Here is a 46,150-nt window from a genome sequence, read left to right as displayed (position 1 = left end):
GAATTTGCCTGGCGGCGAGAGCGCGGTGGTCCCACCTGACCCCATGCCGAACTCAGAAGTGAAACGCCGCAGCGCCGATGGTAGTGTGGGGCCTCCCCATGCGAGAGTAGGGAACTGCCAGGCATCAAATTAAGGTAATACCTGAAAAGGTAACACCGGTTATCAGCGAGACCCCGCTGGTAATGCAGTATTCGGTGGTGCGGTAGTTCAGTCGGTTAGAATACCGGCCTGTCACGCCGGGGGTCGCGGGTTCGAGTCCCGTCCGCACCGCCACTCTATTAGCAATAGCCCTGACAGTAATGTCAGGGCTTTTTTGCTTTTTGCTTTTTCGTTTCCAGAAAATCGCCCCCTTATTCCGCTATCAGGCAATGCTCAAACCCTGCTTCGCGTGACAAAAGCTGAGCCAGCCACCGCTGAGCTCAGCAAATATCCCGGCAACTGAACATGCCAGCGCTTTAACATAACTGACGGCGCGGGCAATTTATTACACGTTATGAATGTTAATCCATTCGCTCAGGAAATCGATGAATGCCCGGACACGATTATTAACGGCACGATCGCTGTAATATACCGCATTAAATGGCATGGCAACCGGTAAGCGCTTCTCCGCTAACACCTCAACCAGGCTGCCTGTCTCAAGTTCTTTATTGATCATATAGTCAGACAGGCAGGCAATGCCGTTGCCGGCAAGGCAAAGCTGCTTCAGGGTCTCACCGCTATTAGCCGAGATCGTTGGCTGGATCGTATAGAGCTCGCCATCTGGCTGAGCGACAGGCCAGCGATTAAGAGCGGGTGTTTCGATAAATCCCAGACAGCTGTGTAACGCAAGTTCATCCACCTTTACCGGGATGTCATTACGCGCAAGATAGGCAGGGGAGGCGACCAGTTTACGATAGCTGCTAAACAAGGGCCGCGCGCGCAGGCTGGAATCGGTTAGATTACCGGCGCGAATGGCGACATCCACCTTGCGTTCAATCAGGTTGATGAAGGTTTCAGAGGAGAGCAGAGATAAGGTTACCTCTGGATAGCGTTGACGGAAAGGCTCGACCATTGGCGTCAACAAGTGTAAAACCACCGGCGTCGCCGCATCCACACGCAGCAGTCCACGCGGTACCTGACGGCTTTCCATGAGCTCATTTTCCGCCGCTGCCATCTCCTGCAAAAGTTTTTGCACTTTACGGAAATAGCCTTCACCTTCCTGCGTCAGATTGATTTGCCGTGTTGTGCGCGTCAGTAGCTCCACTCCCAGCTTCGCCTCCAGCTTTTTTACTGCACGACTCACCGCAGAAGGAGCCAGTTCGAGCTGCTTTGCTGCCCGACTAAAGCTACCGCTTTCCACTACGGCAACAAAAATTTTTAGCTCTTCTGAAGACGCTTTCACATCTGCTCCTGTCGTAAATATATTGATTCCCACTGTGGGACGGATCGCGGATATGCTGAGTTTGTTGCTATCGTAACATTTGCTTGCTTGTCCGAAAGGTAAATTCAGCAGCTTTGATTGAAACTCTCTGCTGAAGCCCCTATAACTGAAAGCAGTAACTCAGTGACAGACATTTTTCAGAAATGGGCGGTATTGTGCGGAAAAAAACCTATGCCATGAGGTATGTAGCTGGCCAGCCAGCGGAAAGAATCTTTCCGCCCAGTGCTATGCTGCCTGTAGGGCAAGCGCTTCCGCCAGGCGCGCCAATCACCCCAGGAGTAACGCTACGCGTTCTGGTATGGAATATATTCAAGCAGCAGCGAGCTGACTGGCTGTCGGTGTTACAAACGTTTGGCAAGGATGCGCAGCTGGTATTATTGCAGGAAGCGCAAACCACGCCAGAACTGGTACGTTTCGCCACTTCAAATTATCTGGCAGCCGATCAGGTGCCTGCCTTTGTTCTGCCCCAGCATCCCTCAGGAGTCATGACGCTGGCGGCGGCGCATCCGGTTTATTGCTGTCCACTGCGCGAGCGCGAGCCGCTGCTGCGGTTAGCGAAATCGGCATTAATAACGGCTTATCCTCTGCCGGATGGCAGAATGCTAATGGTCGTAAATATCCATGCGGTTAATTTCAGTCTTGGCATTGATGTTTACAGCAAACAGCTGGGACCTATCGGCGAACAGTTAGCGCATCATAACGGGCCGGTTATCATGGCCGGTGACTTTAATGCATGGAGTCGACAGCGCATGAATGCCCTGTATCGCTTTGCGCGGGATATGGGGTTACGGGAAGTACGCTTCACTGACGATCATCGGCGTAAGGCCTTTGGGCGTCCACTGGACTTTGTTTTCTATCGCGAGCTACAGGTGACGGAAGCCTCAGTACTGGTAACGCGCGCATCCGATCACAATCCACTGCTGGTTGAATTTGCCTCTTCAGGCTCTGAGACACCATAAAAAAAGCCGATCGAAAGATCGGCTTTTTTAACAGCTATCCTGTGCAGGAAGTTTAACTGTCTGGCGTCGCGTTGTTTTTAACGAACAGGGTAATTTTATCACCCGGCTGAATCGAACTACTGTCACTCAGCACGCTGTTCCAGCGCTTGACGTCTTTGATATTTACACCATGTCGACGTGCAATACTGGCAAGAGAATCACCCTTACGAACCTTATAGGTGATGCTGTTGCCGTTATCGGCCAGTTCACTTCCTGTCACGCCACTGCCAAAGGTGAGCGTCTGTCCCGGTTTAATCTTGTTACCGCGCAAGTTATTGGTGCGCTGTAACTCTTTTACTGAAACGCCCATCCGGCTGGCTATGCCTGACAGCGTGTCACCATTACGTACCTTATAACTGCGGCTGCTCGCTGCGGCCAAACGCGTTGGCTGAACCGCTGCAATATCGCCAGAAGCCAGCGAATTACGTAACTTGGCGACATTCGCTTTCGGGACCATAATATAGTGCGGTCCGTTAGGCGCAGTAGCGCCGCGTTTATAGCCGGTGTTGTAGTTTTTCAGCTTGGTCACTGATAAGCCGGCCATTTCTGCCGCCTGCGTCAGTTCTATCTGCTGACCTACTTCAACACGCGCCAGCGCCCGACTTTCATTCGGTGCCGGTAAGCGTACGCCATAACGTTTGTTGTTTTTCAGGATATCCTGCAACGCCAGCATTTTAGGCACGTATAGCGTGGTCTCACGCGGTAGAGAAAGATGCCAGAAATCGGTTGGTTTGCCGCGCGCTTTATTTTGTTTAATCGCTTTCAGCACACGCCCTTCGCCGCTGTTATAAGCAGCGATGGTCAACAACCAGTCTCCGTCGAACATCCCGTTCAGACGTTCCATCATATCTAAAACCGCTCGGGTCGATGCGACAATATCGCGTCGGCCGTCATACCACTGATTTTGTTTTAAACCGTAATTCCGCCCCGTACTCGGCACAATCTGCCAGATGCCTGCGGCATTTGCAGCAGATGTGGCGTGGGGGTTAAAAGCGCTCTCCACTATGGGTAGTAGTACCAGTTCCATCGGCATCTTACGTTGCTTAATCTGCTCGACTATCCAGTACATATACGGCTCTGCCCGTAAAGTCACATCGTGGAGATAGCTCTTGTTTCTTAAATACTTTTGTTTCTGCTCTCGGATCCGGGGGTTTTCCGGAACCTCCATCTTCAGCCCGTCGCGAATGTAATTCCACAAATCCTGGTCCTGAGTAAGGGCCGTTCCATCATCCTGCCAACGCGGGGATAACATGCGATCTGTAAATTTTTCATTCTCATCTTGACCAGCTGAAGACAGACTCTGGGCATGCTGTTCAGGAATGTTGGCATCATGTCGCGATGCCTGGCATCCCATCAGCAAGACCGAGGCGAGAAGGATAATCGCTCTAGTCTTCATGTATGTGTCAATGGTTGCTTAAAAGACGAGCAATGATACGTGCTGGCGACCAACAACACAACCAGAAAAATCAAAAATCATCCTTCTTTTGACGTAGCAGGGCAAAAACGTCCCATGCGTGCTGAGGTGGGACTTTGAAGCCGAGGGCGCTTTGTAAATCAGTGTCTTGCGTACGTAAAAATAAATTTATTTGCCGTTCGAGCCCCAGTTTTGTGGGCAAAGTACTGCTATTTTTGGCGCGTAATTCCTTAATTTTCTGATAATAGCGATTTATCTCCATATCTTGCGGCAGCGTAGCGTTAGCAAATTTTAAGTTAGAGAGTGTGTACTCATGAGCACAGCAAACCAGCGTCTCATCAGGTAATTCAGCAAGCTTTTGAAATGATTCATACATCTGTTCTGGCGTACCTTCAAAAAGGCGTCCACAACCGCCGGAAAACATCGTATCGCCACAGAAAAGATAAGGTTCGCTGTAATATGAGATATGTCCTAAAGTGTGGCCAGGCGTAAAAATTACTCTAAATTCGCAGCCTAAAACAGGCAGGGTATCGCCTTCATAAACGACTTGCGTAGCCCCTTTATCTTGTGTCTCCTGCGGCCCATACACCACAAGATTTGGCCATTTTGTTAACAGTTCTTTTACGCCGCCAACATGGTCTTGGTGGTGATGTGTAAGCAGAATAGCCACCGGTGTCCATTGCTGCTGCTCAATAGCAGCCAGCACCGGCGCCGCTTCGCCTGGATCGACAATCAGGCATTGACCCTGGTTATCAGTTAATGTCCAGATGTAGTTATCCTGAAATGCAGGGATACTGTTAAGATTCATACACACCTCTCGCACGTCGTGAAGGAACACTGATGGTAGAACATGAAGCCAGCTAAAACACGTCAAATTCTGACCGCACCGCATTCATGGCGTGATATGCCGTGGGGAGAGTCGTTCCGCGATGCGTTAACCCAACATTTACAGCCCTGCCTTGGCAAACTGTATGGCTTTCATCTGTTAAAAATCGGCAACCTGAGCGTAGAGATTGATACGCAGGCCTGCGCTATTTCGCATCAGGTTAGCGTAGGGGATCAGGGACAGGAAGTGCAGGTGATTGCCGACCCGATGCATTTACCGTTTGAGGCAAAATCGATTGATGCCTGTTTGCTGGCGCATACGTTAAGCTGGAGTCAGGATCCGCACCGCATTCTGCGTGAAGTCGACCGCGTATTGATTGATGATGGCTGGATAATAATCACCGGTTTTAATCCGCTAAGCCTGCTGGGAGTAGGCAAGCTGATCCCAGGTCTGCACCGTCGTCCACCCTGGAGCGGGCGCATGTTCAGCCAGATGCGGCTGCTCGACTGGCTAAGCCTGCTGAACTATGAGGTCGTCTACCGCAGCAGTTTTCAGGTGGTGCCCTGGAATCGCCAGGGCGGACTGATGATGAGCCGACACGTGCCAGCGCTGGGCTGTCTGAATATCATGGTGGCCCGCAAACGCACGCTGCCGCTCATCATGACGCCAGCGAGAAAGCTGGCCAGCAAAGTAAAGTTACGCGCGACGGTTAACGCCACGCGCCAGCTGCATTCGCTGGACGATCAGGATTCCGGCTGATAACCGATATCTTCAAACGATGGATTGGCCGCTGCGGAGCGCGCCAGTTCATCGCAGCGCTCATTCTCCGGATGGCCAGCGTGACCTTTAACCCACTCCCAGTTAATTTGATGATGGCTGAGCGCCGCATCAAGCCGCTGCCATAAATCGACATTCTTAACCGGCTTTTTATCTGCCGTCTTCCAGCCACGCTTTTTCCAGTTATGGATCCAGCTGGTGATGCCCTGACGCAAATACTGACTATCGGTGCTGAGCGTGATTTCACAGGGCTGGGTCAGCGCTTCCAGCGCAACGATTGCCGCCATCATTTCCATGCGATTATTGGTGGTGCGATAAAAACCGGCGCTAAAGGTTTTTTCATGCTGGCGATAGCGTAAAATAGCGCCATAGCCGCCAGGGCCGGGATTACCGAGGCAAGAGCCATCGGTGAAAATTTCTACCTGTTTGCGCATCTCTGGTAGACTTCCTCCTGATAAAACGCCAAGTCTGACATAAACGAGCCTTATGAGCACAGCAATTACACGCCAGATCGTTCTCGATACAGAAACCACCGGTATGAATATGGTGGGGGTTCATTACGAGGGCCATCGCATCATTGAAATCGGTGCGGTAGAGATCATCAACCGCCGTCTGACCGGCAACAATTTTCATATGTACCTGAAGCCGGATCGGCTGGTGGATCCGGAAGCATTCGGCGTTCACGGTATTGCCGATGAATTTTTGATGGATAAACCGACCTTCGGCGAAATAGCGGACGAGTTTCTGGATTACATCCGCGGCGCGGAATTGGTGATTCATAACGCGTCGTTCGATATCGGCTTTATGGATTATGAATTCAGCAAGCTGAACCGGGGCATCGGTAAAACGGAAACCTTCTGTCAAATTACCGATAGCCTGCTGATGGCGCGTAAGCTATTCCCGGGCAAACGTAACAGCCTCGATGCGCTCTGCTCGCGTTATGAGATCGATAACAGCAAGCGAACCCTGCACGGGGCATTGCTCGATGCCGAAATTCTGGCGGAAGTGTTCCTGACCATGACCGGCGGGCAGACATCGCTGGCATTCTCCCTGGATGGCGAACAGCAGCAGGATGACGGTGGCGGTGAGTATATTCAGCGTGTGGCACGAACGTCCGGGCTGCGCGTGGTGGCTGCCAGCGATGAAGAGGTCATGGCGCATGAACAGCGCCTGGATTTAGTAATGAAAAAAGGCGGGAGCTGTCTCTGGCGCGCATAAATGCTTTATTTTGCGCTAAAAAAAGCCAGTTAGATGAAAAAGCAGGCAAACGAACGCCGCGGTAAGAAAAATCGTTGACGGCTACGCGCACTCCCCTTAATATGCGCCTCGTTCCCGACGGGGAACACAGCGCGGTGCGGTAGTTCAGTCGGTTAGAATACCGGCCTGTCACGCCGGGGGTCGCGGGTTCGAGTCCCGTCCGCACCGCCAACTATTCAGAAAGGCCGATTCAGCAATGAATCGGCCTTTTGCTTTTTTACTCTTTCTGCATGACAACCTGTGCCACATAAGGCGTTGCCGCCGCTTCTTCCCGATCTTCCCGCGCCAGCCAACGATAGCAGCCGCCGCCAAGCGCGACGCCGATAAACCAGCTAAAGCTGGCGATCTCATGCAGCGCAGGGACAAAACTGAGCAGCACACCGATTGCCACCGACGGCAGCAGGGCGGCGATCGCTTTGGGATTACAACCGCCGCGATACCAGTAGCGTCCTGCAGGCGTGGCATTAAACAGATCGTCTACCACCACCTTTCCGCGTTTAATCAGATAAAAATCCACCAGCAAAATTCCAAACAGCGGCCCAATAAACGCCCCCAGCACGTCAAGCGTATAGTGAATCAGCTCTGGCGACTGGAACAGGTTCCAGGGCGTCAGCAGCACCGATCCCACCGCAGCAATCATGCCCCCGGCACGGAAAGTGATTTTCTGTGGCGCGCAGTTTGAAAAATCGAAGGCGGGCGAGACAAAGTTTGCCACGATATTGATGCCGATAGTGGCAGTAATCATCGTCAGCAGGCCGATAGCCACCGCAAGGTCATTTCCCACCAGGCTGACGGTTTCAATCGGATCGGTAATCATCTTGCCAAACAGCGAGCGGGTGCCGGAAATAATAATCACCGTTACCACGGAAAACAGCAGAAAGTTAAAAGGTAAGCCCCAGCGGTTGCCGCGACGAATATGTTCCATACTTTTTCCGTAGCGTGCAAAGTCGCCAAAGTTCAGCAGCGGGCCGGAAAAATAGGAGACCACAAGTGCGGTAGCAGTGATCATTTGCCAGCTCTGTTCACTGATGCTCAGCGTTTTGCTGGTCAGCGTAAAAGAGATCCCGTCAAAGCCGGTTTTGTATACAATCCAGCCGGCCAGCGCCATCATCACCACATACACGGCGGGCCCGGCAATATCAATAAAGCGCTTAATGGCGTTCATGCCGTGCCAGAATACCGCCGCCTGCAGCAGCCACATAATACCGAAGCAGATCCAGCCGAGCAGCGACAGCCCCAGCCAGGAAGATTGCGTCAGCGGCGAGAGCGCAGGCCAGAATTTTAATAACACCAGCATCAGCGCATTGGAAGCCAGCCAGGTTTGAATGCCATACCAGGCGAAGGCGATCAATCCCCGGATCACCGCAGGAATATTGGCGCCAAACACGCCGAATGCCTGCCGACAGATCACCGCATAGGGAACGCCCGCTATCTGGCTCGGTTTTGCCACCAGATTGGCGCACAGTTGTACGATACAAATTCCCGCCAGCAAACAGATCAGGACCTGCCAGCTCGCCAGCCCCAGCGTAAAGAAGCTGGCCGCCACCACATAGCCGCCCATGCTGTGCACATCTGACATCCAGAAAGAGAAAATGTTGTACCAGCTCCAGTTCTGCTGTGGGACAGGAGCAAGATCCTCATTGGTCAGGCGCGGACTGTACTCCGCATCGCTGCGAGCCGTTGGAGAAACGCTGGAATAATTTGGCATGAAACCTGCTCCTCTTTGAAAGGGTAACGGAGAAACCTTGTGTATCAGCATCTGCAGGATTCAGGCCAAAAGTTAAATCTTGTATACAAGGCCGCCGCGCCGGACAGGAGGTTTTGTATACAACCCTCGCCAACGGAGTAGGTAATGAAGCATGAAACCGGCCAGAAAACGGCCTCAGACCTGACGGATAACCATGAACCGGTCTATCAGGCGTTACTGACCGCGATTGTGGAACATCAGTTACCGCCCGGCAGCCGCTTACCGGAAGAGGCGCTGGCTGAGGTGTTTGGCATCAGCCGCACCGGCATTCGTAAAGTGCTACAGCGCCTCGCGGCAGTGCAAATGATCAGGTTAACGCCCGGGCGTGGTGCGCAGGTCGCTGCGCCCGATGCGCAAGAGGCGCGGGATATTTTCCATACCCGTTCGCTGATTGAATGCGCCAATCTGCCTGCGGTGAGCGCGCGCTGTCAGCCGCCGCATCTGGCGGCGCTTGAGCAACTGCTGGATAAAGAGCGTCAGGCATATCGGCAGCATAACGGATCGGCGGCGATTCGCCTTTCCGCCGCTTTTCATATTCAGCTACAGGCGATTTCCGGCAATCAGGTACTCACGGAGCTGGTAACGCGATTGACGCAGCGCTCGTCGCTGGTGATTGCCGTCTGGGGCGCGCCCTGGCAACAGGGATGCCGCTGCGATCACCACCACAGGCTGGTGGACTATTTGCGTACCAGACAGCTAACGCAGCTGACGGACGCAATGCGGCAACATTTCGATCATATCCTTACATCACTGCGCTTTGAGCGCGGCGGTGACGTCCTGCCCAATTTTTCTCTGCTGTTTGCCCATAAAGGAGCGCCACAAAAATGAGTTCCCTCTGTATACAGGTCATCAACCCCAACACTACCCAGTCAATGACCGACACCATTGCCCGCGCCGCCCGTACTGCGGCCGCACCGACAACGGAAATTATTGCCGTTTCGCCGACGCAGGGCGTGCCGTCGATTGAAGGGCATGCCGATGAGGCGATCGCCGCGCTCGGCGTGCTGGAGCAGGTGAAGCGGGGACGCGAGCAGGGCGTCGATGGGCACGTTATCGCCTGCTTTGGCGATCCAGGCCTGCTGGCGGCGCGTGAACTGACCAACGGGCCGGTTATTGGCATTGCTGAAGCGGCGATGCATATGGCGACGCTGGTGGCGACACGTTTCTCCGTGGTCACTACGCTGCCGCGGACGCTGGTCATCGCCCGCCATCTGGTGCGGCAGTATGGCTTTACGCATCACTGCGCCGCGCTGCATGCGATCGATCTGCCGGTCCTGGCGCTGGAAGAGAGTAGCGGTCTGGCGCAGGAAAAGGTGCGCAGCTGCTGTCTGCAGGCGCAGCGTGAGGATGGCTGCGGTGCGATAGTGCTGGGCTGCGGCGGGATGGCGACGCTGGCGCGCGATCTGACGCAGGAATTAGGCCTGCCTGTTATTGATGGCGTGGGCGCGGCGGTAAAGATGGTGGAGTCGCTGGTGTCGTTGGGGTTAGGCACCAGCAAATATGGCGATTTAGCGTTTCCACGTGAAAAAAAGATAACGGGTGCTTTCCAGCACCTAAACTAACGGAAATCATCTGCTCAAGAAAGGAGCCAGTGAATGAGTCAGTCCCCTGAGAAGAAAGAATACAGCTTCAATAAAAGCTATCCGCGCGATCTGCGTGGCTATGCCGGTCATCCACCGCATGCCGCCTGGCCCGGCGAAGCACGGATTGCGGTCCAGTTTGTGCTCAACTATGAAGAGGGCGCAGAAAATAACGTTCTGCATGGCGATGCCGGCTCTGAGCAGTTTTTATCCGATATTATCGGTGCGGCCAGCTATCCTGACCGCCATATGTCGATGGACTCGCTGTATGAATATGGTTCGCGCGCGGGGTTCTGGCGGATTCATCAGGAATTTCAAAAGCGCGGGCTGCCGCTAACGGTATTTGGCGTGGCGATGGCGCTGGCGCGTCATCCGGAGATAGTACAGGCAATCGCCGATGCGCAATATGATGTTGTCAGCCACGGCTGGCGCTGGATCCACTATCAGTCGATGGATGCGAAAACCGAGCGTCAGCATATCCAGCAGGCGGTGGATGTGCTGATGGATCTGTTTGGTAAAGCGCCCACCGGCTGGTATACCGGGCGCGACAGTCCAAATACGCGCCGGCTGGTGGTGGAGCAGGGCGGATTCAGCTACGACAGCGACAATTACGGCGATGATTTGCCGTTCTGGACGCGCGTCACCTGTCAGGACGGCACGGTCAAACCGCATCTGATTATTCCCTACTCGCTGGAAACCAACGATATGCGTTTTGCCACGCCGCAGGGGTTTAACACCGCCGGGCATTTTTACACCTACCTGAAAGACAGCTTTGACGTGCTGTATGAAGAGGGTGAAACCGCGCCGAAAATGATGTCGGTAGGGATGCACTGCCGCCTGCTGGGAAGGCCGGGTCGCTTCCGTGCGCTGACCCGTTTCCTGGATTATATTCAGCAGCATGAACGGGTTTGGATTTGCACTCGCCAGCAAATTGCCGATCACTGGATCAAACATCATCCGGCGCCGGAAGCCTGACGCGGCTGCCTGATCTGCCGCGAGCGCATCAGGCGCCCGCGGCTTTTTATTGTCCTTCCAGCAGGCTGACCTGTGCGGCAACGATCCGCCAGCCCTGCGGCAGCCGTACCCAGCTTTGCTGCTGTCGGCCAGGACGATCGCTGCCGGGACGGGTAAATTCGGTGCTGCAGACGGCAAAGTCAGTGCCAAAGGTGGTAATGACCGTATTGCGCAACTGGCGATATAAACCGGCGCTGGGGCGCGCGGCCCGAAATGCGCGAATCGCTTCAATGCCGTACAGATTCTCTCCGGCTCCCAGACGCACCGTGCGATCGTCATGCCAGAACAGCGCATCCAGCTCCGCAATGTCATTGCTAATCAGCGCCTGCTCATAGCGCTGAAAGGCTTCTGTCACTTCCGCTACCACAGCTGGCAGATTAATTTCGTTATTGTTCATACCATTAACTCCCCGACATAGCCGCCGTACCATCGGGTATTTCCTGCTGCGCTGCCGTAGCCACGGTAATTCCCATCTGCTCCAGCGCGCGGGCAGCCCGCAGGCAGTTTGCCTCCTGAAAAGGCGCGGCGATCAGCTGTAAACCAATCGGCAGACCGCTGGCGGTGCGTAACGGTACGGTGGTCACCGGCAGGCCAAGGAAAGAGATCGGCTGCGTCAATATTCCCATACTGGCGCGCACCGGCAGCGTTTGACCATTAATCTGCATGGTTTCCTGACCGATAAGCGTGGCGCTGCAGGGGGTAGCAGGCGCAATCAGCACATCAAAATCATCAAACAGCGTCAGCACCTTTTGCTGGAAATAACGGCGGAAGCGCTGGGCCTGCAGATACCAGGCGGAGGGCAGCATGGCGCCTGCCAGTAATCGTTCGCGCGACAGCGGTTCAAAGCGTTCAGGCTGGCTGCGTAACGCTGGTAAATAGCGATTGCCGCCCTCTGCGGCGGTAATAATAAACGCTGAAGCGCGAGCAAGATCCATCTCCTCCAGCTCCAGCAGTTCGTGGGCCTCCAGCGCGTGCGCTGCCGTGGCGACTGCCTGCTGCGCATCGTCATTGCTGAATCGTTGAAAATAGCCGCCGAGTACCGCACAGCGTAGCCCTTCCAGCCCTTGCTCCAGTTGCCTCAGCGCGGGCTGAGGCGCAACCTTTGCCTGAAAGGCGTCTTCCGCATCCAGTCCCTGCAGGGCATCATAGACACGGGTTAAATCTTTGCAGCTGCGCGCGAAAGGGCCGATATGATCGAGGCTGGCGACAAAGGGATGAGTGCCGTGGCGCGACAGGCGGCCAAAGGTGGGCTTCAGGCCGAAAATGCCGCACAGCGAAGCGGGCACGCGAATTGAACCGTTGGTATCGCTGCCAAGAGAAAAATGCACCAGTCCGGCCGCCACGGCCGCCGCCGATCCGCCGGACGAACCGCCAGCGATACGTTGCAGATCGTGAGGATTGCGCGTCGCGCCGTAGTGGCTGTTTTCGGTAGTAAAGCCGTAGGCGTAAGCATCCATATTCAGCATGCCGCTCAGCAGCGCACCCGCCTGGCTAAGCCGGTCTACTGCCCAGGCATCGCGTTCGGCAGGCGGCCGATCGCTGAACAGGCTGGCTCCGGCCAGCGTGCGCTGACCCGCCACGTCAAACAGGTTTTTTGCCGCCCAGGGCACGCCTGCCAGCGGCGGCAGCGGCTGGCCTTCGCGTCGTAAACGATCAAGGCGATCTGCCTGCTGGCGCATGCGATCGGCAACGATCGTGGTCCAGGCGTTAAGGCGCGGATTTTGCTGCTCAATGGCGGCTAATGTTGCTTCAGCAATTTCTCCGGCACTCAGCTCGCCCTTTCGCAGCGCCTGCTGCAGTTGAGTAATGGAAAGTTCACTCAATCTCATGCCTGATACACTCCCGCCACGTCCAGCCGATCATCCAGCGGGAAATCCATCAGCGGTTCGGCCATCTGTGCGATGCGGGTAAACTGCAGCAGCAGCTCGGCGCGCCGCGCCTCATCCAGCTCAATATCCAGTATCGCCGTCATCTGATTCAGATAAGTCGTCCAGTCGTTTGCCATCATTTTCCTCCTGTCAAAAACCTGCCGCGCTGCCGTTGCTGCGCGGATCGAATGCGCCTTCCAGCATGCCGTTGGTATGACGCACAATCGCGCCAGCGTGACCGACCGCTTCGCTAAAATCGGGCAGCGTATCTGTTTGATGACCCAACGCCGCCAGCCGGGCCAGCGTATCGGCGCTGAAGCGGCCCTCCAGTTTCAGGGTGTCTGAGGCGTCACCCCAGGTGCGGCCCAGCAGCCAGCGCGGCGCGCTTACCGCCTCCTGAAGCGGCATGCCCTGAATCACATGACGGGTAAATATCGCTGCCTGGGTTTGCGGCTGGCCGTCGCCGCCCATCGAACCGTAAACCATTACGCGTCCATCTTTCAGACGGGCAGCGGCGGGGTTAAGCGTATGAAACGGCTGTTTGCCGGGCAGTAGCGACAGCAAATGGTGCGGATCCAGGCTGAATGCCGCGCCACGGTTCTGCCAGACGATGCCGGTATCCGGCAGCACTACGCCGCTGCCAAACTCATGATAAATACTCTGTATAAAGGAGACCGCCAGGCCGCTGCTGTCCATAACGCCCATCCAGACGGTATCGCCAGGCCCGCGTCCGCTTCCCCAGGGCGCTGCGCGCTGCGGATCGATTTGTTGCGCGCGGGCCGCCAGCAGACCACTTTCCAGCAGCAGCTGCATCTCTTCACGCATATGCAGCGGGTCAGTGATATAACGGTCGCGCAGGGCAAAAGCCTGTTTTGTTGCCTCGACAATACAATGAATTGTCTGCACCTCATCGGCTTCCGCCATGTTCAGGCAGTCGGTAATGCCGAGGATCGCCAGCGAAACCAGCCCCTGAGTTGGCGGTGCCATGTTGTAAATATCACCGTGCTGATGGGCCAGGTGCAGCGGCCTGCGGCGTTTTGCCCGATGGCGCTGTAAATCTTCCAGCACGATCGGCATTTCCAGCTGTTTCATGCCCTGCGCCAGTCGATGCGCCAGCGGGCCGCGATAAAAGCTATCCAGCCCGTTTTCACATAGTTCTGAGAGCGTCCCGGCCAGCGCCAGTTGGGTAAAGCGGCTACCGTGACGCGGCGGTGCACCGTCGGGCAGAAAAGTGGCGGCGAAGCCGGGCTGACAGGCCAGCTCCTGCTGTTTGGCGTGGGTGGCCGCAGCCTGGGAGGCGGTTACCGGAATGCCGTCGGTGGCATAGCGAATCGCATCGCGCAACAGGCGCGGCAGCGGCAGCGAAGCGCCGTCATATTCCTGCGCAAGCGTAAGCGCTTCCGACCAGCCGCTCACGGTGCCTGCCACGGTCAGCGCCGCTTTGGGGCCACGATGAGGAATATATGGCAGCCCTTGATAAAAGTCGGGATGGGCCAGAGAACCGGCAGCGCCGCTGGCGTCAATGGCGATGGGATCGCCCTGCGGCGGCATAATCAACCAGAAGCCGTCACCGCCCAGACCGTTCATATGTGGATAGACCACCGCAATCGTCGCGGCGGCGGCGACCATCGCTTCGATCGCGTTACCGCCTTCGCGCAGCACCGCCAGGGCGCTTTCGCTGGCAAGATGATGCGGCGTGACCACCATTCCCTGAGGCGCCATATTACTTTGGATCATTGCGTATCCTTATTTGCTTCAGACAAAAACATCAAGCAAGAGCTGTTCCAGGTTTGGCAGGGCAGAGAGTGGATCGATTTATGCTATGTTCAGCTGAAACAAAAGTTACAGGGAAATTTATGAAGCAGCTTGATGAACGGCTCCGGCAACATTACGTTCAGCTTTCGCCGCAGGAGCAGCGCATTGCCGATTTTGTTTTTGACCATTTTGACGATTTAATCAGCTATAACAGCGCCGAGCTGGCACGCCTGAGCGGAGTCTCGAAAGCCACCGTCAGCCGTCTGTTCCGGCGGCTCGGCTATGAGAAATACAAGGATATGCGCGATGAGCTGCGGACTCTGCGCCAGAGCGGCATGCCGCTTACCGATAATCGCGATGCAGTGCAGGGCAACACGCTGCTGTCGCGTCACTATAAGCAGGAGATCGCTAATCTGACGCAGTGGGTCAACAGTATCGATCTGCAGTGCTTTAGCGAGATTATTGCGGCGCTGGGACAGGCGCAACGTATCTTTATTATCGGAATGCGCAACGGCTGGCCGGTGGCGCTGCATCTGCGTCAGCAGCTGTTACAGGCGCGTGCGCAGGTACATATTCTGCCGCAGCCCGGCCAAACGCTTGGTGAAGAGCTGGTGGATATCAGCGCGGACGATCTGGTGATTGGCGTTGCCTTCCGGCGGCGTCCGCGCATTATGAAATCTTTACTGCTACAGCTCCAGCAGCAGGCGGTGCCGGTGGTATTGCTTTGCGAGCCGCAGGCGCAGTCGATTATTCCACTGGCACGCTGGCCCCTTTGTACCCCGCTTGACAGCGTTTCCGCCTTCGACAGCTATTCCGCCGCCATGAGTCTGGTTAATCTGTTGGCCAATGCGTTACTGCATGAAGGGCTGGCGCAGGGACGTCAGCGTATTCACGCTATTGCCGATCTTTACCAGCAGCTGGATGAGCTGGAACAGCGTTAATGGGGCACCAGTTTGGTGCTTTGCGCCTTTACAGCACACTCCATTTATCTCTCTGCTCTTTTGAGGACGGTCTGTTAAACGGGCCGTTTTACGCTTTTTATCTCCTTAATTCCTCTGTTCTGCACCTGGCACATTAGTTGCAAAAAGCTTTTTGACGAATCTTTTGTTGCAACGCTTCACTCCGGGGCAAAGCAAATATGAAAAAAGTATCCATGATCATGATGGGCGCGGCATTGATGTTCACGCAGTTGGGCAGCGCGCTGGCGTGGTAGATGCTGGAGAAAGTGGGTCTGGGCGATCGCATCGACAACTACCCATCGAATCTCTCTGGCGGCGGAGGGGATGACACCGATCCTGGTAACGCATGAAATGAATTTCGCCCGCGAAGTGGGCGACCGCGTGGTGTTTATGCACCAGGGGCGCATCTGGGAGCAGGGCGAGAGTAAAGCGCTGTTTGCCAGCCCACAGACAGCGGAGCTGAAACAGTTTATCTCTTCGGTTCGCGGACTTAACTGATAAGGAACAACGCATGGATATCTCACAATTCGAACAAATCAATCCGCCGCCGCGCCTGCTGATGGGACCTGGCCCCATCAACGCCGATCCGCGCGTGCTGCGTGCGATGTCGACTCAGCTGATTGGGCAGTACGATCCGGCGATGACGCATTACATGAATGAAGTGATGACGCTTTATCGCGGCGTTTTCCGCACTGAAAACCGCTGGACGATGCTGATTGACGGCACCTCGCGCGCCGGTATCGAGGCGATCCTGCTGTCGGCGATCCGTCCCGGCGATAAGGTGCTGGTGCCGGTGTTTGGCCGCTTTGGTCATCTGCTTTGTGAGATTGCGCGTCGCTGCCGCGCCGAAGTGCATGTCATTGAAGTGCCGTGGGGCGAAGTTTTTACGCCTGACCAGATTGAAGATGCCATCAGGCGTGTGCGCCCGCGTCTGCTGCTGACGGTGCAGGGCGATACGTCAACCACAATGCTGCAGCCGCTGGCGGAGCTGGGCGCGATTTGTCGGCGCTACGACGTGCTGTTTTACACCGACGCCACCGCCTCGCTGGGCGGCAATGCGCTGGAAAGCGATGCCTGGGGACTGGATGCGGTATCCGCCGGGATGCAGAAATGTCTGGGCGGCCCTTCCGGCACTGCGCCGATCACGCTCAGCGCGCGCATGGAAGAGGTGATCCGCAGGCGTAAACGCGTGGAGGAAGGCATCCGCACCGCTGAGCATCAGGATGGCGACGATCAGATGATCTGGTCCAACTATTTCGACCTCGGCATGATTATGGATTACTGGGGACCGGAGCGGCTGAATCATCATACCGAAGCAACCACTGCGCTGTTTGGCGCGCGCGAATGTGCCCGTTTAATTCTGCAGGAAGGGCTGGATAACACCATTGCGCGCCACCGGCTGCATGGCGAAGCGATGCTGACCGGTATCCAGGCGATGGGACTGGAGGTGTTCGGCGATGTGCGTCACAAGATGAACAATGTGCTGGGGGTAATGATCCCGGCGGGTATCAACGGCGAGCAGGTGCGGAAACTGATGCTGGAAGATTTCGCCATTGAAATCGGCACTTCGTTTGGCCCGCTGATCGGTAAAGTCTGGCGCATCGGCACCATGGGCTATAACGCACGTAAAGATTGCGTTATGCAGACGCTGAGCGCGCTGGAAGCGGTACTAAATCACCTTGGATTTAAAACCGTACAGGGCGCGGCGCTGCAGGCGGCATGGGACTGCTATAACCGCGAGGGCCGCCTGTGAATCCATCGATGAACCTTAGTGAGGCGGAGCGGGCTGCCGCCCGCGTAATGGCTCGCTGCGATGCGCTGGCGCAGATCAGCGAAAGCCCGGATGGTCTGACGCGGGTCTATCTGTCGCCTGAACATTTGCAGGTTAACGCGCTCGTCGGCGAGTGGATGCGGGCAGCGGGCATGCGTGTCTGGCAGGATGCGGTGGGCAACATTTGTGGCCGTTATGAAGGGACAGAGCCTGGCGCACAGGCGCTGCTGCTTGGCTCTCATCTGGATACGGTGCGCAATGCCGGGCGCTATGACGGCATGCTGGGAGTGTTGAGCGCCATTGAAATCGTCAGCTGGCTGCATCAGCAGCAGCGCCGCCTGTCGCTGGCGATTGAGGTAGTCGGCTTTGGCGATGAAGAGGGCACCCGCTTCGGCATCACGCTGCTGGGCAGCAGGGGGCTTACTGGCAGCTGGCCGGAAAGCTGGTCCGCCGTAGCCGACGGCAACTCAATTACCGTTGCGCAGGCTCTGAAAGATGTCGGACTGGATATCGCCAATATTGGCAAAGCCGCACGTGCGCCAGAAGAGATCGCCGCCTATCTCGAACTGCATATTGAGCAGGGGCCCTGTCTGGAGCAGGCCGATCTGGCGCTGGGCGTGGTAACAGCAATTAACGGTGCGCGTCGGCTGAGCTGCCGCTTTCAGGGCGAAGCGGGTCATGCGGGAACCGTGCCGATGGCACAGCGTAAAGATGCGCTGGCCGCCGCCGCCGAATGGATTGTTGATATTGAACAGATGACCCGCCGCTACGGACAGCAACGCGTCGCCACCGTTGGCACGCTACAGTGCACCTCCGGCGCGGTGAACGTGATCCCTGGCGAGGTGGAGCTGTCGCTGGATATTCGCGGTCCTGACGACGCGCAACTGACGGCGCTGCTGGTGGATCTGCTGGCGCAGGGCGAGGTGATAGCGCGGCGGCGCGGCGTAACATTTCACTCCACGGAATACTATGCAATCAACGCCACGCGCTGTGACTCTCAGCTGCAGCGGGCGTTAAGCGATGCGGTAGCTGAGGTGCAGGGACGTTCGCTTTCTCTCCCCAGCGGAGCCGGTCACGACGCTATCGCTATTGCTGAGCGCTGGCCGGTCGGCATGCTGTTTGTACGCTGCGCCGGTGGTATTAGCCATCATCCGGCAGAAGCGGTCACTCAACCGGACGTGGCTCAGGCTGTACAGGCTGCGCTGCTGACGGTAGAGCGTTTCGCCGCCAGTTTTACGCCGCTGGCGATGCCGAGCCGGGAGGTTGTCTGATGAAGCTTGCCGGTTTTAATCAACTTCCTCCTGAGCAGGCGCAGGCTGTGCTGGCCCATTGCGTGGCGATTAAACGCTGGCAGCAGGCGATGGTTGCGGCGCGTCCTTATGCCTCGCTGGGGGCGCTCTGTCAGCAGGCGCGTCTGCTGGCGCAAGAGTGGGGAGAAGCGGATTTTGTGCAGGCGCTGGCGGCGCATCCGCGCATTGGCGAGTGTGCCTGTGGAGAGCATAAAGAGGCGGCGTTATCGCGGCAGGAGCAGGCTGCGGTTGGCGAAGACGCTGAGCTCAGGCAGGCGCTGCGCATTGCCAATCAGGATTATGAGCAGCGCTTTGGCCATCTGTTTTTGATTCGTGCTAAAGGCCGCAGCGGCCAGAAGATGCTGGCTGAACTGCGGCGGCGTCTGGCGAATACGCCAGCGCAGGAGCTGGAGGAAGCGTTAGGCCAGCTGCGTGAAATTACGCTGTTGCGTTTACAGGAGAGCATTATATGAGTGCCATATCCACCCATATTCTTGATACCGCGCTGGGTACTCCGGCAGCGGCAGTTAGCGTGACGCTGGAACAGTGCAGTACGGAAGGATGGCTGACGTTAACAGCGGCAAAAACCGATGCCGATGGCCGCATCAAAAGCTTGTCGGCTGAACCGCTTACGCCTGGTCACTATCGCCTGACGGCAGAGATTGGCGACTATTTTGCCGGTAGCGGGCGTGATGCGCTGTATGTCAGTGCGCAGATCGATTTTGTTATCGCTCAGGCGGGCAGTCACTATCATTTGCCTTTTCTGATTTCCCCCTGGTCCTGGTCAACCTATCGCGGTAGCTGAGCGGTCGCGTTGATTTCCTTCCTCTCCGGTGATGTGCCGGTCCGCAACTGCAAAAGGTGTCACGATGAATGAGAATCGCGTCAGGCCTGAAGATGTGCGTTATCCGCTGGGTAAGACTTTCGCCTGGGGAATGCAGCATGTGTTAACGATGTACGGCGGGATTATTGCGCCGCCGTTGATTATCGGCAGCGCTGCCGGGCTTTCAGCAACGGATATCGGCCTGCTGATTACTGCCGCGCTGCTTGTTAGCGGCGTGGCAACACTGTTGCAGTCGCTGGGATTACCTGGTTTCGGCGCGCGTCTGCCGCTGGTGCAGGGCGTCTCTTTTGCCAGCGTTTCCACGCTGGTGGGGATCGCTTCCGGCTCTGGTGGGTTACCGGTGGTTGCCGGTGCGATTATCGGTTCGGCGCTGTTCGGGCTGTTGATCGCGCCCTTTTTCGCGCATGTGATCCGCTTTTTTCCCCCGCTGGTGACCGGCACGGTAATCACGGTAATTGGTCTGTCGCTGATGCCGGTAGCGGCACGCTGGGCGATGGGTGGCAATACAAAAGCGCCGGACTGGGGTTCGCCGCAGAATATAGGGCTGGCGGCGCTGACGCTGGCATTGGTTTTGCTGTTAAGCAAGGTGGCGCGTGGCGGGCTAAAGCGTCTGGCGGTGCTGGTGGCGATGGCGCTGGGTACGCTACTGGCAGCGGCGGTGGGCAAGGCGGATTTTTCCAGAGTAATGAGCGGAGATCTGTTCGCGCTGCCGGGCGTGTTGAGTTTTGGTCTGCCGCAGTTTGATTTGGCGGCCATCTTATCGATGGTGTTGATTGTGCTGGTATTGCTGACGGAAACCACCGCCGGGCTGGTGGCGATAGGGGAGATTGTCGGGACGCCGGTTGATGAGAAGCGTATCGTGCGCGGTTTGCGGGCCGATATGTTAACCAGCGCGCTGTCGCCGCTGTTTAATTCGTTTCCGCAGAGCGCCTTTGCCCAGAATATCGGGCTGGTGGCAATGACCGGTATCAAGAGCCGGTTTGTGGTAGCGGCGGGCGGCGTGATTTTGATTTTGCTCGGTTTGCTGTCGGTGCTGGGCAGAGTGATTGCGGCCATTCCGATGCCGGTGTTGGGCGGGGCAGGCGTGGTGTTGTTTGGTACGGTTGCCGCCAGCGGGATCCGCACGCTGGCGAAGGTGGATTATAAGGACAATATGAATTTAGTGATTGTCGCCACCGCCATCGCTTTCGGCACGATTCCGGTGGTGATGCCGGGCTTTTACGATCGTTTTCCGGGCTGGGTGCAGACGCTTCTGCACTCCGGTATTAGCGCTGCCTGCCTGGTTTCCGTGCTATTGAATGCATTGTTTAATCCGCTGCCGAAAAGGCTGGCGGTGGCGGATCGGGGTTGAGTCGTCTGCTCGCCGCTCTCCATGCTGCTGAGCCGCCTGTTTGATACGTGTTCCCTCAGCTAAAAAGCCGGGCAAAAGGGGAAAGGGTCAGCAGATTAATCTGCAACTGGCTGTGCATTAGCATCACCACCAGAATCAGCGCGGTGCAAACCATCTGTGTAATTACCGCCTTATGCAGACGAGAAACAGACGCCTGCCAGCCCTCATCTCCAGGCTGCAATGTCGCCAGCGCATCATTAGCCGGATCGCGCAAACGCTTCTCCGCCAGGGAGTCCAGCACAAAAATCGCTACGCTAAGTAAAAACCACAGTTGAAAAACACGGTGCCAATCCAGCAGCCAAAACATCACCGTTCCGCTCAGCATTAATACCCAACCGGCAATATTGTAATATCTGTCGGTAGCATCCAACCCGCGAAGCAAAATGGCCTGATTTTGGGGCTGACCGCGCTTCAAATGCGCAGACATCCACGGGGCGAAAAGCAATGGTCCGGTTGCCGCTACGGCAGCCAGGGCATGAACCAGTTTGATAACGTCATAACTCAACTCTTTTTCCTCCAGTAATAACAGCAATAAGCCATAATTTACTGGAGTCTAAGGGCACCCAGGAATGTTCAAAAAAACCATTTTACTGATTAAGACAGACAGAATTTATTTATCAGACTTGTATAAAAAGTGGGACTGTAATTGTTTGCGCACCTTGCCTGGGCAGGTATTGGCTACGCGCCGAAACCAGTGGCCAAATGAATCGCTGGATGAAAATCCCAGCATTAACGACAGGCGATCGTTTGAGGCACCATTTGCCAGCCCCTGCCACGCTACGGCCAACAACAGACGATTACACCATTCCGTATAACGCAGGCCTGTCTCTTTACGAAATAAGCGGGCCAGAGTACGCTCCGTCGCGCCGACGCGTTTTCCCCACTCGGCCAGACCCAGACGCTGAGTGGGATCGGCTATCAAGCTATCGGTCACCTTCTTCAGCCGCGCATCTTGCGGCAAAGGCAGCGTCAGATTACTGTCGGGTTTTTCTTCGATCTCTTCAAACAACATCTGCAACATGCTATTACGACGCTTTTCAGAAAGCGGCATGCTGCTGTCAGCCAGCCGCTCACACAGAGCTGAAATCAAAAAAGAAGCGTCAAACAGCTTTAGATGGGATGTAAAGGAATGGCACAGTGCCGGAGCAATATACAGTACCGTCAGATCAACGCGATTATAAGCCTGCCCCCAGTGCATGGTATCGGGCGGTATCCATACCGCCATGCCCGGTTTCATCAACCAATGCTGATCGGGTGTGTGACCATGCAGAACGCCACGTTTTACCAGTACAAACTGACCGAGCGGATGACGGTGGGGAACATTCTCCTCCACCGCAATATGTTCCAGAACACGCTCTATTACCAGAGCATCATAGTCTAAGGTTGCTGATTTCATCTGTTGCCTGTCATGCTTATCTGGCCGGATAAGCGCGGGGTAAAAAACGGGTAAAAAGCAACCCTACCAGCATAGTTACCCCAAGAATAATAAAGCAAATCTGGAAAGCGTAAACGCCGCTAAGCTGCAGTTGCACCGTCGCCAGCACGTTGACGCCCAGCGCCGCTCCCAGATTCCGCAAAAATTGTACGGTTGCGGTCCAGGTTCCCAACTGTTCCGCCGGCGCCGCGTTCTGTGCCAGCACCAGCGTCGTGGTAGCGGTTAAGCCCATTCCCAGCCCGATAAGCAACAGCGCCAGCGCCATCGGCAACGTGTTTAATCTTCCTATGGCTGGAATCATCAGCAGGGCACCGAAGGTTAACAACAGCATGCCGTAAAAGGCCATTCGTCGATAGCCGATGATTGCCAGTTTGCCGCCGCAAAAGGCAGCGCCTGCTACCCATCCCAGCGCGGCCAGCATAATCAGCAGGCCCGTTGATATCCCTGCGCCAGCATGATGATTCATTGCTAGCGGCAGCAGCGTTACCGGGGCATAAAGTCCGGCGCTGGAAAGCAGCACCAGCATCATGACGGCAAACAGGTCACGATGATTAAAAAAGGGTAAAGGCACCGGGCTGCTGGCTGGCCGCTGACGCACGCGCGCGATCAACATCAGTAATGCCAGCGCCAGCGCTGCGCCCAGCATTCCTGTTATTCCCGGCAATGCCATCGAACCAGAAACCAACAGCAGTAGGCTGCAGGTGAATATAATCAAGGCCAGCTGCGCCCAGCCATCCAGTGGCGCTTTAGCGGCACCCTTGCTTACGCCGGGGGTCATAAACAGCAGTAGCAGGGCTACCAGACCCACGGGGATATTGAGCCAAAAAATAGCGCGCCAGCCGAGCGTGGCGGAAAGCAGGCTGCCGAGCAGCGGTCCCGCTACCGCGGCCAACCCCCACACGCCGCTCAGCATCCCCTGCATTTTTCCGCGTCTGCTGGCATCAAATAGCGCCGCCAACAGGGCGTAAGAAAGTACAATAATGCCGCCCGCGCCGATGCCCTGTAGCGCTCGTGCCAGGATCAATAGCGGCATGGTTGGGCTCAGCGCAGCCAGCACGGAGGCGGCCAGAAACAACAGCAGGCACGCTTTAAGCGTGACGGAAACGCCCAGCTTGTCGCCGCATGCGCCTGCCAAAGGCGCAAACAGGGCTACCGGCAATAAAAAGGCGGACATCACCCATGGATAGAGCGTTGGATGACCCAACTGCCCGCTGATGGTCGGCAAAACGGTACTGACTATCGTGCTGTCCACTGCGGCCAGAAACAGGGCGGTGACAACTGCCGCGAAGGCAGGGCCGCTCTTGTTTGATAGCGCCGCTGCCGGCGCTAAAGTGGTTTCTTTCATCGTTGCCTCTATCAATATGCGGTATGAACCCGTGACGCATGAGAGAATTGCTGCACAATCGCTGCCGTTTCCCCCTTCATACAGTCATCCTGTTTCACAAGAACTTATTCCAGCCCCGTTTCACAGAGGGATAACCATGAAAATGTTAAATTACTTTTATGTAGTAGAGGATGTTCAAAGATGACCAGATATCGAACAGAACCGACAAAAAGAGGAGAGAGGTGAAAAAATTAAAAAGAGCTTATTTGTAAGGCAGGGATGTAACTTTTCTAGAAAGGCGCTGATAAAATCAGTGACAATACAACAGGATTTGCTGTGTATTGAGCTGGTCTCTTTGCAGGACTGACCAGCCCACCCAATACTTAACGCCAGTCAAACGCGTCGGCATCGCGCCAGGCGGGGAAGCGTTCGCGATATGACCGTAGCTCCTCCAGCGATAGCTCAGCATGTAACACTGCTGGCTGATGCGCTTCGCCACGGCCCAGAATAATGCCCTGCGGCGAAATAATCTGGCTATCGCCACTGTAGCGCAGCGATTTGCCATCTTCACCCACGCGGTTGCAGCCAGCAACGTAAGCCTGGTTTTCAATCGCGCGCGCCATCAGCAGCGCCTGCCAGTGATGAGCACGCGCCTCCGGCCAGTTTGCGACATACAGCGCCAGGTCGTAATCGTCGCGGTTACGGGAAAACACCGGGAAGCGCAGGTCATAGCAAACCTGCGGCAAAATACGCCAGCCGCGCCATTCCACGATCTCTCGCTGACTGCCTGCAACATAATAGTGATGCTCGTCGCCCATGCGAAACAGGTGGCGCTTGTCGTAATGGTGTACGCGGCCATCCGGCTCCACCAGCAGAAAACGATTTACCGCACCTTTTTCCGTTTGCAGCGCCGCACTGCCGCCCACCATGGCGTTAAGACGCTGCGCATGCTGACGCAGCCAGGCGACCACCCGATGCTGGGATAACGACTCACGCGCCGCTTCCATCGCAAAGCCGGTGGTAAACATCTCCGGCAGCACGATTAAATCGCACCCGGAAAGCGACGCCAGTAGCGTATCAAAATGGGCCAGATTGGCTTCGCCATCCATCCAGACCAGCGGTTGTTGTAACAGTGAAAGCGTTAAATTTGACACAGGCGCTCCGCAGCAGCCAGCAGGGTAGTTTCCTGCTTGGCAAAACAAAGACGAATCAAGCGATGAGGAAAGGCGTCGGCACAGAATACCGATAGCGGGATCGCCGCCACGCCGACTTCCTCTGTCAGCCAGCGACAGAAACTGACATCATCCAGATCGGATATTGCACTGTAATCCGCCAGCAGAAAGTAGGTGCCCTCGCAGGGCAGGATTTCAAAACGGCTACGGCTGAGCGCCTGAACAAAACTATCGCGGCGCGCCCGATAAAACGCAGGCAGATCGCGATAATGCTCTGGTTCGGCGCGCAGCATATCGGCCAGCGACAGCTGAGCAGGCGTGTTCACGGCAAAGGTCAGATATTGATGCACTTTGCGGATCTCAGCGCTTAGCGCCGCTGGCGCAACGCAGTAGCCCACTTTCCAGCCGGTCATATGGTATGTCTTACCAAAAGAGGAGACGGCAATCGCCCGCTCGCGCAGTTGCGCATGCGCTAACACGCTGTGATGACCCTCGTCGGTGAAGCAGATATGTTCATATACCTCATCGCTCAGCACATAGATCTCTTCATCAGCAATGGCCTGCCACAGCGCGGCAAAGTCGCTCTGCTGCCAAACGGTGGCAGAAGGATTGTGCGGGGTATTCAGGATCACCAGCCGGGTTCGCGGCGACAGCAACTCACGAAACGCCTGCCAGTCAACGCGAAAGGCGGGTGGTTGCAGTGTCAGGCGCTTTATCACGCCGCCGGACAGCGTGACGGCGGGCGCATAGCTGTCATAGCTGGGATCAAAGCAGATCACCTCGTCACCAGGCCGCACCAGTGCAGTAATCGCTGCATATAACGCCTCGGTCGCGCCAGCGGTAATGGTAATGTCGGCGGTAGCGTCAGGGCGATGGCGGTAAAGTTCCGCCGTTTTATCGGCAATTGCTTCACGTAACGCCGCTACGCCGGTCATCGGCGCATACTGATTTGCGCCCTGGCTAACATGATGCGCCAGCCGCTGCTGCAAATAACGCGGGCCGTCAAAATCGGGAAAACCCTGCGAGAGATTAATCGCGTTGTGCTGCTGCGCCAGCGCGCTCATCTGGGTAAAAATGGTGGTGCCGAGCGACGGCAGCTTGCTTTGTGGGATCAACGGGTTAGAACGCATAAATAGCTCACCTTTCGTGCGGGTAGCGGCCCGATGTTACGGCTGTGTTGAGCCACTATAATCATGATGTTAGTATTTGGCAATCAAGATGGGTAGACGTCTAAAAGCAAAAATTTCCCGTAACGGCGAGGCCGATAAAAGGAGCGCAATGACCGTAACTCCACAACTGGCGCAGCTGGTGGCTGCCTGCCACTGGATTGGGCAACAGGGCTGGGCACCGGCGACCGGCGGCAATATGTCGATCCGTGCGGAGAGAGGATTATGCCTGCTCAGCGAATCTGGCAAGGACAAAGGCAGCCTGACCGCCGCCGATTTTATTGAAGTAGAGATCGCCAGCGGCCTGGCACCGTCAGGGCGCAAGCCCTCTGCGGAAACCGGCCTGCATACGCTTATCTATCGCCTGTTTCCGGAGGCGGGCGCGGTATTGCATACCCACAGCGTTAACAGCACCGTGCTGTCACGTATTGAAACAGGATCGGCGCTGCTGCTGCAGGGCTATGAAATGCAAAAGTCGCTGTCCGGCCAGCGCAGCCATCTGGATAGCGTAGCGATAGCGCTGTTTGATAACGATCAGAATATCAGCGCGCTGGCGGCACGTATTGAAGCCTGGGCGCAAACCAGGCCGCTGCGTTACGGTTTTCTGCTGCGCGGTCATGGCCTGACCTGCTGGGGCAGGGATGTGCAGGAGGCGCGTCGCCATCTGGAAGGGCTGGAGTTCCTGTTTAACTGTGAAATGCAACGTCGTTTGCTGGAGAGATAATGATCCGCGCAATTGTTACCGATATTGAAGGCACCACCAGCGACATTCGCTTCGTGCATAATGTTCTGTTTCCCTGGGCGCGTCAGCATCTGGCGGCGTATCTGCGTACTCATATGGCAGAACCGGCGGTGGCCGCTGCGTTGAACGATCTGCGTCAGGAGATCAACCAGCCGCAGGCGGATACCGAACAGCTGATTACCGTGCTGTATCGTTTTATGGATGAAGACCGTAAATCCACCGCATTGAAAGCGTTGCAGGGCATGATCTGGCGCAGCGGCTACCTTAACGGTGATTTTACCGGTCATCTCTATCCTGACGTATTGCCTGCGTTAAAGAACTGGCATGAACAGGGGATTTCCCTGTACGTTTATTCGTCTGGCTCGGTTGCTGCGCAAAAGCTGTTGTTCGGCTACAGCGATCACGGCGATATTACAGCGCTGTTCAGCGGTTATTTTGATACCCATGTCGGGGCCAAGCGTGAGGTCAGAGCTTATCAAAATATTGCCCGCCAGATTAATCTGCCTGCCAGCGAGCTGCTGTTCCTGTCTGATATTCGCCAGGAGCTGGATGCTGCGCAGCAGGCCGGTTGGTACACCCTGCAGTTGATTCGCGGCGAAGCGGATAATGAGAGTCTTCATCGCCAGGTAAACCGTTTTGATCAGATTAAGCTGGAGCTGTTTTCCTTATGAGTGAATTGACCATCTATACCGAAACAGAAACCACGGTGCCGGTGTGGCACAGCACCGATCCTGAGGCGATTCGCGAGCAGCTCAACGCGCGCGGCGTACGCTTTGAACGCTGGGAAGCCAACCGCGAATTAGGCGAAAACCCTGATGCGGAAACCGTGATTAATGCTTATCAGCATGCCATCGATCGACTGGTTGCGGAGAAGGGCTATCAAAGCTGGGATGTGATCAGCATGCGCGCCGATAATCCGCAAAAAGAGGCGCTGCGCAGTAAGTTTCTGGCGGAGCATACCCATGGTGAAGACGAAGTGCGCTTTTTTGTCGAAGGGGCCGGGCTGTTTTGCCTGCATCTGGAAGGGCATGTCTACCAAATCCTGTGTGAGAAAAATGATCTGATCTCCGTACCGGCCGGTACACCGCACTGGTTTGATATGGGATCGACCCCGCATTTTACCGCGATCCGTATTTTCGATAACCCGGAAGGCTGGATCGCCAACTTCACCGGCGATCCGATTGCGGTTAGTTACCCGCGTCTGCCCTGATTCTGGTTCATCGCGGCTGGAAATAACCGGCCGCCACCTCTTCAGGCGTTACCACGCCGCTATCCAACACCCAACCGCTGATTAATTCTGCTGGCGTCACGTCAAATGCCGGATTCCATACCTGCGCGTTTTCCGGCGCCCACTGTAGCTGGCCAAAGCTGCCGGATACGCCAGTGACCTCGGAGGCGGCGCGCTGCTCAATCGGGATGGCACTGCCGTTGGGGCAGTGCGGATCGAGTGTGGTATGCGGCGCGGCTACGTAAAAAGGGATGTGATGATAGCGCGCCAGCACCGCCAGACTATAGGTGCCGATTTTGTTAGCGACATCGCCGTTAGCGGCAATACGATCGGCACCGACCCAGATGGCGTCCACCTGTTTTTGCGCCATCAGCGCGGCCGCCATGGAATCGCAGATCAAACGATTGGGAATGCCCAGCTCGGTTAGTTCCCAGGCCGTCAGGCGGCCACCCTGTAATAGCGGGCGAGTTTCATCCACCCAGACCTGTTCGACTTTTCCCTGCTGAAAAGCCAGGGCGATAACGCCGATGGCGGTGCCAACGCCAGCGGTAGCCAGACCGCCGGTATTGCAGTGGGTTAAAATTCGGCTGCCGGGCGCTACCCGTTGGCTGCCCGCCTGAGCGATGCTGTCGCATAGCGCTTTATCTTCTTCCACCAGCCGCAGCGCTTCAGCGCTTAACGCATCAACGAAATTTTCCTGCAGCAGCGCCTGCTTCATCCTGTCCAGATTGTTCATCAGATTAACGGCAGTAGGACGCGCGGCGCGTAAGATCTCCAGCGCCTGCGTCAGCTGGTTTTTGGACATGCCATTTTCCGCCAGCAGCGCCAGCAGTAGACTGGCGGAGAGGCCAATTAATGGCGCACCGCGTACCCGCAGCGCATGAATATGGCTAACCAGCGCTTCCACGCTGCTCGCGTCCAGCCAGTTTTTTTGCTGCGGCAGAGCCTGCTGATCGAGGATCCACAGCTGGTTATCGCGCACCTGCAGGCTGGTGGTATGAAGAGTTTGCATAACAGTGAAATCCATGTTGCGTTAATGCAGCATATTGTGCCAACATGCGAAACGGAAGTATAGACGTCTGAACGGCTTTTACTACAGATTTGCAGAGGAAACGGATAATGTCGCAATACCGGACGTTCACTGCCGCCGATGCGGTGGAATATGCGCAGCGATTTGGTGGGCTAAGTGATGCATCTTCGCTGGTAACGGCTGAAGAGATTGGTGACGGTAACCTTAATCTGGTATTTAAAATCTTCGATCGCGACGGCATCAGTCGCGTTGTGGTAAAGCAGGCGCTGCCCTGGGTGCGCTGCGTTGGCGAGTCCTGGCCGCTGACACTGGAGCGTGCGCGACTGGAAGCTGAAACGCTCACGGAACATTATCGGCACTGCCCGCAGCATACGGTAAAAGTATTGCATTACGATGCTGAGCTGGCGGTGATGGTGATGGAAGATCTCTCCAGCTATCGTATCTGGCGCGGTGAGCTGGTACAGGGACGCTACTGTCCGCAGGCGACGCGTCAGCTGGGTGAATATCTGGCGCAAACGCTGTTTCATACCTCCGATTTTTACCTGCATCCTCATGAGAAAAAGGCGCGGGTTATCCGTTTTACTAATCCTGAAATGTGTGAAATCACTGAGGATCTCTTTTTTACCGATCCCTATGAAGATCATCCGCGCAACGATTACCCGGCACAGCTGGAAACTGAGGTGGCGGAGTTGCGTAGCGATGAACGGCTGCGTAACGAGGTCGCCGGACTAAAGCACCGCTTTTTCTCCCATGCGGAAGCGCACCTGCATGGTGATATCCACAGCGGTTCCGTGTTTGTTGCCGACGGTAGCCTGAAAGCAATTGATGCCGAGTTTGGGTATTTTGGGCCAGTGGGTTTTGACGTGGGTACGGCGTTGGGTAACCTGCTGCTGAACTATTGTGCGCTGCCGGGGCTGCTGGCGACGCGTGAAGCGGCCGACGGGCGCGAGCAGCGTTTACAGGATATACGCACCCTGTGGCTGACATTTGCCGAATGCTTTCAGGCACTGGCAGCGGAAAAAAGCCGCGATCGCATGCTGGCGTGGCCGGACTATACCGCGACCTGGTTGAAGAAAGTATTTGCGGACAGTATCGGTTACTGCGGCAGCGAACTGATTCGTCGTACAGTCGGCATGGCACACGTGGCGGACCTGGAAACCATTCAGGATGAAGCGATGCGCATTGAGTGTATTCGTCACGCGATTAGCCTGGGGAAAACGTTAATTGTTGCCGCGCCGCATATCGATAATATCGATACGCTGATTGCCCGTATTCGACAGAACGGCTAGGGTTTGCCCTGACTGGATGTACAACCTTCCGTGGTGAAGGTTGCACATCGTTACAGACAAGAACAACAGAGCTGAGAGGCGCAGATTAAGGTTAGATCTCTCCCTGAGCCCGATTACGTCCGTTGCGTTTGGCATGGTAAAGCGCATTATCTGCCTTTTTCTTCAGCAGCTCGGCTTCGTTGTCCTCACCATTTGAGATAATCGTACCGCAGCCGGCGCTGATAGTGACCACTCTCTCCGGCAGTTCCGTCGAGGTATGGACAATCGCGGCATCTCTGATCACCTTAACCGCCCGGTCAGCAAACTGCCTGGCATCCGGTGCGCTGGTAAAAGGCAGAATGATAGCGAACTCCTCGCCGCCGTAGCGCGCCACCAGATCGGTATGACGGTGAGTCGCACCTTTCAGCAGGCCGCCTACCTTTTTCAGACACATGTCACCTGCTACGTGACCGCAGGTATCGTTATAGCGTTTGAAAAAGTCGATATCTATCATGATTAATGACAGCGGCTCGCCAGTTTTTTTCGAGCGCTGCAGCCCTTCTTCAAGCACCACATCAAACTGTCTGCGGTTAGCCAGGCCGGTCAGGCCGTCAATCAGCGCCATCGACTGCAGGGTATGGTTAATGGTGGTAAGTTCATCTCTGACCTGCGTCAGCTCAAGCTGGTTTCTGACGTTGGTCCTGATTTGCTTCAGAATAAATACTCCCATTCCCATTATCATGGTCAGCAGGATCAGGTTAAGCACCACATCTGTGAGGTTGGTTTCAAGCCACGCTTTCTGCACTCTGTCACGATCATAGCCAGCGGTGACGACCAGCGGATACTGCTCCAGCCGGGCATAACCATAAATACGCTCAATACCGTCCAGCGCGGAGCGCCATGTTGCACTGCCGCTGGCGGATGTTTTAAGCGCGATTCTGAACAGCGGGCTGGCAGAAAGGCTTCGGTTAATCACTGAATCCGGCAGGGGGCGCATATACAATACGGTGGTATCGGCGAGGATAAGCCCCAGAACATCGCGTGCTCCCAGGGTGTAATAACCGTAAAATTGCCTGAAGTAGTCCACTTTAACCGTGGCCAGTGCGACGCCGGCAAAATGACCGGCACTGTCGTTCAGGCGCATCGATACCGGGATAACCTGTTCACCAGTGGAACGGCTGCGAATAACGTGACCGATATGAACAGAGGTATCAGAGTGGCTACGGTGCCAGACAAAATATTCCCGATCTGCATTGCTGCCCTTTGAAGGGATATAATTGCCTGATGTGGCGATCCAGTTTCCCTGTGCATCGTAAATAAAAAGCCCATGCAGTTGCTGCAGTTTACCGTGCTGCTCTTTCAACTGACGTGAAAAAGCCTCCGTTTTTGCATAGTCTGGCCCCTGCTGCGTGAGCTGCCTGACCGCATCAGAGAGGGTAATATCCACCTGAAGAAAGGCGTCTTCTGCCTGTTTTGCCAGCGAGACGGCGAGATTACGGGCATCCTCTTCGCGCTCTGTAATTCGCTGTTGCCAGGAGCTCCATAGTGTCCAGGCATTAATGCCCATAACGGCCATGGCTGTCAGCAGCAAAAAGGCCGCCATACTCCTGCCAAGAGGCGTATGTCTGAGGCGGGAGGAAGTATTTGACGAATATTTATTCAAGGCCAGGTTGTCCTGTTTCGTGCCGATACATAAGCGTAATTTATAAATTCACCTGTTACAACCGACAACGTTTTTAGTTCCACCGCTGACCAGGCGTGACAGCCAGTTTTATGGATGGGCTTTCCGTGGCCACACTCCTCAGAGCGCACAATACAATCTTCTGTAGATAATGAATATATTCATCCGTTGCTTTATCTGAGTTTGTGATATGCCCGGTAAGAAGGCATCATTGCTGCCGATCTTTTGTCATCAGGGAGCCTTGCTTTGCAACGCTATCTCACACTCAATTTTTCACAGGTGCGCGTGGTTATTCACCTGTGCGGTTTTCTGGTGTTTTTGTACAGCTTTTCCATGCTGCCGCCGATGCTGGTCGCTTTATTCAGCAAAGAGCGCAGCTGGTTTGCTTTTTTTACTACCTTCTTCACCTTTTTTATCCTGGGCGGCGGTGCCTGGCTTGCCACCAAACGTGCCGGTATACAGCTTAAAACCCGTGACGGCTTTCTGATTATTGTTCTGTTCTGGCTGTTGTTTTCGGTTATCAGCGCCATGCCGCTCTGGCTGGATGATTCGGTGGGGCTGAGTTTTATTGATGCGCTGTTTGAAGGGGTATCCGGTATCACCACCACGGGCGCCACCGTGATTGGCGACGTTAGCAACCTGCCGGCTGCCTATCTCTATTATCGGGCGCAGCTCAATTTTATCGGCGGGTTGGGAGTTATTGTTCTGGCGGTCGCGGTACTGCCGCTTTTGGGAATTGGTGGGGCGAAACTTTATCAGTCAGAGATGCCCGGCCCTTTTAAAGAAGAGCGCCTGACGCCGCGTCTGGCCGATACTTCACGCAGCCTGTGGCTTACCTATCTGCTGCTGGGACTGGCCTGTTGCGCCGCTTATATGCTGGCGGGGATGCCCGCTTTTGATGCGCTCTGTCATGGCCTTTCTACCGTGTCGCTGGGCGGCTTTTCCACACGCAGCGAGAGCATTGGTTACTGGAACAGTTCTGCGATCGAACTGGTTGCCGGGCTTTTCTCGCTACTGTCAGCAATTAACTTTACCGTGTGGTTTGTTGCCTTTACCCGACGCACATTACAACCGTTTCGCCGTAATGCAGAGCTACGCTTTTTCCTGCTGGTGACGCTGATTATAGTGTTGATAACCGCATGGCAGCTCTGGCATGTCGGCATGTATAACGCAACGGACAGTCTGGTGCATGCGTTCTTCCTGACCAGCTCTATGATTACCGATAATGGCCTGGCGACCGGCGACTATGCCAGTTGGCCTGCACATACTATTGTGCTGTTACTGACGGCAAGCTTTTTTGGCGGCTGTGTGGGCTCGACCTGCGGCGGTATCAAAGCGCTGCGCTTCCTGGTGTTATTTAAGCAAAGCCGCCATGAGCTACATCAACTGGCGCATCCTCGTGCGCTATTAAGCATTCGGGTTGGCGAGAGCGTGGTGACGGAACGCGTGTTGCGCTCGGTATGGAGTTTCTTTTTTCTTTACGTACTGTTCACGGTGTTTTTTGTCTGGATGCTCAATATCATGGGCTATGACCTGATGACCGCTTTCGCTACCGTTGCGGCCTGTATCAATAATATGGGGCTTGGCTTTGGAGAAACGGCATCCACATTTGGTACGCTTAGCGAAGGGGCTAAATATTTGATGTGTGCCGCCATGATAATGGGACGTCTTGAAATTTATCCGGTGCTGATACTTTTCTCGCGCTTTTTCTGGCGAAAATAGAGTCTTGCTCAGTTTGAAAACGATGCTTATTGCTGCGGCTGGCGTATTGATAATGTCGATACGTTGGCCGTGCTGGTTCAGCATACATTCAAGCTAATCTGCTCCAGGGTTCACTGCCGCACAGGCAGCTTAGAAAAGTATTACCTGTGGATTGAGGATGAACACGATGTTCACTGCCGTACAGGCAGCTTATCAAACGACTTTTACTGGTTTCTCGGTGGTATTTCTTGGGATCATATAACGATTGATTAAAAAATAGTCCGCCTCACCACATACTGCATGTACGGTAAGAGACCGTACATGCAGGCGTATCAAATCCTGAAACTGTATTGCATAGCAATGCGTCAGTCATATGGACATAGAGGAAACATGGCAAACACATTAAAGAAACAACGCATCGATCTGCGTTTATCTCCAGAAGATAAAACGCTTATCGAAAACGCGGCCTCTCTCAGCAATCTAACCATCTCGCAATTTATGCTGGCAAGTGCATCTGAACGGGCAGCTGAAGTCATTGAACAGCATCAACGTATAGTGCTCAATGAAGCATCATGGAAGCAGGTTATGGATGCCATCAGCAATCCACCTGAACCTAATGTAAAGTTAAAGCGAGCGGCCCAACGTCTACAGAACATGGAGTAAGTTTTGGACACTTTAAAAGTCGAGCTTTTCACGGATGAAGCTCAGTACAAAATAAATAACTTTGATTGTGACAAAACAACTTTAAATAAATTTCTGCTCGAGCATCTCAGACGTCAACATAACGAGAAAATATTAAGAGCGTATGTGCTGATAAATCACGAGGCGGAGCCAAAAGTCCTGGGCTATTACACGTTATCCGGCGGTAGTTTTGAAAGATCTAGCTTGCCCTCTAAAACGCAACAGAAAAAAATCCCATATAAAAATGTGCCATGCGTTACCCTTGGCAGGCTGGCGATAGATAAAACTCTGCATGGGCAAGGCTGGGAAAGCATGTTGGTTTCTCATGCGATGAGCGTTGTTTATCACGCGTCATTGGCGGTAGGTATACATGGCATGTTTGTCGACGCCCTGGATAATGAGGCCAAACAATTTTATACCAGTCTCGGTTTTATTGAATTGGCAGGTGAAAACGGCAGTTCATTATTTTATCCAATACAATCCATTGAAAAATTATTTCAATAATAATCCAGATGTTATGAACAATGTGCCAGGGGTTTCAGCGAGGTGTTAATATAAAGTTAAAGAAAGATTTTTTTCTGCGCCAAAACAAAGTTTCTATATTAATTTTGTTTGCCTAAAGAAGTTATTTTTTGGTCTCGCCACTTAACTGAAAACGTTAAAACCTTATGCGCTTGTTCACTGCCGCACAGGCAGATAAAAGTAAAACTTCCGTTCCTGCTTTTCATAAAGAAAAGGCCAGAGCGTTACCGCTCAGGCCCTGGTTGCCACGCTAAAATGTCCGGTTTATTACCGCAAACGTGACGCTTGCTGGGTAGTCTTTATTTTTATTCGCCCTCAGGCGGCTTCGCTTTTACGCTCATGCGTCTGATTCTGCTTTACCGGCTGGGTAGCCAGCGCATCCGCCTCAAACTCATCAACGTTAATCGAACGCAGGCGACTGGCTTCGGCACGCACTAAAACATCCGCCTCCTGCTGTGTGATCCACTCCTCCTGCAAGGCGCGCTGTGCCAGCTCATCAAGTCGGGTAAATGACAAATGCTTTTTCAACTGCTTGCAAAGACGGTCGTGAATCACTTCCGCAGCCATTACATCCTGTAGCGCCGCTTCCAGCTGTCCGGCAGGATTATGTTCGCTCGGCGTTAAATACTGACCGCGTCCCAGGCGAGAGCGCGTTGCGGACGGCGTCTGCAACAGTTTCGCTAACTGATGGTCCAGACGATCCGATGGCGCACGGCAGTGGCGGCCTGCCGGGAAAATCATCACACGCAGTGTGGCTGCAACCGCCGCGTTGGGGAAATTACGCAGCAGATCGTCAATAGCATTCTCTGCCTGATTCAGCGCATCCTGCACGCCCCAGTGCAGCAGCGGCAGATCCGCTACATTACGGCCTTCTTCGTCGTAACGTTTTAGCGCCGCCGAGGCAAGATAAAGCTGACTCAGAATATCGCCCAGCCGGGCTGAAACGCGTTCGCGTCGCTTCAGACTACCGCCCAGTACCGACATCGAAATATCTGACAGCAGCGCCAGGTTCGCGCTGATGCGGTTCAGATGCTGGTAATAGCGGCGGGTTGCATCGCGGGTTGGCGCAGCGCTGCCGTAACCGCCGGTAACACCCAGCCACAGGCTGCGAATCAGGTTGCTGCCGACATGTCCAATATGACTGAATAGCGCGCGATCAAACTCTGGCAGGTCGTTACGCTCTGCGGCGCCCATCTCACGCAGGATATAAGGATGACAGCGGATTGCGCCCTGACCAAAGATGATCATGCTGCGCGTCAGAATATTCGCGCCTTCGACGGTAATTGCGATCGGTGCGCCCTGATAAGCACGGGCAAGGAAATTGCTCTTGCCGAGCATAATGCCTTTACCACCAGCAATATCCATCGCATCGATAATGGCGCGCTGGCCGCGATGGGTGCAGTGATATTTAACTATCGCCGAGAGCACCGCTGGTTTCTCGCCCTGCATAATGCCGCAGGTAATCAGCGTGGCGGCGGCATCCATCACATAAGCGTTGCCGGCGATGCGCGCCAGCGGTTCTTCAATCCCTTCCATCTTCCCGATAGAAACCCTGAACTGGCGACGAATATGCGCATAGGCGCCCGTTGCCAGCGCCAGGCTTTTCAGGCTGCCGGTGGAGTTGGAGGGCAGGGTGATGCCGCGACCTACCGACAGGCATTCAACCAACATGCGCCAGCCCTGACCGGCCATTTTAGGCCCGCCGATGATGTAGTCGATAGGGACAAAAATATCGTTACCGCGCGTTGGACCATTCTGGAACGGCACGTTAAGCGGGAAATGGCGTTTGCCGATCTCAACGCCTGGCGTATGGGTTGGGATCAGCGCACAGGTAATGCCCAGCTCTTCGGTATCGCCCAGTAAATGCTCAGGGTCGGAAAGCTTAAATGCCAGGCCCAGCACGGTGGCAATCGGTGCCAGGGTGATATAGCGCTTGTTCCAGGTAAGACGCATACCCAGCACCTGCTGGCCCTGCCATTCGCCCATACAAACGATGCCGATATCGGGGATCGCGCCTGCATCGGAACCCGCTTCCGGGCTGGTTAATGCAAAGCAGGGGATCTCCAGGCCCTGTGCCAGACGCGGCAAATAATGCTTCTTCTGCTCATCGGTGCCGTAGTGCTGCAGCAATTCACCGGGGCCGAGCGAGTTGGGTACGCCAACGGTAATCGCCAAAATGCCGGATACGCCCGCCAGCTTTTGCAGCACGCGTGCCTGGGCGTAGGCAGAAAACTCCAGTCCGCCATACTCCTTTTTAATAATCATGGCGAAGAAGCGATGCTCTTTCAGGTAAGCCCACAGCTCCGGCGGCAGATCGGCCATTTCATGGGTGATCTGAAAATCGTTAGCCATACGGCAGGCCTCTTCCACCGGGCCATCAAGAAATGCCTGTTCTTCAGCGGTCAGACGCGGCTGCGGATAGTTGTGCAGTTTTTGCCAGTCAGGATTGCCACGAAACAGATCGCCTTCCCACCAGGTTGTGCCCGCATCGATCGCCTCTTTTTCAGTACGTGACATCGGTGGCATCACCTTACGGAAGGTGCGCAGCATGGGGGCAGAGACCATCGAACGACGCATCGACGGCAGGTTTAACGGCAGAAGTATCAGGGCCAGCGGAAGCAACAGCCAGGGCGTCCAGAGATCGAATAGGGCCATTGCTGCACTCCATAACAGCAGGATAGCGCTGCTGGCTGGAAGCGAAATGCGGTGCCAAAAAAGCGCGCCGATCAGAATCAGCGTCGCGACAATGCTAAGAACCATCATAATGAACCGCTCCGTAACAAGTAAGAGGTCTGACCTGTTGGTCTGGCTACAGGTTTAAAGCAGTTCTGTTTATTTAGCAATCTGGCAACAGAATAATTACAACCTGGCTCACATTCCATTCGCATCATTCGTCAAAGCATGAATTTTATCCCAGCCCGTTGTGGATTAAACCGATTATTACCCTGACAGCGCCCCGGTCTTTACATCTCAGCTTTACCCTGTAAGGCTTTGCGACCCGCTGGCATTTCGGTAAACTTGCGCTGACTCTTTCTCCTCCAAAGGACCTCCCTATGTACCAGGATATTATTCGTTCAGAACTTAACGAAGCAGCGGATACGCTAAATAAATTCCTGAGCGAAGACGCAAATATTCATGCGATCCAGCGCGCTGCCGTGCTGCTTGCCGATAGCTTTAAGGCGGGGGGCAAAGTGCTTTCCTGCGGCAACGGCGGTTCGCACTGTGATGCCATGCATTTTGCTGAAGAGCTGACTGGTCGCTATCGCGAAAACCGCCCTGGCTATCCGGCTATCGCCATCTCTGACGTCAGTCATCTCTCCTGCGTCAGTAATGATTTTGGCTACGACTACGTCTTCTCTCGTTATGTTGAGGCCGTAGGCCGTGCGGGCGATGTGCTGCTGGGTATTTCCACCTCGGGGAATTCCGCCAATATCATCAAGGCGATTGAGGCGGCGCGCGCGCAGGGCATGAAAGTGATCACCCTGACCGGCAAAGATGGCGGCAAAATGGCGGGCAGCGCAGACATCGAAATCCGTGTGCCGCACTTTGGCTATGCCGACCGCATTCAGGAGATCCATATCAAAGTGATTCATATCCTGATGCTGTTGATCGAAAAAGAGATGGAGAAAAAGTAACGGCGCACCAGCCGTTAACTTTGCCGCGTCAGCCCCGGCGCGGCTAATCCGAAGCAGCAGGGCGCTTGTCGCGTTCTGTTAACAAAAATGCTCTTCCGCTGCCAGTCTCCATTTGATTCGTTATAATCGTCACAAAACCGCGCCGGAGGCCTCTCTATGTGTGAACTGCTCGGCATGAGCGCTAATGTCCCAACTGATATTTGCTTTAGCTTTACCGGACTGGTGCAGCGCGGTGGTGGCACCGGGCCGCATAAAGATGGCTGGGGTATCACCTTCTACGAAAACAAAGGCTGCCGCACCTTTAAAGATCCGCAGCCCAGCTATAACTCGCCAATCGCGCGTCTGGTGCAGGAGTATCCTATTAAGTCCTGCTCGGTGGTGGCGCATATTCGTCAGGCGAACCGGGGGCAGGTGTCGCTGGAGAATACCCATCCTTTTACTCGCGAGCTGTGGGGACGTAACTGGACCTATGCGCACAACGGGCAGCTAAGCGGCTATCGCCAGCTGGAAACCGGTAATTTTCGTCCGGTAGGCGAGACAGACAGTGAAAAGGCGTTCTGCTGGCTGCTGCATAAGCTGGCGACGCGCTATCCGCGAACGCCGGGCAACTGGCCTGCGGTGTTTCGCTATATTGCCGAACTGGCGACGGAACTGCGGCAGAAAGGGGTGTTTAATATGCTGCTGTCAGATGGCCGCTATTTAATGGCCTATTGCTCGACCAATCTTTTCTGGATTACGCGACGTGCGCCGTTTGGTAAGGCGAAGCTGCTGGATCAGGATGTAGAGATCGATTTTCAGAAGCAGACCACGCCAAATGACGTGGTCACGGTGATTGCCACTCAGCCGCTAACCGGCAATGAGACCTGGCATCGTATTGCGCCAGGCGAATGGCAACTATTTTGCCTTGGAGAGCGCCAGGAATGACTGTGAAGCGGCGGGCGTGCCGCTGACCGGTGAGCCGTTCAGCACATACCTGCCGTTATTTACCGCTACCGTTGGCGGCTGGCGATGCTCTACAAAATACGCGTAGCCCGGCTGTAGCTGTTTCCAGAAACTGGCGTAATAAGAGTTCCGGTGACGCTGCATATTGCTTTCGGTCATGCGGAACGGATAGATACTGACGGCCACTTCAGGCTGACCGTTACGCAAAGCCGCGTTTACGTAGCTGAAGATCTCATCCATATAGGCATTTGTCATGGCGTAACAGCCAACAGAGACGCAGGCGCCGTGGATCATCAGGTATTTTCCGTCATAGCCCTGCTGGCGGTCGTACTGGTTAGGAAAACCAATATTGATTGCGCGGTAAAAACGGCTGTCCGGCTTAAGCTGGCTCTGTTTTACGCTGTAAAAGCCTTCCGGGCTTTTAAAATCGCCCTGACGGCGCTTTGGCCCAAGGCCGCCGGAAAAGTTACAGATGCGATAGCTATCGAGCAGGCGGAACTCATTGCCGATCTTGCCGTACAGTTCCAGCGTGCGTTCTTCTTTAAATATCTGAATGTAAACCGGCGTACCTAATAACTGCTTCTTTAACTCTTTGCTGACCGGTGCCAGTGGCTGAACTGGCTCAGGCGCGCTTGCCATGCTGAGGGCTGGCAGAAGAATCATCGCAAACAAAAGTGCGATTTTGCCCATTCTTGTTCCCTTGATGATGAGGGGGATTAAACTGCAACGCCCTGCGGCGTCTGTAACATGCATATAGGATAATTCCGCTATTGCTGCGCAACATTATCACTGTCTGTTTTTTTATCAAGATGCCAGCTAAGAAATAGCTGTTATTCCGGAGATGGCCCGCAAATTAACGTATGCCGTTACTGCATATTCATCGCGCTACGCCATTGAATCCCCTTAAGTTGGCTGTATACTTATCCAGTAATGGCGGAGGGGGCTATGCGCAAAATCATTCATGTCGATATGGACTGCTTTTACGCGGCGGTGGAAATGCGTGATAACCCCAGCCTGCGTGATATTCCGCTGGCCATTGGCGGCAACCGGACGCAGCGCGGCGTTATCAGCACCGCTAACTACCCGGCCCGTAAATATGGCGTGCGCAGCGCGATGTCCACCGCGATGGCGTTAAAGCTCTGTCCGCACTTAACGCTGCTGCCGGGCCGCTTTGATGCCTATAAAGAGGCTTCCGCCCATATTCGCGAAATCTTTTCACGTTATACCGCGCGTATTGAGCCGCTGTCGCTGGATGAAGCCTATCTTGACGTAAGCGACAGCCCGCACTGTCACGGTTCGGCAACGCTGATGGCGCGTGAAATCCGCCAGACTATCTCCCGTGAACTGGATCTTACCGCATCAGCGGGCGTTGCGCCGATTAAGTTTCTTGCCAAAATCGCTTCCGATCTGAATAAGCCAAACGGCCAGTATGTGATTACCCCGGATGAGGTGCCGCAGTTTTTACTGACGCTGCCGCTGGCCAAAATTCCCGGCGTCGGCAAAGTAACGGCAAAGAAGCTGGAAGATTTAGGGCTGCGCACCTGCGCCGATGTGCAAAACAGCGATCTGGCAATGTTGCTAAAGCGCTTTGGTAAATTTGGCCGGGTAATCTGGGAGCGCAGCCACGGGATTGATGAGCGTGAAGTGATTACCGATCGCGAGCGTAAGTCGCTCGGCGTTGAGCGCACACTGTCGGAAGATATTCATCACTGGGAGCAGTGCCTGGAGATTATTGATTTTCTTTATGACGAGCTGGAGCGGCGGCTGACGAAAATCAAACCGGATCGTCATATTGCGCGCCAGGGCGTTAAGCTTAAGTTCAGTGATTTTCAGCAGACCACGCAGGAGCATGTCTGGCCGGTGTTGAATAAAGAAGATTTGATTGCGGTAGCGAAAGAGGCATGGGAAGAGCGCCGCGCCGGCCGCGGCGTCAGGCTGGTGGGGCTGCATGTGACGTTGCTGAATCCTCAGCTGGAACGGCAACTGCTGCTGGGGCTGTAGGATGGTTAAGCCTTCTCACGCCAGAACTGATTTTTGAATACAGTATGTATCGATAAATAAACATAAAATGTGCTGCATGTAAAAGTAGCTGTTGTTATGTTCCTGCTGCTGACAGCCCCTGATTACTTTATCACGCGTTTAGAAAATTAAATTTGGTTAGCAGGCGTACTTCCTAACTTTGAATTTAACGCCCAAAGTAATATTTAATAGGCTAGCTATGTTCTGTGGTTTATTTTTATAGTTTATTATTGCTTTAGGATAATTTATCATTCATGCACCGCTAATCAGTTTTATCATGGAATGAAAGAGGATAATAATGAGTTTCACTGGCTACTCATCAGAAAAAAGCATGCTAAGTTATGATTTTGGTGGCATTTCTAACGCTGGAGTGAAAGCAGCAATGGAGGCGGGGCGTTACCCCAAACGTTTCCCCACAGAAGCTATTTAATGCCAATTACAAAGAGAATTATTAATTGCGATAAATAATACAGTAACTTTTTCTGGCAGTGGGGTGACAGGGACAATACGGAATCCGCAAAACATGGGGGTTAGCGCCAAATATGCCATATCTACTCTCCAGTCTTTCTCTGGTTTTTAAGGAATAAAATGTTATTAAAGATTTTCCTGGCACGCTTCCAGCGCTGTCGGGCAATTGAGCATGAGATCAAAAGTGCTTCGGTTAACAAGTTTTCAGCCCTGCAAGAAAAAATTAACGCAGAGATGAAGGATTCCGTCGGGATGTTTAATTTTGCGTTTCCGCTGGTGCTTAGCGCTTTTTTTATGATTATGAGCTTTGCTATAGTGCAGTTTTCACTATGGCAGGCTGTAACGCAGTGGCTATTATTGCCACCTGCCATGACCATGGTCTTTTTGGTGATTGGTTCGCTGATTTGCGGCATACTTTATGTAATGCCAGTGTTTATCATGTCGAAGGGGTTTATGGCCGGTGCCAGACTTCATCTGATATTGGCATATTTAACACTGCTAAGCGCCATTATATACTTTCTGAGTATGGTTATAGAGTGGATAGCTAGCGCGTTTACGGCATGGGGAGGAATTATTAGCGCCTCATTAGCGTTAATCTTTATTGGTCTTAGCCTGTTTATCATACGCACCGAGCGCTTTTACTCATCCCTGTTGTTTACACTCTATTGCCGAACGCTCAGAAAATTACAGGCCAGCGGCGTTAAACAACGCGCTATAAAATAAATTGCGTAAAAAATAAAAAGGCCAGAAATGCTCTGGCCTTTGATTTTACTGATTGCGACGCGTTCCAGACGAAATTACTTCGCCGGAATCACTTTCAGCAGTTCGGTCAGCAGCTGCCAGTAAAGCGCTACGCTGCCAATATGCACCTGCTCATCCGGCGAGTGCGGGCCGGTAATGGTCGGGCCGATGGAAACCATATCCATATCCGGGTAAGGCTTCTTGAACAGACCACATTCCAGCCCCGCATGAATGATCTGAATATTCGGCGTCTTGTTAAACAGGCGCTGATAGGTCTCACGCACCAGCGCCATGACCGGCGAGCTGGCGTCCGGCTGCCATCCCGGATAGCTGCCTTTTGCTGCACCTTGCGCACCGGCCAGTTCACACAGCGAGCTCAGCATTGTCACCACATAATCTTTGCCGCTGTCGATCAGCGAACGGATCAGGCAGTTGATTTTTGCTTCCTGCTCGGTCATGGAAACCACACCGACGTTCAGCGACGTTTCCACCACGCCTTTCGCCACGTCAGAGTTGCGGATCACGCCGTTCGGCGTGCTGTTCAGCAGGGCGATAAAACGATCGCGGCTGTCAGCGGTCAGCGCCGCGCCACCCGCCACCGGCTCGGTTTGCAGGGTGATATTCTTCTCAATCAGGCCCAGCTCGTTCTGCAGGGTCGCCAGATAGCCCATCGCCGCAGATTTCAACGTATCGATTTTTGCCGCTGGCAGAGCGAAGGTAGCGTAGGCTTCACGCGGAATCGCATTGCGCAACGTGCCGCCGGTAAAATCAATCAGACGCAGATCGTATTCACGTGCATACTGTGCCAGGAAGCGCACCAGCAGCTTGTTGGCATTGCCCAGGCCCAGATGGATCTCTGCCCCGGAATGACCGCCTTTTAACCCTTTCAGCGTCAGGCGCAACGTTTCGTAATCGGCAGGAACCGCTTCACGCTGCAGCGGCAGCGTAGAGGTAAAATCGATACCGCCGGCGCAGCCCATATAGATTTCACCTTCTTCCTCAGAATCGGTGTTAATCAGGATCTCAGCCTGCAGCCAGTTCGGTTGCAGACCGAATGCGCCGTCCATGCCGGTCTCTTCCGTCATGGTCAACAGCACTTCCAGCGGACCGTGTTGTACGCTCTCATCAGCCAGTACCGCCAGCGCAGAGGCCATACCAATGCCATTATCCGCGCCCAGCGTCGTGCCGCGCGCTTTTACCCATTCGCCATCGATCCAGGGCTGAATTGGATCTTTAGTGAAATCATGGGCCGTATCGTTGTTTTTTTGCGGCACCATATCCAGGTGCGCCTGCAGCGCTACCGGCTTACGGTTTTCCATGCCTGGCGTGGCTGGCTTACGGATCAAGATATTGCCGACCTGGTCACGGTCGCACCAGAAGCCTTTTTCCTTTGCCCAGGAGAGAATGTGCTGCGCCAGCGCCTCTTCGTGAAATGAAGGATGCGGAATGGAGCAGATTTTAGCGAAAATATCCCACAGCGGTTGGGGAGAGAGTTGAGACAATTCAGACACGACAGGTCTCCTGTGTCATCGGTGCGCGGCTGCGCATCATTGCGAAATTTCCAGTAATCGATCGCCGTCAGCGAATCTGACGTGATGGGGTGAGAATAACATCCTTTATTGTCTGCTGTGCAGTCGGGCGCGTTAAAATGCGGCAACCGCGCAATCCGGTGCTGGTTTTTAACGCGTCAGATCCTTATAATGCCGCGCAACCTTTTCCCATTGCATATTTTTTAGGCCAATTCGATTGGTCGGGATTCCTTTTATGAGCGAAAAATACGTCGTCACCTGGGACATGTTGCAGATTCATGCCCGTAAACTGGCTCAGCGCCTGCTTCCTGTTGAACAGTGGAAAGGCATTATTGCCGTAAGCCGCGGTGGTTTGGTTCCGGCTGCGCTGCTGGCGCGTGAACTCTCTATCCGTTATGTCGACACCGTTTGTATTTCCAGCTATGACCACGATCATCAGCGCGAAATGAACGTGCTGAAGCGTGCGGAAGGCGATGGCGAAGGCTTTATCGTGATTGATGACCTGGTTGATACCGGCGGCACCGCTCAGGCGATCCGTGAAATGTATCCGAAAGCGCGTTTCGTCACTATTTTCGCTAAGCCTGCTGGCGCGCCGCTGGTTGACGATTATGTAGTGGATATCGCACAAAATACCTGGATTGAGCAGCCGTGGGATATGGGCGTTGCCTTTGTTCCGCCGATCGTCGATCGCTGATTGACCTGCATCAAAACAACGCCCGGTTCGTCCGGGCGTTGTCGTTTCTGCGGGTCGCACCCTGGGGATGGGTGAAGTACACTGTAGTCTCGTGATTGCGCGGCGGCAGGAGAGCGACACCATGTCAGCAAAAAATCTCAGCGAAGAGCTATTCAAACCCCGATTTAAACACCCGGAAACGTCATCACTGGTGCGCCAACGGCATCACGTTACTTCGACCGTTCAATCCACGCTGGATGGTGAGAGCCATACCGGCTGGTATCGCATGCTCAACCGCCTGCTCTGGAGCTGGCGCGGCTTGCCGCTGATTGAGATTAGCGAAGTGCTGGCGCGGATTGCTGTCAGTTCAGCAGAGCGCACCAGCGAAGATCTGCTGGATACGGTCATTGGCTATCGCAGCGGCAACTGGATTTATGAATGGAGCAAACAGGCGGCGCTATGGCAGCAGAAGGCGATGGACGCAGGCGAAACGCCGGAAGCGGGCGAGCACTGGCTGCATGCGGTTAATCTCTACAGCCTGGCCGCGTGGCCACATATCAAAGGCGATGAGCTGGCCGAACAGGCGCAAACGCTGGCTAACCGCGCCTATGAAGAAGCTACGCTGCGTCTGCCTGGCGAGCTGAAAGAGTTATCGTTCCCGATTCAGGGCGGCGGCTCGATTACGGGCTTCCTGCATATGCCGCCTAATGTTAGCGCGCCTTATCCTACGGTGCTGCTATGCGGCAACCTTGATAGCCTGCAGATCGATCACTATCGCCTGTTTCACGATTACCTGGCACCGCGCGGCATCGCGATGTTGACGATTGATATGCCGTCGGTGGGTTTTTCCTCTAAATGGAAACTGAACCAGGATACCAGCTTTCTGCATCAGCAGGTGCTACGCGGTCTGGATGCGGTACCGTGGGTCGATCATACGCGCGTGGCGGCGCTGGGCTATCGTTTTGGCGCTAACGTGGCGGTACGTCTGGCTTATCTGGAAGCGCAGCGTCTGCGCGCCGTCGCTACCCTGGGGCCAATTGTTCATGCGTTGCTGGCTAACTCCGCTCAGCAGGAGCGTGTGCCGGATATGTATATTGATGTGTTAGCCAGTCGGCTGGGTATGGCACGCGCCACAGATGACGTACTGCGCACTGAGCTAAATCGCTATTCGCTGAAAACCCAGGGGCTGTTGGGACGCCGTACACCAACGCCAATGCTGGCAGGCTACTGGCAGAACGATCCCTGGAGCCCGGAAGAAGATGCGCGTCTGATTGTTAACTCATC

45 protein-coding genes, 2 tRNA genes, 1 rRNA gene and 1 pseudogene (1 of these 49 cut by a window edge) are annotated in these 46,150 nt (G+C 54.7%); 30 read left to right on the top strand and 19 right to left on the bottom strand.

The features are described 5' to 3' along the window. Nucleotides 1-7: 7 nt before the first annotated feature. Both rrf and ACQE3Z_RS17340 read left to right on the top strand, forming a co-directional pair. Nucleotides 8-123 (top strand): 5S ribosomal RNA (rrf, locus tag ACQE3Z_RS17345). Nucleotides 124-196: 73 nt separating this feature from the next. Next, nucleotides 197-273 (top strand) — tRNA-Asp (locus ACQE3Z_RS17340). 211 nt (nt 274-484) lie between these two features. On the opposite strand, the gene yafC is transcribed toward ACQE3Z_RS17340, so the two are convergent. Next, complete coding sequence (yafC, locus tag ACQE3Z_RS17335) at nt 485-1,381, bottom strand: DNA-binding transcriptional regulator YafC (protein WP_426974743.1); 897 nt, start codon at nt 1,379-1,381, stop codon at nt 485-487. Between the two features lie 194 nt (nt 1,382-1,575). Between yafC and ACQE3Z_RS17330 the strand changes: the two genes are divergently transcribed. Continuing rightward, nucleotides 1,576-2,379, top strand: a complete 804-nt coding sequence (locus tag ACQE3Z_RS17330) for an endonuclease/exonuclease/phosphatase family protein (protein ID WP_085067889.1) — start codon at nt 1,576-1,578, stop codon at nt 2,377-2,379. A gap of 52 nt (nt 2,380-2,431) precedes the next feature. On the opposite strand, the gene mltD is transcribed toward ACQE3Z_RS17330, so the two are convergent. Both mltD and gloB read right to left on the bottom strand, forming a co-directional pair. Beyond that, nucleotides 2,432-3,814, bottom strand: a complete 1,383-nt coding sequence (gene mltD / locus ACQE3Z_RS17325) for a murein transglycosylase D (protein ID WP_426974742.1) — start codon at nt 3,812-3,814, stop codon at nt 2,432-2,434. A gap of 70 nt (nt 3,815-3,884) precedes the next feature. Continuing rightward, nucleotides 3,885-4,640, bottom strand: coding sequence for a hydroxyacylglutathione hydrolase (gene gloB, locus ACQE3Z_RS17320; RefSeq protein ID WP_250651909.1), 756 nt, complete (start codon nt 4,638-4,640; stop codon nt 3,885-3,887). A gap of 42 nt (nt 4,641-4,682) precedes the next feature. On the opposite strand from gloB, the gene ACQE3Z_RS17315 reads away from it, so the two are divergent. Beyond that, the gene (locus ACQE3Z_RS17315; RefSeq protein WP_426974741.1) at nt 4,683-5,417 is read left to right on the top strand and encodes a class I SAM-dependent methyltransferase; all 735 of its coding nucleotides are present in this window, start codon (nt 4,683-4,685) and stop codon (nt 5,415-5,417) included. On the opposite strand, the gene rnhA is transcribed toward ACQE3Z_RS17315, so the two are convergent. After that, nucleotides 5,402-5,968, bottom strand: a complete 567-nt coding sequence (rnhA, locus tag ACQE3Z_RS17310) for a ribonuclease HI (protein WP_250651911.1) — start codon at nt 5,966-5,968, stop codon at nt 5,402-5,404. The two genes, ACQE3Z_RS17315 and rnhA, sit on opposite strands and share 16 nt — an antisense overlap. On the opposite strand from rnhA, the gene dnaQ reads away from it, so the two are divergent. Then, nucleotides 5,922-6,653 (top strand): DNA polymerase III subunit epsilon, encoded by a 732-nt coding sequence (dnaQ, locus tag ACQE3Z_RS17305; RefSeq protein WP_426974740.1) that lies wholly within the window; start codon nt 5,922-5,924, stop codon nt 6,651-6,653. The two genes, rnhA and dnaQ, sit on opposite strands and share 47 nt — an antisense overlap. A 133-nt stretch (nt 6,654-6,786) precedes the next feature. Then, nucleotides 6,787-6,863 (top strand) — tRNA-Asp (locus ACQE3Z_RS17300). Nucleotides 6,864-6,909: 46 nt separating this feature from the next. Here ACQE3Z_RS17300 and ACQE3Z_RS17295 read toward each other — a convergent pair. Next, nucleotides 6,910-8,400 (bottom strand): NCS1 family nucleobase:cation symporter-1, encoded by a 1,491-nt coding sequence (locus tag ACQE3Z_RS17295; protein ID WP_426974739.1) that lies wholly within the window; start codon nt 8,398-8,400, stop codon nt 6,910-6,912. A 144-nt stretch (nt 8,401-8,544) separates the two neighbouring features. On the opposite strand from ACQE3Z_RS17295, the gene ACQE3Z_RS17290 reads away from it, so the two are divergent. Genes ACQE3Z_RS17290 through puuE form a run of 3 tightly spaced genes read left to right on the top strand, consistent with a single transcriptional unit; the run spans nt 8,545 to nt 10,994 of the window. After that, on the top strand, nt 8,545-9,267 hold the full coding sequence (locus ACQE3Z_RS17290) for a GntR family transcriptional regulator (protein WP_426974738.1): 723 nt from the start codon (nt 8,545-8,547) through the stop codon (nt 9,265-9,267). Beyond that, nucleotides 9,264-10,001: an aspartate/glutamate racemase family protein gene (locus tag ACQE3Z_RS17285; RefSeq protein ID WP_426974737.1), complete on the top strand. Its 738-nt coding sequence runs from the start codon at nt 9,264-9,266 to the stop codon at nt 9,999-10,001. The genes ACQE3Z_RS17290 and ACQE3Z_RS17285 overlap by 4 nt, the downstream gene beginning before the upstream one ends. Nucleotides 10,002-10,034: 33 nt before the next feature. Next, the gene (puuE, locus tag ACQE3Z_RS17280; RefSeq protein WP_426974736.1) at nt 10,035-10,994 is read left to right on the top strand and encodes an allantoinase PuuE; all 960 of its coding nucleotides are present in this window, start codon (nt 10,035-10,037) and stop codon (nt 10,992-10,994) included. 46 nt (nt 10,995-11,040) lie between these two features. On the opposite strand, the gene hpxZ is transcribed toward puuE, so the two are convergent. From hpxZ to ACQE3Z_RS17260, 4 genes are read right to left on the bottom strand one after another with little or no spacing between them, the layout of a single operon-like run. Further along, on the bottom strand, nt 11,041-11,430 hold the full coding sequence (gene hpxZ, locus ACQE3Z_RS17275) for an oxalurate catabolism protein HpxZ (RefSeq protein WP_426974735.1): 390 nt from the start codon (nt 11,428-11,430) through the stop codon (nt 11,041-11,043). Between the two features lie 4 nt (nt 11,431-11,434). Beyond that, nucleotides 11,435-12,862 (bottom strand): AtzE family amidohydrolase, encoded by a 1,428-nt coding sequence (locus tag ACQE3Z_RS17270; RefSeq protein WP_426974734.1) that lies wholly within the window; start codon nt 12,860-12,862, stop codon nt 11,435-11,437. After that, complete coding sequence (gene hpxX / locus ACQE3Z_RS17265) at nt 12,859-13,041, bottom strand: oxalurate catabolism protein HpxX (RefSeq protein WP_250651917.1); 183 nt, start codon at nt 13,039-13,041, stop codon at nt 12,859-12,861. The genes ACQE3Z_RS17270 and hpxX overlap by 4 nt, the downstream gene beginning before the upstream one ends. A gap of 10 nt (nt 13,042-13,051) precedes the next feature. Next, on the bottom strand, nt 13,052-14,638 hold the full coding sequence (locus ACQE3Z_RS17260) for a gamma-glutamyltransferase family protein (RefSeq protein WP_426974733.1): 1,587 nt from the start codon (nt 14,636-14,638) through the stop codon (nt 13,052-13,054). A gap of 119 nt (nt 14,639-14,757) precedes the next feature. On the opposite strand from ACQE3Z_RS17260, the gene hpxU reads away from it, so the two are divergent. The 7 genes and pseudogenes from hpxU to ACQE3Z_RS17225 all read left to right on the top strand — a co-directional run bounded on the left by hpxU (nt 14,758) and on the right by ACQE3Z_RS17225 (nt 20,870). Continuing rightward, a complete protein-coding gene (hpxU, locus tag ACQE3Z_RS17255; RefSeq protein ID WP_426974732.1) occupies nt 14,758-15,597 on the top strand; it encodes a MurR/RpiR family transcriptional regulator HpxU in 840 nt (279 codons plus the stop codon). Between the two features lie 272 nt (nt 15,598-15,869). Further along, a pseudogene (locus ACQE3Z_RS17250) lies at nt 15,870-16,113 on the top strand (amino acid ABC transporter ATP-binding protein); the annotation flags it as partial. Nucleotides 16,114-16,126: 13 nt separating this feature from the next. Further along, entirely contained in the window at nt 16,127-17,368 is a 1,242-nt protein-coding gene (locus ACQE3Z_RS17245) for a pyridoxal-phosphate-dependent aminotransferase family protein (RefSeq protein ID WP_250651922.1), read from the top strand. 8 nt (nt 17,369-17,376) lie between these two features. Then, a complete protein-coding gene (hpxK, locus tag ACQE3Z_RS17240; RefSeq protein ID WP_426974751.1) occupies nt 17,377-18,657 on the top strand; it encodes an allantoate amidohydrolase in 1,281 nt (426 codons plus the stop codon). Beyond that, entirely contained in the window at nt 18,657-19,148 is a 492-nt protein-coding gene (uraD, locus tag ACQE3Z_RS17235; RefSeq protein ID WP_426974731.1) for a 2-oxo-4-hydroxy-4-carboxy-5-ureidoimidazoline decarboxylase, read from the top strand. Before hpxK ends, uraD begins: the two co-directional genes overlap by 1 nt. Next, nucleotides 19,145-19,480 (top strand): hydroxyisourate hydrolase, encoded by a 336-nt coding sequence (gene uraH, locus ACQE3Z_RS17230; protein ID WP_426974730.1) that lies wholly within the window; start codon nt 19,145-19,147, stop codon nt 19,478-19,480. The genes uraD and uraH overlap by 4 nt, the downstream gene beginning before the upstream one ends. Nucleotides 19,481-19,544: 64 nt before the next feature. Beyond that, nucleotides 19,545-20,870 carry a nucleobase:cation symporter-2 family protein gene (locus tag ACQE3Z_RS17225; RefSeq protein ID WP_426974729.1) on the top strand — a complete coding sequence of 442 codons (1,326 nt, stop codon included), beginning with the start codon at nt 19,545-19,547 and terminating at the stop codon, nt 20,868-20,870. A 55-nt stretch (nt 20,871-20,925) separates the two neighbouring features. On the opposite strand, the gene ACQE3Z_RS17220 is transcribed toward ACQE3Z_RS17225, so the two are convergent. The 5 genes from ACQE3Z_RS17220 to ACQE3Z_RS17200 all read right to left on the bottom strand — a co-directional run bounded on the left by ACQE3Z_RS17220 (nt 20,926) and on the right by ACQE3Z_RS17200 (nt 25,970). Then, the gene (locus ACQE3Z_RS17220) at nt 20,926-21,414 is read right to left on the bottom strand and encodes a hypothetical protein (RefSeq protein ID WP_426974728.1); all 489 of its coding nucleotides are present in this window, start codon (nt 21,412-21,414) and stop codon (nt 20,926-20,928) included. 105 nt (nt 21,415-21,519) lie between these two features. Further along, nucleotides 21,520-22,305 (bottom strand): AraC family transcriptional regulator, encoded by a 786-nt coding sequence (locus ACQE3Z_RS17215; protein WP_426974727.1) that lies wholly within the window; start codon nt 22,303-22,305, stop codon nt 21,520-21,522. Nucleotides 22,306-22,321: 16 nt separating this feature from the next. Further along, a complete protein-coding gene (locus ACQE3Z_RS17210; protein WP_426974726.1) occupies nt 22,322-23,689 on the bottom strand; it encodes an MFS transporter in 1,368 nt (455 codons plus the stop codon). A 362-nt stretch (nt 23,690-24,051) separates the two neighbouring features. Then, nucleotides 24,052-24,822, bottom strand: coding sequence for an amidohydrolase (locus ACQE3Z_RS17205; RefSeq protein WP_426974725.1), 771 nt, complete (start codon nt 24,820-24,822; stop codon nt 24,052-24,054). Beyond that, complete coding sequence (locus tag ACQE3Z_RS17200; protein WP_426974724.1) at nt 24,810-25,970, bottom strand: pyridoxal phosphate-dependent aminotransferase; 1,161 nt, start codon at nt 25,968-25,970, stop codon at nt 24,810-24,812. The genes ACQE3Z_RS17205 and ACQE3Z_RS17200 overlap by 13 nt, the downstream gene beginning before the upstream one ends. A 148-nt stretch (nt 25,971-26,118) precedes the next feature. Between ACQE3Z_RS17200 and ACQE3Z_RS17195 the strand changes: the two genes are divergently transcribed. Genes ACQE3Z_RS17195 through ACQE3Z_RS17185 form a run of 3 tightly spaced genes read left to right on the top strand, consistent with a single transcriptional unit; the run spans nt 26,119 to nt 27,958 of the window. Further along, entirely contained in the window at nt 26,119-26,730 is a 612-nt protein-coding gene (locus tag ACQE3Z_RS17195; protein WP_426974723.1) for a methylthioribulose 1-phosphate dehydratase, read from the top strand. Next, on the top strand, nt 26,730-27,419 hold the full coding sequence (gene mtnC / locus ACQE3Z_RS17190) for an acireductone synthase (RefSeq protein ID WP_426974722.1): 690 nt from the start codon (nt 26,730-26,732) through the stop codon (nt 27,417-27,419). The genes ACQE3Z_RS17195 and mtnC overlap by 1 nt, the downstream gene beginning before the upstream one ends. Then, complete coding sequence (locus ACQE3Z_RS17185; protein ID WP_426974721.1) at nt 27,416-27,958, top strand: 1,2-dihydroxy-3-keto-5-methylthiopentene dioxygenase; 543 nt, start codon at nt 27,416-27,418, stop codon at nt 27,956-27,958. The genes mtnC and ACQE3Z_RS17185 overlap by 4 nt, the downstream gene beginning before the upstream one ends. A 7-nt stretch (nt 27,959-27,965) precedes the next feature. On the opposite strand, the gene mtnA is transcribed toward ACQE3Z_RS17185, so the two are convergent. After that, nucleotides 27,966-28,988 (bottom strand): S-methyl-5-thioribose-1-phosphate isomerase, encoded by a 1,023-nt coding sequence (gene mtnA, locus ACQE3Z_RS17180; protein WP_426974720.1) that lies wholly within the window; start codon nt 28,986-28,988, stop codon nt 27,966-27,968. Between the two features lie 107 nt (nt 28,989-29,095). On the opposite strand from mtnA, the gene mtnK reads away from it, so the two are divergent. After that, nucleotides 29,096-30,295, top strand: a complete 1,200-nt coding sequence (gene mtnK, locus ACQE3Z_RS17175; protein ID WP_426974719.1) for an S-methyl-5-thioribose kinase — start codon at nt 29,096-29,098, stop codon at nt 30,293-30,295. Between the two features lie 91 nt (nt 30,296-30,386). Here the strand turns inward: mtnK and ACQE3Z_RS17170 are convergent, their stop codons facing one another. Beyond that, nucleotides 30,387-31,877 carry a sensor domain-containing diguanylate cyclase gene (locus ACQE3Z_RS17170; RefSeq protein ID WP_426974718.1) on the bottom strand — a complete coding sequence of 497 codons (1,491 nt, stop codon included), beginning with the start codon at nt 31,875-31,877 and terminating at the stop codon, nt 30,387-30,389. A 324-nt stretch (nt 31,878-32,201) separates the two neighbouring features. Between ACQE3Z_RS17170 and ACQE3Z_RS17165 the strand changes: the two genes are divergently transcribed. The 3 genes from ACQE3Z_RS17165 to ACQE3Z_RS17155 all read left to right on the top strand — a co-directional run bounded on the left by ACQE3Z_RS17165 (nt 32,202) and on the right by ACQE3Z_RS17155 (nt 34,841). After that, a complete protein-coding gene (locus ACQE3Z_RS17165; protein WP_426974717.1) occupies nt 32,202-33,677 on the top strand; it encodes a TrkH family potassium uptake protein in 1,476 nt (491 codons plus the stop codon). A gap of 369 nt (nt 33,678-34,046) precedes the next feature. Beyond that, complete coding sequence (locus ACQE3Z_RS17160; protein WP_426974716.1) at nt 34,047-34,319, top strand: DUF1778 domain-containing protein; 273 nt, start codon at nt 34,047-34,049, stop codon at nt 34,317-34,319. 3 nt (nt 34,320-34,322) lie between these two features. Then, nucleotides 34,323-34,841, top strand: a complete 519-nt coding sequence (locus ACQE3Z_RS17155) for an N-acetyltransferase (RefSeq protein WP_426974715.1) — start codon at nt 34,323-34,325, stop codon at nt 34,839-34,841. 333 nt (nt 34,842-35,174) lie between these two features. Here the strand turns inward: ACQE3Z_RS17155 and fadE are convergent, their stop codons facing one another. Then, entirely contained in the window at nt 35,175-37,622 is a 2,448-nt protein-coding gene (gene fadE / locus ACQE3Z_RS17150; RefSeq protein ID WP_426974714.1) for an acyl-CoA dehydrogenase FadE, read from the bottom strand. 290 nt (nt 37,623-37,912) lie between these two features. Between fadE and lpcA the strand changes: the two genes are divergently transcribed. Next, a complete protein-coding gene (gene lpcA, locus ACQE3Z_RS17145) occupies nt 37,913-38,494 on the top strand; it encodes a D-sedoheptulose 7-phosphate isomerase (protein WP_084971004.1) in 582 nt (193 codons plus the stop codon). A 156-nt stretch (nt 38,495-38,650) separates the two neighbouring features. Further along, complete coding sequence (locus ACQE3Z_RS17140) at nt 38,651-39,418, top strand: class II glutamine amidotransferase (protein WP_426974713.1); 768 nt, start codon at nt 38,651-38,653, stop codon at nt 39,416-39,418. Here ACQE3Z_RS17140 and dpaA read toward each other — a convergent pair. Beyond that, a complete protein-coding gene (gene dpaA / locus ACQE3Z_RS17135; RefSeq protein WP_426974712.1) occupies nt 39,389-40,126 on the bottom strand; it encodes a peptidoglycan meso-diaminopimelic acid protein amidase in 738 nt (245 codons plus the stop codon). The two genes, ACQE3Z_RS17140 and dpaA, sit on opposite strands and share 30 nt — an antisense overlap. A 255-nt stretch (nt 40,127-40,381) precedes the next feature. Between dpaA and dinB the strand changes: the two genes are divergently transcribed. From dinB to ACQE3Z_RS17120, 3 genes are all read left to right on the top strand, one after another. Then, on the top strand, nt 40,382-41,437 hold the full coding sequence (gene dinB / locus ACQE3Z_RS17130; protein WP_250651944.1) for a DNA polymerase IV: 1,056 nt from the start codon (nt 40,382-40,384) through the stop codon (nt 41,435-41,437). 316 nt (nt 41,438-41,753) lie between these two features. Continuing rightward, entirely contained in the window at nt 41,754-41,885 is a 132-nt protein-coding gene (locus ACQE3Z_RS17125) for a hypothetical protein (RefSeq protein WP_426974711.1), read from the top strand. 158 nt (nt 41,886-42,043) lie between these two features. Beyond that, complete coding sequence (locus ACQE3Z_RS17120) at nt 42,044-42,646, top strand: hypothetical protein (protein ID WP_426974710.1); 603 nt, start codon at nt 42,044-42,046, stop codon at nt 42,644-42,646. A 74-nt stretch (nt 42,647-42,720) separates the two neighbouring features. Here the strand turns inward: ACQE3Z_RS17120 and pepD are convergent, their stop codons facing one another. Next, complete coding sequence (gene pepD, locus ACQE3Z_RS17115; RefSeq protein WP_426974709.1) at nt 42,721-44,175, bottom strand: beta-Ala-His dipeptidase; 1,455 nt, start codon at nt 44,173-44,175, stop codon at nt 42,721-42,723. 253 nt (nt 44,176-44,428) lie between these two features. Between pepD and gpt the strand changes: the two genes are divergently transcribed. Together gpt and frsA are read left to right on the top strand one after the other, a co-directional pair. Further along, nucleotides 44,429-44,887, top strand: coding sequence for a xanthine phosphoribosyltransferase (gene gpt, locus ACQE3Z_RS17110; protein WP_085067843.1), 459 nt, complete (start codon nt 44,429-44,431; stop codon nt 44,885-44,887). Between the two features lie 121 nt (nt 44,888-45,008). Further along, a protein-coding gene (frsA, locus tag ACQE3Z_RS17105; protein ID WP_426974708.1) for an esterase FrsA crosses the window boundary here: on the top strand, nt 45,009-46,150 show its 5' portion. It continues 103 nt past the right edge of the window; the window shows 1,142 of its 1,245 coding nt (coding positions 1-1,142); its start codon is at nt 45,009-45,011; its stop codon lies beyond the right edge, outside the window.

The sequence above is a fragment of the Pantoea sp. FN0307 genome (genome assembly GCF_050113815.1).
In the GTDB taxonomy this organism is placed as follows: domain Bacteria; phylum Pseudomonadota; class Gammaproteobacteria; order Enterobacterales; family Enterobacteriaceae; genus Mixta; species Mixta alhagi.
Note: the sequence above shows the minus strand (reverse complement) of the source record. Positions and strands in the feature narration are given on the sequence as shown.

Excerpts from the sequence above, each read along its gene's own strand:
- ACQE3Z_RS17225 (WP_426974729.1), top strand. The coding sequence starts at position 19,545 with ATGAATGAGAATCGCGTCAGGCCTGAAGATGTGCGTTATCCGCTGGGT.
- ACQE3Z_RS17125 (WP_426974711.1), top strand. The coding sequence starts at position 41,754 with ATGAGTTTCACTGGCTACTCATCAGAAAAAAGCATGCTAAGTTATGAT.
- ACQE3Z_RS17245 (WP_250651922.1), top strand. The coding sequence starts at position 16,127 with ATGGATATCTCACAATTCGAACAAATCAATCCGCCGCCGCGCCTGCTG.
- dnaQ (WP_426974740.1), top strand. The coding sequence starts at position 5,922 with ATGAGCACAGCAATTACACGCCAGATCGTTCTCGATACAGAAACCACC.
- uraD (WP_426974731.1), top strand. The coding sequence starts at position 18,657 with ATGAAGCTTGCCGGTTTTAATCAACTTCCTCCTGAGCAGGCGCAGGCT.
- mtnA (WP_426974720.1), bottom strand. The coding sequence starts at position 28,988 with ATGCAAACTCTTCATACCACCAGCCTGCAGGTGCGCGATAACCAGCTG.
- gpt (WP_085067843.1), top strand. The coding sequence starts at position 44,429 with ATGAGCGAAAAATACGTCGTCACCTGGGACATGTTGCAGATTCATGCC.
- ACQE3Z_RS17210 (WP_426974726.1), bottom strand. The coding sequence starts at position 23,689 with ATGAAAGAAACCACTTTAGCGCCGGCAGCGGCGCTATCAAACAAGAGC.
- ACQE3Z_RS17260 (WP_426974733.1), bottom strand. The coding sequence starts at position 14,638 with ATGATCCAAAGTAATATGGCGCCTCAGGGAATGGTGGTCACGCCGCAT.
- ACQE3Z_RS17140 (WP_426974713.1), top strand. The coding sequence starts at position 38,651 with ATGTGTGAACTGCTCGGCATGAGCGCTAATGTCCCAACTGATATTTGC.
- ACQE3Z_RS17290 (WP_426974738.1), top strand. The coding sequence starts at position 8,545 with ATGAAGCATGAAACCGGCCAGAAAACGGCCTCAGACCTGACGGATAAC.
- hpxK (WP_426974751.1), top strand. The coding sequence starts at position 17,377 with ATGAACCTTAGTGAGGCGGAGCGGGCTGCCGCCCGCGTAATGGCTCGC.
- hpxZ (WP_426974735.1), bottom strand. The coding sequence starts at position 11,430 with ATGAACAATAACGAAATTAATCTGCCAGCTGTGGTAGCGGAAGTGACA.
- ACQE3Z_RS17215 (WP_426974727.1), bottom strand. The coding sequence starts at position 22,305 with ATGAAATCAGCAACCTTAGACTATGATGCTCTGGTAATAGAGCGTGTT.
- ACQE3Z_RS17170 (WP_426974718.1), bottom strand. The coding sequence starts at position 31,877 with ATGGCGGCCTTTTTGCTGCTGACAGCCATGGCCGTTATGGGCATTAAT.
- ACQE3Z_RS17295 (WP_426974739.1), bottom strand. The coding sequence starts at position 8,400 with ATGCCAAATTATTCCAGCGTTTCTCCAACGGCTCGCAGCGATGCGGAG.
- dpaA (WP_426974712.1), bottom strand. The coding sequence starts at position 40,126 with ATGGGCAAAATCGCACTTTTGTTTGCGATGATTCTTCTGCCAGCCCTC.
- ACQE3Z_RS17195 (WP_426974723.1), top strand. The coding sequence starts at position 26,119 with ATGACCGTAACTCCACAACTGGCGCAGCTGGTGGCTGCCTGCCACTGG.
- mtnK (WP_426974719.1), top strand. The coding sequence starts at position 29,096 with ATGTCGCAATACCGGACGTTCACTGCCGCCGATGCGGTGGAATATGCG.
- hpxX (WP_250651917.1), bottom strand. The coding sequence starts at position 13,041 with ATGATGGCAAACGACTGGACGACTTATCTGAATCAGATGACGGCGATA.
- mtnC (WP_426974722.1), top strand. The coding sequence starts at position 26,730 with ATGATCCGCGCAATTGTTACCGATATTGAAGGCACCACCAGCGACATT.
- fadE (WP_426974714.1), bottom strand. The coding sequence starts at position 37,622 with ATGATGGTTCTTAGCATTGTCGCGACGCTGATTCTGATCGGCGCGCTT.
- ACQE3Z_RS17200 (WP_426974724.1), bottom strand. The coding sequence starts at position 25,970 with ATGCGTTCTAACCCGTTGATCCCACAAAGCAAGCTGCCGTCGCTCGGC.
- ACQE3Z_RS17160 (WP_426974716.1), top strand. The coding sequence starts at position 34,047 with ATGGCAAACACATTAAAGAAACAACGCATCGATCTGCGTTTATCTCCA.
- ACQE3Z_RS17315 (WP_426974741.1), top strand. The coding sequence starts at position 4,683 with ATGAAGCCAGCTAAAACACGTCAAATTCTGACCGCACCGCATTCATGG.
- mltD (WP_426974742.1), bottom strand. The coding sequence starts at position 3,814 with ATGAAGACTAGAGCGATTATCCTTCTCGCCTCGGTCTTGCTGATGGGA.
- hpxU (WP_426974732.1), top strand. The coding sequence starts at position 14,758 with ATGAAGCAGCTTGATGAACGGCTCCGGCAACATTACGTTCAGCTTTCG.
- puuE (WP_426974736.1), top strand. The coding sequence starts at position 10,035 with ATGAGTCAGTCCCCTGAGAAGAAAGAATACAGCTTCAATAAAAGCTAT.
- ACQE3Z_RS17270 (WP_426974734.1), bottom strand. The coding sequence starts at position 12,862 with ATGAGATTGAGTGAACTTTCCATTACTCAACTGCAGCAGGCGCTGCGA.
- dinB (WP_250651944.1), top strand. The coding sequence starts at position 40,382 with ATGCGCAAAATCATTCATGTCGATATGGACTGCTTTTACGCGGCGGTG.
- ACQE3Z_RS17185 (WP_426974721.1), top strand. The coding sequence starts at position 27,416 with ATGAGTGAATTGACCATCTATACCGAAACAGAAACCACGGTGCCGGTG.
- lpcA (WP_084971004.1), top strand. The coding sequence starts at position 37,913 with ATGTACCAGGATATTATTCGTTCAGAACTTAACGAAGCAGCGGATACG.
- ACQE3Z_RS17120 (WP_426974710.1), top strand. The coding sequence starts at position 42,044 with ATGTTATTAAAGATTTTCCTGGCACGCTTCCAGCGCTGTCGGGCAATT.
- gloB (WP_250651909.1), bottom strand. The coding sequence starts at position 4,640 with ATGAATCTTAACAGTATCCCTGCATTTCAGGATAACTACATCTGGACA.
- ACQE3Z_RS17285 (WP_426974737.1), top strand. The coding sequence starts at position 9,264 with ATGAGTTCCCTCTGTATACAGGTCATCAACCCCAACACTACCCAGTCA.
- uraH (WP_426974730.1), top strand. The coding sequence starts at position 19,145 with ATGAGTGCCATATCCACCCATATTCTTGATACCGCGCTGGGTACTCCG.